Raw genomic sequence first — 57,671 nt, 5'->3', positions numbered from 1 at the left:
TGCGACTTGCATGCCTAATCCACGCCGCCAACGTTCATTCTGAGCCAGGATCAAACCCTTCACAATGGTCCTCGGACCGTTCGTCCCCCCGAAGGAGGCCTTCCCGATCTCCGGTCCCCATCCTCGAAGAGGTCTGAGGAATGCTCGGCGATCCGTCCTTCATGACCCCCCGCCCCGCCCGAAGGCGTGACGGCTGGCCGCGAGTCCGGATGCGCCACCGGTCCTTGCGGCCGCCCCGACGTCGTTGCGAGGTCCAGGACCTGGGCCTCCGACGTCCCGATGGGACGATCCCGCACGCCGGCTCCCCTCAAGGGTTCGCCCGCGGTACGCGTTCCGAGGGGCTGGTGGCCCCTTCCCGCGTCCCGCACTCGCTACGCATCGTTCTCTCCGCCCCGCGTCCTGCGACGCGAGGCTCGTTCCACGATCGACCGGATTGTCAAAGAGCGGCGATCCGCTTCGCCCCGGCCCTGCGGCCGTCCCGAAGCCCCCGCCTTCCGAGCCTCCCCCCGCCGCGACTCGACGTTTTCGGCCGACCTGGTCGTTGTTGGCGACTCGGTCGGCCGTTCGTTTCGTCTCGGCGTCGTTCGTCTCGACAGGGGTAATATTAGCAGGGAATCGCTCGGGGTCAACAGCCCACCGTTCATCGACTGCGAAAACGAGTTTGATAAGACATGCAACGTCTTCAAGAGAAATGACTTAAACTCAGTTCCTAAGATCGAATATTCTTGGTAATCGCGGCTTCCTGCCAGCGTCTTCCTCGCTGTACCGAGTCGTTCTACGAAGTGGAAGGCGACGTTTACCGGGCCTAAACCAATAGGTCTGACGCCTTCTTCCTTTATAGTGCGTCGAATATAGTGCGTCGAACGACCTTTTGTGGTGCGCCTTCTCCCATAAGCTTCTGGTCGGCCCTTCTGCCGGCCCCTTGAGGAACCTCTGAAAAGAGTCTGAGGGCCGGCTTCCTGGGTGGTTCGACGGCGATCATGGACTCTTCCTCAACGGAGGAGGGCGGACGTGATTGACGCCTGGCCCGAGATTCCCACGTTCGAGAGAGCCGGTGGAACTTCATGGAGACAATGCAACCGCATCACACCTTTGCGCCTATGAGCGACACCTGATCACCTGGGAGGCTTGCTTTACCTCTCAAGGTCTTGTACAAAGGGAGTGGTACAAGATTTGTTGAATGTATCTAAGACGACCGTGTTGATTGTTCTGGGTGCCGGTCGTTTTGGTCCTCGACCTCCCGACGATTTTTTTTGAGGATTCGACGGTCTGGCCGCTTCCCCGCCCTCGCCTCCGCCCTCGTCCTACCGTGGTTGCCGCGACGGCGTGTCGACGTCCTCCTTCGACGTCGGTCCCGATCTTCCTTCTCTCGCCACAGCAGGGTCGGCTCGCTATGAAACTCTTCAAGTTCTCGCTCGCGCGTCTGCTTCCGATCGTCGTGGCCCTGGCCGTGCTTGGTCTGCGGGGCGGGAGCTTCTCCAGGGCGGAGGAGCCTTCGAGGGGTGAGGCGATCTACATGAAGCAGTGCCTCTCTTGCCACGGCAAGGCGGGCGAAGGGAGCGAGGAGTATCCTTACGCCCTGGTGGGGGACAAGTCCGTCAAGGAGCTGAGTCGCTACATCAGCAAGACGATGCCCGAGGACGACCCGGGGAGCTGTGTCGGCGAGGACGCCGATCAGGTGGCCGCGTATCTCCACGGCGCGTTCTATTCGAGTCTCGCGCAGGCGCGCAACAAGCCGGCCCGCATCGAGCTGTCTCGCCTGACGGTGCGCCAGCATCAGAACGCCCTGATCGACCTCATCGGGTCGTTCCGCGGCCCGATGGAATGGGACGGGCCCAAGGGGTTGCAGGGGGTTTACTCCAAGTCGCACCAGCATTGGAAGAAGGAAGATCGAATCATCGACCGAGTCGATCCCACGGTGCAGTTCGATTTCGGCGTCAACTTGCCGGACTCGGACGAGGTGGGTCATCGGTTCTTCGTCCGGTGGGAGGGGGGCGTGCTGGCGCCCGATACGGGCGATTACGAGTTCGTCGTCCGGACGGAGCACTCGACGAGGCTGTGGGTCAACGACACCGAGAAACCGTTGATCGACCGTTGGGTCAAGTCGGGGGACGATACGGAGTTTCGCGAGACGGTCCGGCTGATCGGGGGTCGGGTCTATCCGATCCGGCTGGAGCTCTCGAAGGGGAAGCAGGGCGTCGACGACAGCAAGAAGGTGACGCCGCCGCCGACCCCGGCGACCATCGCGCTGCTCTGGAAGCGTCCGAAGGCGGTCGTCGAGCCGATCACGGCGCGTTACCTCTCGCCGAAGAAGACCCCGGAGCTGTTCGTCCTCCAGACCCCGTTCCCGCCCGACGACCGGAGCATGGGGTATGAGCGAGGGACGTCGGTTTCCAAGGCCTGGGACGACGCCACGACCGACGCGGCGCTTGAGACCGCGGCGTACGTCGCCGATCGGCTGGACAAACTCGTCCAGGTGAAGCCGGATGCGGCGGATCGGGAGGCGAAGGTCCGCGAGTTCTGCGTCAAGTTCGTCGAACGGGCCTTCCGCCGACCGCTCACCGAGGAGCAGAAGGCGGCCTATGTGGACCATCGGTTCGGCGAGGGCGTCGCCCTGGAAACGGCCGTCAAGAAGGTGGTCCTGGCGAGCTTGAAGTCGCCGATGTTCCTCTATCAGGAGCCAGCGGGGACGCTCGACGATTACGACGCGGCCTCGCGACTCTCGTTCGGCCTTTGGGATTCGCTCCCCGACTCCGCGCTCCTGGAGGCCGCCGCCAAGGGGGAACTGAAGACGCGGGATCAGGTGGCCGGACAGGCCGAGCGGATGGTGGAGGACCTGCGGACGAGGGCCAAGTTTCGGGAGTTCCTGCTCCAGTGGCTGAAGGTCGACCGCGTGACCGATCTTTCGAAGGACGCCACGCTCTTCCCCGGCTTTGATGAGACGATTGCGAGCGACCTGCGGACCTCGCTGGAGATGTTCCTGGAGGAAGTCGCGTGGTCGGAGGGATCGGATTTCCGCCGGTTCCTGGCAGGCGACGAGCTGTATCTGAACGGCCGCCTCGCCCAGTTTTACGGGGCCTCGCTGCCGGCCGACGCGCCGTTCCAGAAGGTGAAGCTCGGCGACGAGCCTCGCGCGGGGCTGGTGACGCACCCGTACCTGATGGCGAGCAACGCATACACGGCGACGAGCTCGCCGATCCATCGGGGGGTCTTCCTGACCCGAGGCGTGCTGGGCCGGTCCTTGCCGCCGCCCCCCGAGGCGGTCGCTCCGCTGGCTCCCGACCTGCACGCGGACCTGTCGACCCGGGACCGAGTGGCCCTGCAAACGAGCCCCAAGGCGTGCCAGGTCTGCCACACGATGATCAATCCGGTGGGATTCGCGCTGGAGAATTACGACGCCGTGGGCCGATTCCGCAAGGAGGAGAACGGGAAGCCGATCGACGCGACGGGGGAATACCACTCGCGATCGGGCGAGACGATCCCGTTCACCGGCCCGCAGGATCTCGCGAAGTATCTGGGGGAAACCGAGGAGTCGCACTCGGCGTTCACCCAGCAGTTGTTCCACTATCTGGTCAAGCAGCCGATCAACGCGTTCGGCCCCGACGAGCTGAAGACGTTGACCGCGGCGTTCGAGAAGCAGGATTTCAACATCCGTCGGTTGATGGTGGAGGTCATGTCGGCGTCGGCGTTGACCCCGCGCCGCGCCTCGGACAAGAATCAGGAAGCCGCGCCGAGCGTCGCGACCACGCCTTGAATCCCTGGAAGTACTGACGACTTCGCCTTCGTACTCGCGCGAAGCGTGCAACGATTCGACCTGTTCATCCCCCCGGCGATGCGTCGCCACGTTCCTCACGGAGACGAGACATGGCACGGACCCGAACACGACGCGCGTTCCTCCGCGACCTCGGTCTCAGCGCGGCGGCGCTGCCTTTCGTCCTCAACCTGCCGAGCCTGGGATTCGCCGGGACGGCCGGGCGGAAGAAGCGGCTGGTAGTCATGTTCAGCCCCAACGGCGTGATTCCGAAGGCGTTCTGGCCTGACGAGGAAGGGGCCGACTTCAAGCTGAAGCAGAGCCTGTCGCCGCTTGAGCCGTTCAAGGATCGCACGCTGATCCTGAACGGGGTCTGCGACAAGGTCCGGGGCGACGGCGACAACCACATGCGCGGGATGGGCTGCCTCCTGACGGGGATCGAGCTGTTCCCCGGCAACATCCAGGGAGGTTCCGACACCCCGGCGGGATGGGCCAGCGGGCTCTCGATCGACCAGGAGATCAAGAAGAAGTACCAGGCCGACGAGGCGACGCGGACCCGGTTCGGCTCGCTCGAATTCGGCGTAATGGTGCCCGAGCGGGCCGACACCTGGACCCGCATGGTCTACGACGGCCCGAACAAGCCGATCGCCCCGATCGACGACCCCTACCAGATGTTCTCGAAGCTCTACGGCCGGATGAAGGACCAGGAGAGCCTCAAGAGCATCCTCGACGACGTGAAGGGGGACCTCAAGAAGATCGAATCCGCCGTGAGCGTCGAAGACCGGCGCATCCTGGAGGAGCACGCGACCTTCGTCCGCGAGATGGAGCGGGAGCTGACGAGCGACGACGGGGCCGGCCTGGACCATCCCGTGCCGGAGCTCGAGCCCGGCATCAAGACGGTCAACGACGAGATCCCCAAGATCAGCAAGACGCAGATCGACCTGATGGTGCAGAGCTTCGCGGCCGACTTCTCGCGGATCGCCACGCTCCAGTACACGAACTCGGTCGGCATGGCGAAGATGAACTGGATCGGCGTGCCGGAAGGCCACCACGAACTCTCGCACAACCCGGACAGCGACGAGGCGTCGGTCGAGAAGCTGATCAAGATCAACACGTGGTTCTGCGAGCAGATGGCCTACCTGGCCAGGCGGCTGGCCGAAACGCCCGAGCCCGGCGGCCCAGGCTCCCTGCTCGACAACACGACGATCATCTGGACCAACGAGCTGGGCAAGGGGAACTCGCACACGCTCGACGACATCCCGTTCGTCCTCGTGGGCAACGGCCTCGACTTCAAAATGCGCCGGTCGCTCAAGTACAAGAAGGTGCCGCACAACCGGCTCCTGCTCTCGATCGCCCACGGCATGGGTCATACCGAGCTCAAGAGGTTCGGCAACCCCGACCATTGCGGCGACGGTCCGCTTTCCGACCTGACCTGACCTGACCCCACGCCATCCGACCGGGCTCCGTCCGACCGGGCGACTCGTCTGGTACATCGGCCCTTTGCGGCCGACCTTGCATTCGAACACGGCTCGGGGGGAGTTCCCAGGACTCCTCTTCCGAGCCGTCTTTTCGCGCCGTCGGGACAGGCTCGCCGACCCGGCCGCGCCGTGATGGGACGCGGCCCGAAGATGTTCGGCCTGGGATCGAATCGAGAAAACCCGATGAAGTCGGCGTTCGAGACGCGCCGGGGCCGTCGCGGCTTGCTACGATGCGGCCGGAGCGGTCGGCGAGTCGGTCGACCGATGGCAAGGTGGAGAAAGATGATGCGACGAATGATCCGGCTGGCGGCCTGTCTGGGGCTCGTGGGAAGCGCGGCGACGGTCGTGGGGCAGGTCGCCCCCGAGAAACCGACGCGAGCGGAGGAGGTGGTGTGGCCGGGCGTGAAGTCCACGGGCTCCGTGCTGCTGCCGAACGGCTGGTCGCTGAAGCCGGCCGGAGGTCAGACGCCGCTCGGCGACTTCCCGATCCTGCTGGCCGAGCACCCCTCGCAACCGGTCCTGGCCGTGCTCCACGCCGGCTACGGCGAGCATGAGGCCGTCACCCTCGACGCCGCCACCCGGCGCGTGATCGGTCGCGCGGCGGTGCCGCAGACCTACGGCGGGATGGCCTGGTCGGCCGACGGTGCGAAGCTGTTCGTGGGGGGCGGGTTCGACGGGGTCGTCTACGCGTTCGACCACGCCGACGGATTGCTCTCGAACCGTCGCACGCTCGCCCTGCACGGGTCCGCCGCGGCCGCGGAAGGCGATGCGACCACCCCCCTGCCCCGCTCCCGACGCGGCGCCGAGGAGGCGAAAAGTGCGGTCGCAGGGCTTGCACCGTCGAAGGACGGCGCGTCGCTCTGGGTCGCGGACGCCTTCGGCCACAAGGTTTTTCAGGTCGACCTGAACGCCGGGAAGGCCGTCGCCGAGATCGCCCTGCCGACCGACAGCTATCCCTACGGCCTGTTGCTCGACGAATCGCGGGGCAGGCTTTACGTCAGCCTCTGGGGACGCGCCGAGGTCGCCGTCGTCGAGACGGCCGGGCGGAAGGTCGTCGGGTCGTGGAAGACGGAGGAGCACCCCAACGAGATGCTCGCCGCCAAGGGGGGGCGGTTCCTGTTCGTGGCCAACGCCAACCGCAACACGGTGAGCGTCTTCGACGCCGAGGCCGGGCGCCCGTTGGCGACGATCGGCACCGCGATCCACCCCAAGGCCCCGTCGGGCGGCACGCCGAACTCGCTGGCGACCACGCCCGACGAGTCGCTCCTGTTCGTGGCCAACGCCAACACCAACGACGTGGCGGTCGTCAACATCGCCGATCCGGCCCGCAGCGCCCCGCTGGGATTCATCCCCGCCGGCTGGTATCCGACCTCCGTGCGGACGTCTCGAGACGGGAAGTCGCTCTGGATCGTCAATGGCAAGGGGACCTCGTCCAGGTCCAATCGTGAAGGGCCCGTCCCGGGGATCGCGACCCCCTCGATCCGCGAGTACATCGGCGGCCTCATGAGGGGGACGCTCTCCACCCTCCCCATCCCCAACCCCAAGCAGATGGCGCAGTACACCAAGACCGTGTACGAATGCTGCCCGCTGGCCGCCGAAGGGTCGGCGACGGCGTCGGGCCCGAAGCCGCCGGCCGGCAACCCCATCCCCGGCAAGGTCGGAGACCCCTCGCCCATCAAGTACTGCGTCTACATCATCAAGGAGAACCGCACCTACGACCAGATCTTCGGCGACATGCCCGAGGGGAACGGCGATGCCAAGCTCTGCCTCTTCCCGGAGGAGATCACCCCGAACCATCACGCCCTGGCCCGCGAATTCGTCCTGCTCGACAACTTCTACGTCGACGGCGAGGTGAGCGCCGACGGCCATGAATGGACGATGGGCGCCTACGCGACGGACTTCGTCGAGCGGACCTGGCCGCTCGGCTATCGCGGCGACCGCCGGGTCCCCTACCCCGCCGAGGGCAAGCTCGAGATCGCCTTCCCCTCCGGCGGCTATCTCTGGGACAAGGCCAGGGAGAAGGGCGTGTCCTACCGCTCCTACGGCGAGTTCGTCTCCAAGGGCGCCGACGGAGTGATGACGACGAAGATCGAATCGCTCAAGGAGCATTTCGACCCGCACTACCCCGTATACGACCTCACGGTCCCCGACCAGAAGCGGGCCGACCGGTTCCTGGTCGAGTTGAAGGAGTTCGAGGAGAAGGGGGAATTGCCCCGCCTGATCGTGATGCGCCTGCCGAACGATCACACCTCGGGCACCCGCCCCGGCGTCCCGACCGTGCAGGCGATGGTCGCCGACAACGACCTGGCGCTCGGCCGGGTCGTCGAGGGCCTGAGCCGCTCGAAGTTCTGGAACGAGATGGCCGTGTTCGTGGTGGAGGACGACGCCCAGAACGGGTCGGACCACGTCGACGCCCACCGCACGGTGGCGCTGGCGATCAGCCCGTACATCAAGCGGAAGGCCGTGGACTCGACGATGTACTCCACCTCGTCTATGCTCCGCACCATGGAGCTGATCCTCGGCCTCGACCCGATGAGCCAGTTCGACGCCGCCGCCCGTCCGATGTGGGCCGCGTTCACCGAACAGCCCGACGCCGCCCCGTTCCAGCACGTCCCCGCGCGGATCGACATCAACCAGCTCAACGCCGCGGACGCCCCCGGCGCCGAGGCGTCGCTCAAGCTGGACCTCGACGAGGAAGACAAGGCCGACGACCTGGTCTTCAACGAGATCATCTGGAAGGCCGTCCGAGGGGCCGACTCCGTCATGCCGCCCCCCGTCCGCGCCGCCTTCGTCCTGCCCAAGCCCGAGCGTGACGACGACGACGATTGAACGATCGCACCAACGGCCGCCGCGTCGGGACATCCCTGGCGCGGCGCGACCACTCGTCGGTTCAGGAGGTCGCGCGAGGGGCCTCGGCGGCCAGGTAGGCTTCCAGCGGAGGGCGTCGGCCGGGATCGGCCACCGCGGCCTCGCAGGCGAGCGCCACGGCGAGCAAAGTGGACTCGTCGTGGAGGCGGCCGGTCAGGGTGATGGTGGTGGGGGCGGGGCGGCCTTCGCGGTCGCGGAGGGTGGCGGGGAAGATCACCGAGGGGTGGCCCGTCAGGTTGGTGATCGTCAGGTCGACGCCCCCCCATCCGAGGAACACGTCGACCTTATCGAAGACCCGGTCCATCGCCTGCATCAGCAGCGTTCGAACCCTCGCGGCGCGGAGGTACTCGACGGCCGGGGTGAGCTGGCCGACGCGGAACGTCTCGGGCCACTCGTTGAGGCCCTCGCTCACATGAGTTCTCGTCAATTCGTCGAACACGGCGGCGGCCTCGGTGCTCAACATCAGCGAGACGGCCCAGGGCGGATAGTCCGTCGGCAGGTCGATGGGGACCATCTCGAAGCCCAGGGCCCGGAGCGTCCTCACCTCGGCGCGATCGTCCGCGGGCTTGCCGTCGATCGACGGGACGCCGATCCGAATCTTTCCCACATCGCCGGCGGGAGGCCAGGCGAACGGCCTGTCGACGGCGGTCGGGTCCAGGCCGTCGCGGCCGTGGATCGCGTCCAGGATCAACGCGCAGTCCTCGACCGACCGGGCGATGGGGCCGATCTTGTCCATCGTCCATGACAGCGACATGCAGCCGTGGCGGCTCACCCGGCCGAAGGTCGGGCGCAGGCCCGCCGCGCCGCAGGCCCGGCAAGGGGAGATGATGCTCCCCAGGGTCTCGCTGCCGATCGCGAAGCCGACGAGCCCGGCCGCCGCCGCCGAGGCCGACCCGGCCGACGACCCGCTCGATCCCCGGCGCGGGTCCCAGGGGCTCCGGGTCATGCCGCCGTGCCAGCGGTCGCCCATCGCCAGGGCGCCCATGCTGAGCTTGGCCACGAGGACGGCGCCGGCCTCCTCCAGGCGCGCCGCGACCGTCGCCTTGACGTCGATCACGCGGTCCTTGAACTGCGGAACGCCCCAGGTGGTCGGATAGCCGGGATGGGCGATGAGGTCCTTCGCCCCCCAGGGAATGCCGTGCAACGGGCCGCGATGGCGACCGGCGGCGATCTCGGCGTCGGCCTCGGCCGCCTGCCGGAGCGCCAGATCCTCGGTGAGCGTCACGACGCATTTCAGGAGCGGATCGAACCGCTTGAGACGGCCCAGGTAGAGCTTCGTCAGCTCGACCGAGGTCAGCTTGCGGGACCGCACGAGTTCGGCCAGGCGCGAGACCGGCAGGAACGCCAGTTCCTCCTCGTCGGCGGGGCGCTCGATCGGCGTCGTCGCGATCGGGACGGCCCGGTTGCGTTCCACGGTCGCGCCCGGCGCGAGGCCCGGCGCGGGGTTGAACTGGATCGCCGGGAGGACGTCGTAGCCGATCTCGACCTTGCGCAAGGCTTCGAATCGGCGGAGGCTGTAAGCGACCGACTCGGCCACTTCGGCGCGCTCGGCGTCGGTGAACTCGACGCCGGCGATCCACTCGGCCTGGCGTACCATCTCCGGGGAGACGGCCCCCTTGTCGACAGCCTGCGCGGCCAGGGCGCGTCGGACGACGGGACCGGCGAAGCCGAGGGCCGCCAACCCCTGCAACACCGCGCGGCGGCGCAGACGCGTCTCGCCGCGCGGTCCCTCCTCGGGATCGACGCTCTTCCGGCTCATGTTCGTCGCCTCACGGCTTCGCGACCGCCTCGAAGAGCTTCTCTTCCTTGCGGACGATCCGGTCGGTGATCGCGTACGTCTGACCGGGGTCGCGCTCGGGAAGCTCGTACATGACTTCGAGCATCAGGTTTTCCATGATCGAGCGGAGCGCCCGGGCGCCGGTGCCTCGGGCCTTGGCGAGTTCGGCGACGGCGTGGATCGCCCCCTCGGTGAACTCGAGCTTCGCGCCGTCGAGGTGGAACAGCACCTGGTACTGCTTCGTGAGCGCGTCCTTCGGCTCGGTGAGGATCCGGGCGAGGTCGGCGATCGAAAGCTGGTCCAGGGTGGCGATGATGGGCAGTCGACCGATCAATTCGGGGATCATGCCGTAGCGTTCGAGATCCTCGGGCGTGACCTGGGAGACCAGCTCGTTGCGCTCGAGTTCCTTGTCGTTGGCCTCGCCCCGGCCGAAGCCGATCATCTTCCGGCCCAGCCGCTTGGCGATGATCTCTTCAAGGCCGACGAAGGTTCCGCCGCAGATGAACAGGATGTTGGACGTGTCGACCTGGAGGTACTGCTGCTCGGGGTGCTTGCGGCCCCCCTGCGGCGGGACGTTGGCGGTGGTCCCTTCCAGCAGCTTGAGCATCGCCTGCTGGACGCCCTCGCCGGAGACGTCGCGGGTGATGGAGACGTTCTGGCTGGTCTTGCCGATCTTGTCGATCTCGTCGATGTAGATGATCCCCTTCTCGGCGGCGGCGATGTCGTAGTCGGCCGCCATGACGAGCTTGAGGATCAGGTTTTCGACGTCCTCGCCGACGTATCCGGCTTCGGTCAGGGTCGTGGCGTCGCCGATGGCGAAGGGGACGTGAAGCCGACGGGCCAGGGTCTGGGCCAGGGCCGTCTTGCCGCAGCCGGTGGGGCCGATCAGGAGCACGTTGCTCTTGGCGACCTCGACGTCCTTCAGGTCGGGGTCGGTAACCTCGCGGCCGAGCACGCGCTTGTAGTGGTTCACGACGGCGACGGCCAACGTCTTCTTTACATTCTCCTGGCCGATGATGTAATCATCGAGGTGCGCGACCAGCTCGCGCGGGGTGGGGACCTTGTCGATCTGCACCCTGGCGCGCTCGTGCTGCTGGAAGATCCCCTCGCAGACCTCGACGCACTGGCTGCAGATATGGGCGATCCCATGATCCGGCGCGATCGGCTGGAGCGCCTTCCCCTCGATCATCGGCCCGACCTCGGAGGCGGGTCGTCCGCAAAAGTCGCAGGCCATCGGGATCGGCCCGGCGGGCGTACTGCCTTCACTCATGATCTTCGAACTCATCCCTTCGCGTGGTGTACGGGCTTTTCCGGGCCGCGATTGTCTCATATTCGGGCGGCCGTCTCCTAGAGGAACGGCGACGCCGCGATCCCGGAGAGTCCGCCCGACTTTCGACTTCCGACGACCTTCGACTTATCGGCGACCGGCCTCGGGGTTCGTGAATCCGGCCGTGTGACCCGCCGCGGCCGCAACAGGGAGCTTCGCCGTGCCTCGACGCGATGACACCGACCTGGCCCTGGGGCTCCGTGCGCTCCGCGACGGCCTAATCGACCAGGCAAGCCTGCTCGCGGCCTTCGAGGTCTGGGAACGCGAGCCCGCCGCCACGCTCGTCGAAGTCCTCCGCGCGCACGGCCGCCTGGTCGACGCCGATCTCGCCCGCCTGAGCGGCGATCCGATCGGCGGCTTGACGGTCGGCCAGACGTCCGAGACCGTGGCGTACGCGGGGCCTCCCCTACCGACCGGAAACGCCGGCGCGGCCGATCCGCCCCCCAGCCGGTTCCGGATCCTCGGCCTACACGCTCGCGGCGGCCTGGGCGAGATCTACGCCGCGCTCGATACCGAGCTTGATCGCCGGGTCGCCCTCAAGGAACTCCAGCCACGGTACGCTCACGACGAGATGAGCCAACTCCGGTTCCTCCAGGAAGCCGAGATCACCGGACGCCTCGAACATCCGGGCGTCGTCCCGGTCTACGGACTCGGCCGGCACCCCGACGGTCGTCCCTTCTACGCGATGAGGTTGGTGGAAGGAGAGACGTTCCGTGCGGCCGTCGACCGATTCCACCAGACCGGGAAGGCCGCCCGGCCCGAAGAGCGCGAGCTGAGCTTCCGTCGCCTGCTCCGAAGCGTCGTCGAGGTTTGCTTCGCGCTCGGCTATGCGCACAGCCGGGGCGTCGTCCACCGCGACGTCAAGCCGGAGAACATCATGCTCGGCCGGTTCGGCGAGACCCTGCTGGTCGATTGGGGGATCGCCAAGGCCCTCGATTCCCCCGAGCCGGCGTCCCCGCACTTCGCCCAGGGCTCCGCCGTGAAGGACCTGCCGTACATGACCCGGCCGGGGTCCGCGATCGGCACGCCTCAGTTCATGAGCCCGGAACAGGCCGAAGGAGATCCCGACCGGATCGGCCCGGCGAGCGACGTCTACGGCCTGGGCGCGACCCTGTACTACCTGCTCGTCGGCCGCCCGCCGTTCGTCGGCGACGACGTGGAGGCCATGCTCGTCCAGGTCAGTCGCGGGATCTTCCCGTCGCCCAGGCGGCTCCGCAAGGACATCGACGCCGGCCTGGAAGCGATCTGCCTCCGGTCCATGTCCGCTCGCCCCTTGGACCGTTACGCCTCCCCGCTGGAAATGGCCGACGCCCTGGAATCCTGGCTGGCGGCGATCCGCTATCGAGACGAACAGCAGGAGGCGATGGAGCAGGTCCGCGACTCGCAATCGAGACTCGCCCTGGAGCGGGCCTCGACCTGCTTCAATCGGGGACGAGACGGCGAAGGGATGCTCTGGCTGGCGCGAGCCCTGGAACACGGGCCGTCGGAACGGGACCGGGGCATCCGCGCGAGCCTCGCCGCCTGGCACCGCCGCGGCCGGAATCTGGAGCGGACGATCCCCCAGGTGGGAGAGATCCGAACCCTCCGCTTCAGCGACGATGGCCGACGCCTGGCGACGGCCACGGCCGACGGCGTAGCACGGATCTGGGACGTCTCGCGAGGGACGCCGCTGGGGCCGGAGATGGTCCATCCCCGCCCCATTCGGGCCCTGGAGTTCACGCGAGACGGCCGGCGACTTTTCAGCGGCTGCGAAGGGGGCGTCGTCCGGCGCTGGGACGCCTTGACGAGCGAGCCGCTCGGCGAGTCCAACAACCTCGGCGCGGCCGTCGCCATGCTCCACCAGTCGGTCGACGGCGCCTTCCGGGCGATCCTCGATCCCGGCGTCCGGGCCTGGATTCGAGACGCCGAGACGGGCGAAGCCCTGGCAGACGAATCCGGCCCGCTCGGCTTCGGCAGGCGAAGCGGCCTGGCCGTGGGAGGGTCGCGGGTCGTCGTCGCGAGCGAAGCGGGCGAGGTCTGGTCCTGGGAATCCGAGGACCGCCGCTGGGGCGATCGTCCCCGCCTCCACCCCGCCCCGCTGACCGCGATGGCGGTCCACCCCGCGGGAGACCGGGTGCTCACGTGTTGCCGCGACGGCCTGATCCGCATCTGGGGAGATGAGGACGCCTCCCCCTTCATCGAGCAGCCATACCATGACGAGATCGTCTGGGCGGGGTTCAGTCCGACCGGCGACGTGATCGTCCTGGTCTCGAAGTTCGGCGACGGTCACATTCGGTCGGCCCGCGACGGGACGATGAGGGGGGAGCCGTTCGTCCACGACGGCAAGGACGCGCCGGTGGCGTTCCACCCGGACGGTTCGCTGATCGCGACGCGGGGCCGCGACGGCCTCGTCAGGTTGTGGGACGTCGCCTCCGGGCTGGCCGTCGGCCCGCCGCTGGACCAGGGAGGCCGCGTCGTCGTCCTGGCGTTCTCGCCCGACGGCCGCCGCCTGGCCGCCGGTTGCGCCGACGGCTCGGTCCGATCGTGGAAGCCGCCCGAGCCGGCGACCGGCGATGCCGAGCGGATCGGCCTCTGGGTGCGAATCGCCGTCGACCTGGACCTGGACGCCGGCGACGTGGTGCGCCCGCTCGACTCCCTGGCCGGCTGGGAGATGCGCCGACGCCTTCACGAGTTGGGAGGCCCGCCCGTCAAGTAGCCGCGGCCAACTTCGGGAAAAACTCCGACATCGGGGAGAACACCGAAATCTCGGCGGCCCTTATGCGAAGGACTCCCCGAGCAACGGAAAAGCCGGCCTGGCTCGACCTGGCTGCGTCTCGGTTTCAGGAGTCTCCCATGCAGATCATCGAGGTCGGTCAAGACGTGGCTTACAGCTTCCCCTGGTTCGCCTGGATCGCGCTGGCGGCGATCGTCTGCAGCACCTTCAGCGTGGCCGTGAAGATGATCATCGCGCATCGCGAGCGGATGGCGATGATCCGCAGCGGGATCGATCCCGATTCCCCGCACCGTAAGCCGGTCTTCGACGACGTGGCCTGACCAGGCGCGGCCCGTCGCGGCGCGGGGATTCGGGGGGTTCGCTCAGCGTCGGCGGGTGTCGGCCGCCTGCGAGGCGTCCGCCATCACGACGGGACGGCCGTCCGAGGCGTCGGGCCGGCGGTTCTGCGCCACGAGGTCGCGGAACTGGGCGCGGGTCTCGGGCGTCGCCTCCGGCTCTCGGACCGCGACCTGCGTGGCCCAGGTCGGATAGTTGACGACCAGCTTGCTCATGAGCGAGACGAACTGGCCGGCCTCCGTCACCTGATCTTCCAGCATCCGCTCGATGACCGGGCGGAGGGTCCGAGCCAGGGTCTTCCACCCCTTGGAATCGACCTTCACGAAGGCTTCGACGTCGTGCTGGACGTAGGCCTCCTTGTTGACCTCGCGGTAGTAGCCGGTGTGGACCACCAGCACGACCCGGGCGTCGACGCGGGTGTTGCCGCGAGGGCTGACGAAGTTCAGGTTGGCCAGCATCACATGGACCTTGGGCGACCTGACGAGGAACTGCCAGGCGGCCGAGGAGCCCGCGCCGTCGTCCCCCTGATACGTGTCCGGGCCCAACCGCTTGATCTTCACCGGCGACTCGGCCAGGTCTTTCCAGAGCGCCAGCGTGATCGCCGGTTCGTTGACCAACGCCAGATAGAGCGAAGGATCGCACGGGAAGGATTCGGCGGCGCCCTTGCGGTGGAACGTATGGTCCCGGATCACCTCGCTGACGGGTTCGCGGAACTCGGCCGGGATCTGCTCGAGCGGGACCACCTGCGCCGGATCGATCTTCGACCAGCCGATCCCGGCCCCCAAGGCGGCCTGCGTCAGGCCGACGCAAAGGGCCAGCAGCAACCCCCGCCCCAGCGCCTTGCCGATTCCCGAGCGTGATCGGTCGTTCCCAGGTCCGCTCATGTCACGCGCTCCATCGACTCTCGATCGCGTCGGGCGCGACGGCCCCTGGGACTCCTTCCCCAGGCCCGCGCCCAACTCCCCTTGACAGACTCTAGAAATCGGTCATCGGGCCCACATTCCTGACCCTGTCCTGAGTAAAGGGGGTAATTTCCGACCCCGGAGAAAAACCGGGCGATCTGGGAAAACCCTGAGATCGCGCGTATCCGGTCGATCTCGGCAGGTGTCGGCAGGAAGGCGTGAAAACTCCAGGGGAAATCGAGATCGGGGTTGCCGCCCCGACGAGACTCACTAAGATCCACCTCGAATCACGAGGACGCGCCGTCCGCCTCGGAAGGCGGGCGTTTCGTCGCGGACGCCCTTCGATCGATCGCCCTTCGCCGTCACGGCGGCTTCACGTCTGGTCTGGGCGGCGATCGAACCGGAAGACGTCCCGTCGGCGCGGGAATCAAGGGATTGGATTCCGAACAACGCAGGGAGGCCGACATGCCAGAGCGAGGTCGAGCAGGACTTTGGATCACGGGCGGCCTGGCCGTCGTCGCGACCGGCGCGGGCCTGTTCTGGGCGTCGAGCGCCCGGCGGCCGGCGACCGAGGCCGGGGCGGCGCAGCAGGCGGCCGCGAGCTTCGGCGAGTCCAGCACGACGGCCGAGCTGGCGGCCGGGCTCCGATCCGGAGACGCCCGGGCCCTGGATGTCGTCCGCAAGCGTCTGACCACCGAGCCCGACGCCCCCCGGGTCGCGGTGACCGAGGCGCAGGCCGGCGAATTCATCGAGATCCTGACGGCCGTGCGGGCGGGCTTCCTCCAGTTCGCGGCCCCGGGCCGCGCCGCGGCGGCCGTCGTGGCCGCGACGATCCTGGACAAGTTCGGCGTCGACCCGGCCCCGGCGAGCTACATCGAGATCCTCAAGCCGATCCACGACGTCTACTCGGCGGCCCTGGCCGACACCGACTCCGACGTCCGCTTCGTCGCCCTCGGCGAGAGCCACCGCTTCTGGGCCTGGATCCCCGGCCGAACCCCGTCGACGATGGAGGAGCAGCGGATCGCCGAGTGGAAGGAAGCGATCCACCGCCCGGTCGTCCGCTGCCTGGCCAGCACCGACCACCGCACCCGCGCCGCCGCCATCTACTCGCTGGGCTACCTGCTCATCGACTCGGCCGCCGCGCCCGCGCTGGCCTACCTCGACGACCCCGCCGTGGAGGTCCGTCGCCAGGCGGTCGTCTCGTTCGCCGGCCGTCCCGGCCTGCTCACCGAGGACCTGCTCCTGAAGCGGCTCCACGACTCCGACGCCGCCATCCACGACGCCACCGTCGCCGCGCTCAAGCTCCGCGGCCTCAACCAGGAGTTGATCGGCCTGGGCGGCCTGATGACCAGCCCCCGCGCCGACCAGCGGGCCTCGGTGATCCCCCTCATCAAGGATCGCACCGACATCGACCCGGTCGTCTGGCTGCTCCAGCTCTCGCACGACCCCGACGAGACCGTGCGGATCCACGCCGTCGAGGCCCTCGGCGCCCAGAAGGTCGCGGACGCGGCCGTCAAGCGGCGGATCGTCGAGATGGCCAAATCCGACGCCTCTCAGGAAGTCCGCCAGGCCGCCGGCAAGCTGATGCCCTCCGCCGAGGAGACCACCGCCTCGCTGCCGCCGCTCCCCGGCTCGTCGCTCCTCAATCCGAAGGCCAACTGAGCCCGAGGCCGCACGGCGCGATACTCAACGACGCGAGCGGGATGGGATCCGACCCCTTCCGCTCGCGTCGTCGTTTCGAACGCCCCCGCCTCTGCACCTCCGATCAGAGCGAACGGAGGAGCCGGACGGAGTACGCCTGAACGTCCCGGTTCAGCTCGTCGAGGTCCCCCAGATGTTCCTTCGCGTCCTCGATCCGATGGTCGGAGGTTTTCCGGGTGCGGAGGACCTTCAGATAATCGCGAAAGCCGGGGAGGCGATCCTTGTGGTTCAGGAGGAAATGAACCAGGGTCCACGACTCCGCATAGGCGAGCAAGACCCGGCCGAACAGCCCCTGCCGGAAGGCCGAGTCATCGACGAGCAGCTCGCGGATCGGGATCCAGGCGATGCTCCGGCGCAGCTTCGCCAGGTCGTCGAGGCGGCCCAGGTTGAGGCGGCCCAGGTCGCTGGGGCCGAGCACCTTGCGCGGCTCCCCGTAGGTTCCCAGTCCCTCCATGATGCTGACCGGGATATCCGCCGCGCGTTCGAGGAGGCCTGTGTTGAACGTCAACTGGTGAGTGACCTCGTGCGCGATGGTCTGGACGTTCTTGGTCGACGCGCGACTCACCATCGGCACGTTTCGCCAGTCGAAGACGCTCAGGACGTTCGTCGACCGTTCGTAAAGCCCGACCGGCTGCGCGCCGCCCGTGGACGGCATGCCGTAATACTTGCCGAACGAACGCTCGTCGAGGAAGCCGATCACGAGCAGCGGACGTTCCGGCTCCTTGACGTCGAAGCCTCGATCCTGGAAGTGCCGCAGATAGGCGAGGGCGAGCAGCTCGCAGTCGGTCAGGCTCGACCTCATGAACGACTCGGCCGCATCGCCGATCGCGAGGTAATGGTTCGATTTCAGCCGTCGCGGCTCGCCCAGGCCCACCTCGCGGAGCTTCCGCTCCACCTCGGCCGCGTCGGCGTCGTTGAGCGTGATGGGGGGGGCCCCGGACCCGCCCTTGGCCTCGTCCTGGACGGCGGCGGGCGAACGAGCCGCGGCCGAGGCCCCGAGCAGGCCGACCGCCGCCGCGTGGAGTAGGTCGCGTCGGCGAACTCCGTGGGTCGTCTTCGAATCCATCATCCTCGTCGCTTCTCCCCGCGCCTCGGCGACGCGTCCACCCCCGCGCCTTCTCGCTCGGTCCGACTCATCCGATTGTAAGGAGCGGGTCGAGCCCCCGACCAAAGCGCCTTCCCGCCGCATCCCTTGAATCGTCGAAATTCCGGGTGGTCGGCCGACTCCGGCGCGACGCTCTCCGGTCGACCCCGAGGGCCTGGAAGGATATGTTAGATTGGCGGTGGGAACCTCGCGGAACGATGAAGGAGACGGCCATGTCGACGTCGCTCGCCCGGATCTTCGGCCTCGCGGCCTGCCTCGGTGGATTCGTCCCCGCGACGGCCGCCGACGAGCCGCCGAAGCCACCGGACACCCTGATCCTGTTCGACGGCGCGACGCTCGACGGCTGGAAGAAGACGCCCTTCTTCGGCGCCGACACAATCGACGTCCGCGTCGCCGACGGCGCGATCGTCCTCCCCGTCGGCAGGTCGATGTCGGGCGTCACCACGACGCGGACCGACCTGCCGAACTCGAATTACGAGTTGTCGTACGAGGCCATGCGCACCGAGGGGAGCGACTTCTTCGCCGCCGCGACCTTCCCCGTCCGGGAGGGGTTCCTCACGCTCGTCAACGGCGGCTGGGGGGGCAACATCACCGGGCTCTCCAGCATCGACGGGGCCGACGCCTCCGAGAACCAGACGACGGTCGGCTACAAGTACCGCGACAAGACCTGGTACCGCTTCCGCATCCGCGTGACCGACCAGGCCGTCCGCTGCTGGATCGACGACAAGGAGGTCGTGAAGGTCGACGTCCAGGGCCGCAAGCTCGGGACCCGGATCCAGGTCCGCGCCAGCGAGCCGCTCGGCTTCGCCACCTGGGAATCCGCCGGCGCCGTCCGCAGCGTCAGCCTCCGGCCGCTCTCCCCGGCCGAGGTCGACGAGAATCGCGTCGAGACCCCGTAAGCGGCCCCCGGATCGGGCCTGGACGCCTTCCGCACCCCCGTCGTTGAGGCCGAGTCGAGCGATGACCGTGGACGATCAAGGGTCGGTGACGCACTGGCTGGGCGATCTCAAGGTCGGCGACCTGGCCGCCGCGCAGCCGCTCTGGGAACGCTATTTCGGCAAGCTGGTCGTCCTGGCGCGCGGCAAACTCCGGGGCCTGAACAAGTCCGGGGCCGATGAGGACGAGGAAGACGCGGCGCTCTCGGCCTTCAACAGCTTCTGCACCGGCGCCGCGCGCGGGAAGTTCCCCAAGCTCGACGACCGCGAGGACCTCTGGAAGCTCCTGGTCGTCATCACCGCGCGCAAGGCGTTCGCCCAGGCGGGCCGCGAGCGCCGCCTGAAGCGCGGGGGAGGCCGACGCGCGACGGAGGCCGACCGCGACCCGAAGGGCCTGGACCTGCTCGCCGGCCCCGATCCCAGCCCCGAGTTCGCCGCGATGGTCGCCGAGGAATTCCAGCGGCTGCTCGACGCCCTGGGAGACGACGTGCTCCGCGAGGTCGCCGTCAGTCGCATGGAGGGCTACACCTGCGACGAGATCGCCGAGCGCCTCGGCTGCGCCCGCCGCACCATCGCCCGACGGCTGGACCTGATCCGCAAGACCTGGATGCACGGCGACGAGGAGCCCCCATGCTGAACCGCGAGGAGGCGCCCCCGAAGACCGACGCCCAGGGTCCCGGCTCGCTGGCCGCCGCGCGTCGCATCCACGCCGCCTGCGAGCGGTTCGAGGCCGACTGGAAGGCGCGGCCGCGTCCCCGAGTGGAGGACTACCTCGGCGTCCCCGACGACCCGGATCGGCCCCACCTCCTCGAAGAACTGGCCGGACTGGAGATCGAGCTGAGGATCAGCCTCGGCGAGCGGCCGAGCGCCGCGGAGTACCTCGCCCGATTCCCCCGAAACGCGGCCGTCATCGCCCGACTGTTCGACGAGCCGGAACTCGACCCGGGCCTCGGGGCGACCGAGATCTGGCCGCCGCCTCACCGAGACGGCGCCCACTCCGCCGCGTCGGCGTCGGCGTCGGCGTCGACCTCCGCGCCCCCCGTCCAGGGGCAGCGGCTCGGCAAGTACGAGTTGATCGACGAGCTGGCGCGCGGCGGCATGGGGGTCGTCTACAAGGCTCGCGACACCGCGCTCAATCGGGTCGTGGCCATCAAGATGATCCTGAGCGGGGCGATGGCCACGGAAGCCGAGCGGGAGCGGTTCCGCCGCGAGGCCGCGCTGGCGGCGAAGCTCGACCACCCCAACGTCGTCCCGATCTACGAGGTCGGCGAGCAAGACGGCTTCCTCTACTTCACGATGCGGCTGGTCGAGGGGGGGAGCCTCGCGGGCCGCCTGGATCGGTATCGCGAAGACCCGATGGCCCTCGCCGACCTGATCGAAGTGCTGGCCCGGGCCGTCCAGTACGCCAACGAGCAGGGGTTCATCCACTGCGACCTGAAGCCCTCGAACATCCTGATCGATCGCGACGGCGTCCCCCAGATCACCGACTTCGGGCTGGCCCGCCAGGCCTCGCGTGACGACTCGATCACGGCGTCGGGGGCCGTCCTGGGGACTCCCAGCTACATGGCCCCCGAACAGGCCTCGGGCGAGCGCGAGGCCATCGGCCCGGCGACCGACGTGCACGGCCTGGGCGCGATCCTCTACGAACTCCTGGCCGGGAGGCCGCCGTTCCGCATGGCGACCACGATGGAAACGGTCATGCAGGCGATCTACTGCGACCCGATCCCTCCCCGCGAGCTTCGCCCCCAGGTCCCGCGCGAGCTGGAGCACATCTGCCTGAAGTGCCTGGAGAAGTCGCCGAAGGATCGATATCCAACCGCCGAAGCCCTCTCGGCCGACCTGGCCCACTTCCTCCAGGGAGACCCGATCGACGCCACCGGCCCGATCCAGAAGCTAAGGCGCTGGAGCCGTCGTGAGCCGGAGATCGTCGCGAGGCTCTCCGGCCTGGCCCTCGTCAGCCTGCTGACCGAGCTGAATTACCGCGTCCTCTCCCCGTTCCCCGACGCACTGGCCCATAGCTCGGTCCAGATGGTCCTCGGCCTCTGGGCCGTGCTCACGCTCCTCTTCCAGCAGCTTCAGCGTCGAGGTTGGCAATCCGACCGCCTCCGCGGCTGCTGGATCCTCGGCGACATGACCTGCCTGACCCTGCTGCTCTGGATCATGGAGGACCTGGACACCCCGCTCCTGATCGGCTACCCGCTGATGATCGCCGCTTCGGGCCTCTGGTTCCGCGAGGGGGTCGTCTGGTTCACCACCGGGCTGGCGATCGCGGGGTATCTGGCGCTCTACGGCCATGCGGCCGTCGACTGGGGCCGGACGAATCCCGGCTGGATGAAGCCTGGAGTCCTCCCCTACGGCAACATCTACGTCGTCTGCCTGGCGCTCTCGGGGTTCGTGGTGGCGCGGCTGGTCAAGCGCATCCGGGTCATCAGCCGCTACTACGAGATGCGCCGCGTGAATTGAGCGCGGCCCGCGCTCGATCACTCCGCGGCGGCGATCCGGCGGGCTTGCTCGACGTCGCGGGAGATCTGCTGCAAGAGGTCGTCGAGCCCGGCGAACGCGCGTGTCGGTCGCAGGCGTTCGAGGAACTCCAGCTCGATGAGCTGGCCGTAAAGGTCGCCTCGGAAGTCGATCAGATGGGCCTCGACCTTGAACTGCTGCTCGCCGAACGTGGGGTTGGGGCCGATGTTGCACGCGGCGGGCCAGCGCGAGGGGGGGGAGCCGGGCTCCACGCCGGGGACGAGCACGGTCGCGGCGTAGACGCCGGGGGCGGGGATGAGGACGTCGATCTCGTCCAGGTTCGCCGTGGGGACGCCGATCCCCGCCCCTCTCCCCGCGCCGTGGGTCACGAGGCCCCGGATGCGGTGCGGCCGTCCCAGGAGATCGCGGGCCTCGGCGACCTGGCCGTCGACCAGGCAGCGACGGATCCGGGACGACGAGATCATCCGGCCGTCGTCGGTCATCAACGGCTCGGCGACGTGGAGCGCGACGCCCGACTCCCGGCACCACCGCCCCAGGACGTCGACGTTCCCCTGGCGGTCCCGGCCGAAGAAGAAGTTCGGCCCTTCCACCATGCCCCGCGCGGCGAACTGGCCGAGAACCACCTGCTCGAAGAACTCGCGGGCCGACAGCCCCAGGAGCCAGGGGCCGGTCCGGAAGACGGCGACGTCGGAGACGCCGGTCGCCATCAGCAACTCGATCTCCCGATCCATGCGGACGAGAGGCTCCGGCGTCTGCTCGGGGCGTAGAAGCGCCGCGGGATGGGGATCGAACGTCACCGCGAGGGCCGGGGCCCCGGCCGCGTCGGCCCGGCGGACCAGCTCGGCCATCAGCCGCGCGTGCCCCCGGTGGACGCCGTCGAAGTTGCCGATCGTGACGTACGCGCCGCGAGCCCGGGCCGGAAAGTCTCGAACGTTCTCGATCGTGATCACCGACGCGTTTCCTCGCATGCCCGGGCGGCCCGGCCGACGGCCCCGCCCTTGAAACTGCCCCACCGTCGGCCCATGCTGGATGGATTATCGCCGGGCCGACCGCGCGCGGTCAATGCGGCCCGGCCGCGTCGAGGAGGGCTGGGTCGGGATGCGGATTGCAGTCATCGGCGACGGCGAGGCCGAGCGGGCCTGGGCGGACTGGGTCCGCGAAAGCCCCGACCACGTCCTGATCGCGACGGGAGACGTCGACGAGGTCCTCTCCGCGACGGGCTTCGACGCCGTGGTGGTCGGCGGGCCGATCCCGGATCGCGCCGAGGCCCTCCGTCGCGCCTCGGTCGAAGGGCTGGCCGTCGTCTGCCTCCATCCGCCGGGCGCGGACGCGCTGGCCTATTATCATGCGGCGGCGAACGTCGAGACGGCCGGGGGCGTGGTCGTCCCGGACCTCCCGATGCGGCTCCATCCCGGCCTCGCGCCCCTGCGTTCGGCGATCGTCGACGGCTCGCTGGGCGAGTTCCGATCGTTGCGTCAGGTCGTCCCGGCCGTCGTCGGCGAGGACCTCGTCCGCGTCAGCTTCGCCCAGTCCATCGACGTCCTCCGCTCCCTGCTCGGCGAGTTCCAGACCCTGACCGCATCGGGCGATCCCGAGGGAACCGAGCCCGCCCACGACCTCGTCGTCCGACTCCGCGCCGAGGGCGGGCGGCTGGCCGAGCTTCGCATCGCGCCCGGCGAATTCGCCAGCCTCGGCGTCATGGGCTCCGAGGGCGCGTGCGACCTCGACTTCGACGCGAGTTGGGATCCCCACGCCGCGATCCTCGAGTCGTTGCAAGTGCCGGGCGGGCGAGGCTCGACGCTGCTCGACGGCATCCGCGCCATGGAGTTGACCGAGGCCGTCGAGCGGAGCTTGCGCCGGGGCCGGACGATCGACCTGCACCGCGAGCCGATGGGCGAGGAGGCTCGCTTCAAATCGCTGATGACCACGGCCGGCTGCCTCGTGCTGCTCGGGGCCGTGATGCTCTTCGTCGCCGCCTCCGCCGGCCGGGCGCTGGGTTTCGAGGGGGCGGTCTATCTCGCCTACCTCATCCCGCCGGGGTTGGTCGCGTTCCTCGCGCTCCAGTTCCTCAGGCCGAGAGCCGCGACGCCCGACGAGCCTCCAGCCCTGGAGGGACCGACCGACTGAAAGGACTCCACGGTGGGGGAGGACGGCCCCTGGTCGTCGCGGCTCACATCTCGCGGATGTAATCGGCGGCGTAAGAGCGGACGTGCTTGCCGTTGAGGACGTGGAAGGTTCGCAGCCTCTCGATCATCGCGCCGCTGAACCGCTTGAGGGGAAGGTGGACGATCTTGCGACGGTAGATCCTGGCGAGGCGGCGCCAGGCCGCCGGCGGGGGGCCGGGGCTGACGACCGCGACGTGGCGGTCGCGACTGTGGAGGAAAGCCACGGCGAGCAGCCGTTCCTCCAGGGTGTCGAGCCGGTCGAATCGCGGGTCGGACCAGATTTCGGGGATCGGCCTGGGGGGGTAGAGGAACATGGCCCCGCCGTACTGGGCCTGGGCGATCCCAGGCCCGATCAGATTCCGGAACGGGTCGGTGGCGTAGAAGGCGAGCGTCGACTCCTCGGAGTGCTCGGCGTACCAGGTCGCGCGGTTCGTGTAGACCTTGGGATCGGCCGGGACGTCGAACAGGAAGACGACGACCTCGATCGACCCCCTTCCCGGCGGGATCACCTTCACGTAGACGTCGCCGGTGTGCCAGTTGCGGAGGGTCTCGCGGATGTCCAGGCCGTCGCGGACGCTGGTCGTGAACTTCTCGGAGCGGGCGAGGTCCGCCCCCAGGATGGCCCGCGCCTGCTCCTTGACGTGACGGTGGAAGCTCTCGATCCGGTCGTCCTCGGGGGGCCAGGAGCACATGCCGTAAGGGTCCCAGCGCTGGAGCCATCGCTTGCGGTCGGGTTCGTTCGCGCGAGGCTTCAGGGGGAGGCTCCGCCAAGACATGGCCTGGCCCGGCAGGCGGCTGACCATCGGGGCGCGGCCCCAGCCGGGGACCTCGGCCTGGCCCACGCCCATGCGCAGCATTTCCGCCCCCTGCGCTTCGAGTTCGCGGCCATGATCGGCGTAGGCGTACGAGCGGGCCGTCTCGACGACCGCCAGCGCGAAATCGTCGCCGCCGGTCTGCTTCGCGGCCGTGACCAGGGTGAACAGGTCCGGCGTGAGCCGGCGGTCGATCAACGCCAGATTGCGGACGTACCGGAACAGCGTGGACAGGAGCGACGGCGTGAGCCGCTGCGCGATCCTGGGACGGTCGGCCCGGAGCGCCTCGCGAGCCTGGAGCACAAGCTCCTTCACGCCGTCCACCGAGAGGTTGTCGTCCGGCGTCAATTCGCGCCGACCGCGCTCGTACAGGGCGGTGACGAACGGCAGCTCGCCGAGGAAGAACAGCAGGGTCTCGGGATCGACGGGGAAGCTCGACGTCGGTTCGAAGACCGGTTCGGATTCGGGCTCGTCGGGGATGAGTCGGAAGGCCTCGCGGATCCAGGGCCAGTCGAGGATCGAGCAGACGAGGAGCGTCCGTTTCCGTCGCTTCGCCACTTCGTGAAGCCGGGCGGCCATCCAGGCGATGCGATCCGTGGAAAAGCCTGGAGCCGGTCGCGGGATGGCCGAGAGCAGGGCGGCCGAGAACCGCTCCACCGGCACTCGCTTGAGGGCGTACGGGTCCGGGAAGACGCCGTGGACCGCCTCGAACCGGGGGACGTCCAGGTCGATGTATTCGCGAGGGATCCGCTCGCCGATCGCCGTGCGGATCGCCGCGACGACCCCCTGGCACGGGTCGATCGGGACGTAGCTGAACCCTTCGCCGCCGTCGACGTCGCGCCTGACCACCGCCGAGATCGTCGGCAGCCGTTCCACGGCCTCCTCCACGTCCTCCTGGAACGACGGGGGGAGCGGGACGGCCAGGCAGTCGTAGGGGCGGGCCAGGAGTTCCTCGCGGGCCTGGAGCGCGAAGTCCCCGGAGCCGTGCAAGATCGGCAGGACGCGAATCCCCGGGGCGATGGTCAGGAAGTCGTCGGCGTCGTTGGGCATGCGGTCCTCGACGAATTCTCCGGGTCGGCCTCGCCCCACCGGGGCGCTCTCGGGAGAGAGGTCCAGTCTAACATCGCCAGGGGGCCGAGGCGACGCGGGCCGACGCCCCGCGATCCCTCCTGGGAGAAAATGAAAACCGATCGGGACGGGGCCCGTGGGAATGTCGCCTAGAGAGTGTGTGAGCCGCCGGACGTCGCGACCGACGATCGGGCCGGCCCTCACGGGAGTCATCGCGAGCCCCCTCGCGATCGGGACCGAAGTCCCGCCCTATTGGGGAACGCATCGGCGATCGGCCGATGCCGTCCTCCGCGTCTAAAATCGTGCCTCACCCCGGCGAGCGAGCCCGTGCGCGCCCGCCTCGCTCGTCCTCATCCTCATCGTGCCGGCCGACCCGCGCGGCCCCTCGGCGATTCCCCGCGCCGAGGGCCCGGCCCGGCGTCCGGGCTTCGATTGCCGCATTGCGACCCGCGGGAGTGCCTGGCGATGGCTCAAGGTGAATTGACCCTGGCGACCGACGCGAACGCGACGCGAAAGCCCAGGAGCGTGCGCCTGGCCGCCTCGCCCGACGCGACCATGCCCGACCGGCGCCTCGAAGACTGGATCACCGTGAATCTCGACCCCGAGGTCGAGCGACCGGCGACCAACCTCTGGACCCAGATCGTCGGCAACCTGCCGACCGCTCGACGGAACCCCAGATCCGGGGGACGCCCGGAGAAGGGCCACAAATCCCGAGGCTGCTGGGAGCGGTTCAACGTCGTCTACAAGCGCGGGGTCACGATCGTCCGGCTCACGGACCGCTCGCTCGTGCAGCAGGCGGACATCAACGAACTGGCCGACGACCTCCGCGACCTGATCGACGTCGGCAACCACCGGATCATCCTGAACTTCGCGAAGGTCGAGCGGCTGGGAAGCTGGATCGTCGCGGCCGTGGTCGAGGCGCATCGCCGCTGCGAGGCGGCCGAGGGGGGCCGGCTCAAGATCTGCGAGGTGGAGCCCCGGCTGGCCGAAATCTTCCACCTGATCGGCATGGGGCGTCGGATCGTCGCCTGCCCCGACGAGCAGCAGGCCGTCGACGGCGCCTGGCCCGGCGCATCGCCCCCGCGTCCGCTGCCGGTCGACATTCTCGAAGCCCTGGTGAGCGCCTCGGCCCTCCCGCCGATCCGCGGCGGCGGCCCGGCGGCGGCGGACGACGACCTCCCGGCCATCGATCTGGAACCCGTCGAGGAGCCCCGCGCGTCCCGGCCGCGTCCCGAAGGGGACCTCCGGGGCAAGGTCTGGCTCCGCGTCGAGTGCGCGGGGTTCGAGGCCCGGATGATCCCCGTCACCAGGCGGCGGTTCGTCATCGGCCGCGACCGGGGGAGCCACCTGCGGCTGGGATCGGCGAAGGTGAGCAAGCGGCACGCGACCATCGAGATCCGAGGCGACCGCGCCTTCCTCCGCGACCTGGGTAGCACCAACGGGACCCAGCTCAACGGCGAGACGATCCAGGACGCCGAGGCCGAATTGCACACGCAGGATCGGGTCGTCGTCGGCCCGGCCCACTGCCGGATCTGGGTCGACGTCTCGCAGGAAGAGATGGAGCACCTCGGCGCGATCGAGCCCACCTGGGCCACGGCCGAGGTCACGCCCGACGAGGCGGAGGAGCCCGAGCCCGACTCCGACTCCCCCGCGACGGCCGAGGTCGCGGCCTACGACCCGGACGACGACGCCCCCGGCTCCCGGATCAAGCACGAGGTCGTCCAGGGAATCCTGGTCGTGACGCCGGTCCTCACCGACCTGGACGACGAGGCGGCCAACGAGGCGCTCCGGCTCCGGCTGATCGAGCTGGCCGAACAGCCGCTGCCGCGCCAGGTCGTCCTGGACCTGGAGTTCGTGGGCCGACTTTCGCGTCGGACCATCGGAGTCATCCTGGCCCACCACCTCCGACTCGACCAGGCCGGGGGGGGCGTCCGCCTGTGCGAGATCCATCCCCGGATCATGGCGCTGCTGGACCAGGTCCGGCTCACCATGCTGGTTGACTGCTACCCCTGCCTCGACGAGGCCGTGCTCGCCGCATGGCACACGCCGGCGCGGTCGACGTCGGGCTGAGCGAGGGCGGCCGGACGGCGCGTCGAACGGGGTCAATCCTCGTCGTCGGCTTCCATCGCGTCGGGGTGGAGCGGATCGTCGGGGTCGAAGAAGAGATCGCCGAGCCCGAAGGGCGCGTGCTGGCCGCCCAGGGAGCGCCGCTTGCTCCGGGCGAGCGAGTCCAGGTCGGTCGCCTCCTCGCCGAGCACCCTGGCGAGCGACTCGCGCCAGGCGGCGTCGCGGCCGAGCGGGTGGTTCGGGTCCTGGGCCATACGCTTGAGCGCGTAGCGGACGATGTTGATCCCGTCGCGCGGGGAGAAGTCGAGCTTCAGCGCGTGCGCCTGCTGGAGGAACTCGACGGTCAGGGTCAGCAGTTCGGCCTCGGCGAAGGGGAGATGGTACTGGAGGATGGCCATCTCGTCGTCGCGGTCGGGGAAGCCGAGTTCCAGGGTCGGCTGGAGCCGCGAGAGGATGTAGTCGGGGACCTCGTAGGTCGACTCGTCCTCGTTCATCGTGACGCAGACGCGGAACTCCGGGTCGGCGGGGATGGCGATCCCGGCGACGAGACTCTCGACGTAGCGGCGGTGGTCGAGCAACGGGGCGAGGCTCGCCCACGACTTCTCGTTCATCCGGTTCCCCTCGTCCAGCACGCAGACGCCGCCGACGAGCATCGCCGTCACCAGGGGGGAGGCGTGATAGGCGATCTTGCCGTTCTCCGCGAGGACGGGCGTGACGATCAGGTCCTCGGGGCGGGTGTCGGCGGTGCACTGGGCGATGTAGAGCGGCCGACCGCGCAGCTTCGCGGCGGCCGTCGCCAGCGTGGTCTTGCCGATGCCCGGCGGGCCGATCAGGCGGGGCGACAGCGGACGATCCCTCGGGTGGACCGTCAGCCAGCACGCCGACAACTGCCTCAGCACCTCGTCCTGGCCGATCCAGCCCTGATCGGTCGCGACGGGCTCGCTCAGGTGGAGCGTCACGCCGCCGATCATCCTGGTCTTCCCGGCGTCGCCCATGAACCTTCCCTTCCTCGTATCGTCCCTCGCACGAATTCCGCGACGTCGATTAAGATACCCCCATGCGCGAAGCGGAGCCAACCCCGAGTCCGGCGCCCGAGACGGCGTCCCTCCCCATCCGGCGGCGACGGGCCCGTCGCGCGGCCTGGACGGCCGCCGCGCTGGTCGCGGTCTGGCTGCTCCTCTCCTTCGCGGCGGTCCACCGGCTGACGCATCGGAAGCGGCCGCCGTTCCCGGAACCTGCCCCGACGGTCTCCTGGGGGACGCTCCGGGATCATCGCCTCTCGACCGCCGACGGCCAGGACATCGGCGCGTGGTACGCCGAGGGCCGCGACGACGCCCCGGCGGTCCTGTTCCTGCACGGCAACGGCGGGGGCCGGGGGCATTGCCTGGACCGCGCGGGGACGCTCGCCGCGAAAGCGGGCTGCGCCGTGATGCTGATCTCGCTGCGGGCGCACGGCGACTCCAGCGGCGACTTCAACGACATCGGCCTGGGCGCCCGCCGCGACGTCGTCGCCGCCGTGGACTTCCTGCGGACGCGGCGTCCCGATCGCCCGATCGTCGTCTTCGGCGTCTCGCTCGGCTCGGCCGCGGCGACGTTCGCGGCGGCCGACCTGGGGGATCGGGTCGACGGCTACGTCCTGGAAAGCCCGTACCAGGACCTCAAAACGGCCGTCTGGAACCGGACCCACGCCTACCTCCCGCCCGGCCTGGACAAGCTCGCGTACCTGGGGCTCCGCCTCGCCGGGCTCGCGTTCCTGCCGGAGCTGGACGCGATCTCCCCGCTCCGCGCGGTCGACGCGATCCCCGAGTCCACGCCGGTCCTGATCATGGCCGGGGAGGCCGACGACCTGGCATCCCCCGAGGAGGCCCGCGCGATCTTCCAACGGGTCCGCAACCATGGCCGCCTCGAAACCTTCCCCGGCGCGACGCACCACGACCTCGCCGCCGTCGACCCGGAACGCTACGAACGGACGATCGTCGAATTCGTCGCGGGTGCCCGTCGACATCCTCGATGATCCCTTTACAAGGCTCTCCCCCCTGCCCCACAATACGGACTTGACGTACGCCCAGTCGGGCCGGACGACCCCTCCACGAGCGCCGGGACGTCTGAAGTCTCCTCCCACGCAATCCGAGTCTGGACCCATCATGAGTGGCACGCAAGCCGCGTCGGACGAGTCGAAGGCGAAGTTCGACAACAACGGCCAGTACAGCCGGACCTCGATCCTCCGCTATGAGAAGATCTTCGGCGACAACTACATCAGCACCGGCGGCGCGGAGACGACCGACAACCTGACCGCCCGGCTCGCCGGCTTCCTCAAGCCCGGCGTCCGCGTCCTCGACGTAGGGAGCGGCATCGGCGGCGCGGCGTTCCACCTCGTCGAGAAGTACGGGGCGCAGGTCGTCGGCATCGACCTGGCCGAGGAGATGATCGCCGTCGGCCACGACCGGGCCAAGGCGGCCGGCATGTCCGACAAGGTCGAGTTCATCCTGGGCGACGTGCTCGAGACCGACTTCCCCGAGAAGTTCGACCTGGTCTGGAGCCGCGACGCCTTCATGCACATCCCGGACAAGGCCCGGCTGTTCGCCAAGCTGTACAGCCTGCTCGCCCCCGGCGGCAAGATCGTCATCACCGACTACGCCCGCGGCAAGACCCCCGGCTCGCCCGAATTCGAAGAGTACATCAAGAAGACCGGGTACAGCGTCATCGAGCCGGAGCAGTACGGCAAGGTCCTGGAATCGGCCGGCTTCACCGACGTGGTCGTCGACGACGCCACCGCGACCTTCATCGACATCCTCCAGCGCGAGGAAGGCCGGCTGGTCAACGAGCGTCAGGACTTCCTCGGCCACTTCTCCGAGCAGGACCTCAACTACCTCGTCGACCGCTGGAACATGAAGATCGGCTTCTGCAAGGCCGGCGACATGAAGTGGGGCATCTACCTCGGCACCCGCCCCGCCTGACCCAGACCCCGGCGTCGAGGCCGGGTGGACGTGATCATCACCCGACGAGCCCGCCCCCCGGGCTCGATCGGCCCCCGCGAAAAGTGGCGAATATGGGGAGGCGGAGCGGGCATGCCGGGTAGCACGAGCGACGACGTCCGTGACCTGGCCGGTTTCGGGTACAAGCAGGAACTCGACCGCTCCCTGGGGAGCTTCTCCTCCTTCGCGGCCGGCTTCTCGTACATCTCGATCCTGACCGGCGTCTTCCAGATGTTCTACCTGGGATACGCGGCCGGGGGGCCCGCGTTCTTCTGGACGTGGCCCATGGTCTTCCTGGGCCAGTTCCTGGTGGCCCTCTGCTTCGCCGAGCTGGCCTCCTCCTACCCGCTGTCGGGGGGCGTTTATCAGTGGTCGAAGCAGGTCGGCACGCCGCTCGTCGGCTGGCTGACCGGCTGGGTCTACCTGGCCTGCTCCATCCTCTCGCTGGCGGCCGTCGCGCTGGCCTTGCAAAATTCCATGCCCCAGATTTCGGCGTGGTTCCAGGTCGTCGGCGACGGCTCGAAGCCCATCGATCAGGCCAAGAACGCGGTCCTCCTGGGCTGCACGCTGATCGCCCTGACGACGATCATCAACGCCGTCGGCGTCCGGCTCATGGCCTTGATCAACAACGTGGGAGTGCTTGCGGAGCTGGCCGGGGTGGTCTTCCTGATCGTCCTGCTGGGCGCGAACGCCTGTCGAGGCCCGGCGATCCTGCTCGACACCCAGGGGCGAGGCGACGGCGCGACGGGGGGCTACTTCAGCGCCTTCCTGGCGGCGGCGGTGATGGCGTCGTACGTCCTTTACGGCTTCGACACGGCGGGGACGCTCGCGGAAGAGACCTCGGACCCCCGCCGACGCGCCCCTCGGGCCATCCTCCGCGCACTCGCCGCGGCGGGGCTGGCCGGCGGGCTGCTGATCCTCGTGGGGTTGCTGGCGATGCCGAACCCGACCGACCCGGCGATGGCGCAGGTCTCCGGCGGCCTGCCGATGCTCGTGAAGTCGGTGATGGGGCCGAAGTTGGGGACGGTCTTCCTGATCGAGGTGGTCTTCGCCGTGGCCGTCTGCGCCCTGGCGGTCCACGCCGGGACCGTCCGGCTCATCTTCGCGATGGCCCGCGACAACAGCCTGCCGTTCGCCGAGTGCCTCGCCAAGGTGACCGGCGAGACCCGCACGCCGATCGCGCCGGCGATCGTCACCGGACTTTTGGCGTCGGCGATCCTGCTCGTCAACGTCAACGCCCCCCGGATCATCGAGCGGCTCTGCTCGGTGGCCCTGGTCTGGGCGAACCTGGCCTACCTGATGGTCACGCTGCCGCTCCTGCTGGGTCGCCTCCGCGACCGCCGCCGTCGCGACGAAGACGGCGAGGGCGACGGCGTCCCGCCGACCGCCAACGGCGATCGCTTCAGCCTGGGACGATGGGGCCTCCCCGTCAACCTCGCGGCGACGGTCTGGGGCGTCTTCGTGATCGTGAACATGAGCTGGCCCCGGCCGGAAATCTACGGCGACGACCCGATCGGCCGCTACACCGCCGCGCTGGCGACGGCCGCCCTGACGGCCGTCGGCGTTGCGTATTACGCGGGGATCGGCCGGCTCCGGATCGGCGTCCTGCCCGAACATGCGGCCGAGGCCCTGGACGAAGAGATCGAATTCACCAACCCGCCGGGGATGATCGAGCTGCTCGCGCCCGGGGAATCGTCTTGAAGAGTCGAGGGACGTCCGTGATGGTGGAAACCCTGGAATCGCCCGCCCCCCCCGTCGCCCGCGAAGGCGTGGTCAGCCCGCTCCGCCGGTTCCTCGGCTGGTGCGTCCACGCGTACACGGCCTCAGGCCTGGCGATCGCCGCGGTGATCCTCGCCCTGCTGGTCCAGGGGGGCCCGGACGCCTTCCGGTGGTCGTTCCTCCTGATGATCCTGGCCACTCTGGTCGACGCCACCGACGGCACCTTCGCCCGCGCGGTGCGGATCAAGGAAGCCGTCCCCAGCTTCGACGGCCGCCGGCTGGACGACATTACCGACTTCCTGACCTACACGTCGCTCCCGCTGATGCTCATCTGGCGGGCGGGCATCGTCCCGGCCGGCTATGAGGCGTGGCTGATCGCTCCCTTGCTGGCGAGCGCCTACGGCTTCTGCCAGGTGGACATCAAGACCCACGACGGCTACTTCCTCGGCTTCCCCTCGCTCTGGAACGTCGTGGCGCTTTACCTCTACGCGCTGCCGATCGAGCCCTGGCCCGCGCTGGTGATCCTGCTCGTGCTGGCGTTCCTGACGTTCGTTCCGGTCAAGCACCTGTACCCGTCGCAGCCGGGGCGGCTGAACCGATTCGCGACGATCACCGGGGCGGTCTGGGGCGTGGTCGTGGTCTGGCTGGTCTGGGTGCTCCCCACGTCGTCGAGCCCAGAATTCACGGATGGAACGCGGACGCTGACGTACGTCTCGCTGACCTACCCGGCGTTCTACATGGCGACGTCCTGGTATCTCACGCTCCGGGGCTGGCTGTCGCCGCGAGCGGAGTCGGCGCCGCGTCGTTGAGGTCCCACTCCTTCGCCAGCCGTTGGCCTTCCTCGACGTCGACCATCAGCAGCAGGAACCCGCCCACGAGGAAGAAGCCGATCACGCCCAGGATGGCTCCCCGGCTCGATCCCGACGCCATGTTGATGATCGCGAACATCGCCGGGCCGAAGATCCCGGCGAACTTCTCGACGACGGCGAAGAAGCCGAAGAACTCCCCGGACTTCGACCGCGGGATCAGGCTGGCGAAGAGCGACCGCGAGAGCGCCTGAGTTCCTCCCTGCACGACGCCCACCAGCACGGCCAGGATCAGGAAGTCCCGGTTGGTGCTCATGTTGTAGCCGATGACGCAGATCCCCGTGTAGACGACCAGCCCCAGCAGGATGGACCGCTTGACCCCCAACGTCCCGGCCAGCGAGCCGAACAGGAACGAACAGGGGATGCCGACGAACTGGACGAGCAGGATCGACGCGATCATGACCGTCGAGTTGATCTTCAGCTCCGTGCCGTAGATCGTGGCCATGCGGATGATGGTGCCGATCCCGTCGTTGTAGATCAGGAAGGCCAGGAGCATCAGGAAGCCCTGGCGACAGCGCCGGAGATGTCGGCCGGTCTCGGCGAGCCTCCCGAACGAGGCCCGTACGGGATGCAGCCCGGCCCAGCGCTCGCCGCCGGAGACCGGCGGTTCGGGTACGCGGCGGAAGAGCGGGATCGAGAAGACGAGCCACCAGATCGCCACCGACACGAACGCCAATCGCGCGGGGAGCGTGGCCTGGGCCTCGGTGAGCCCCGGCCCCGAAGGGAGCCCGAACCATCCGGGGAACCGGATCCAGGCCAGGTTGAGCGCCAGCAGGAGGCCGCCGCCGACGTACCCCAGGGCGTAGCCGGCCGTCGAGACCCTGTCGATCTCGTCGTCGCGGGCGATGTGGGGAAGTAGGGCGTCGTAGAAGACGAAACTGGCGTTGGCGCCGATGTTCGCCAGGATGAACAGGATCGAGGCCAGGATCCAGTCGCCGGTGTGGATGAAAAACATCGAGGCGGTCGCGAACAGCCCCAGGGCGAGGAACCGCCCCAGCAGCCGCTTCTTGCTGGCGGTCTGGTCCGCGTAGGCGCCCAGGATCGGCGACATGACGGCGACGATCACCATGCCCAGGGTCGTCGCCATGGCGTAGCGGCCAGACGCCGTCTTCGGGTCCATACCGGCGCAGGCCACCTCGGAGTAGTAGATCGGGAAGACGGCCGTGATGATCGTGCAGACCATGGCCGAGTTCGCCCAGTCGTACATCGCCCACGCCCGCAATTCGGGACGGTTCAGGCCGAGCCGTCGCAGCAACCCGCCGCCGTCCCCTTCGCGCGTCGCGCGATGATCCTCGGACATCTCCGCCCCCCCCTGCCAGACCCGCGACGGCCCCGAACCGCCCCCCGTGCGAGACCCCCTCGCCCGGCCTCCCGTTCTATGACGGAACCGCCGTCTTGACCAGGTCAGCTTGCCGCGGGCGACGGCCGCCGCACGCCGCCGGGCGGATCTCCGGCGTCTTAAAATCACCTAAACTAGCGAAATCTCGATGGACTTCCGCCCCCCTCGGCGCGGATAGTAACGACGTGACGGAGGCCAAACCGACGCCCTCCCGCGACCGGCCACCGCAAGACGGCGATGCGTGCCGCCCCCGCCCCGGCTGGGGGAGGATGTCGCTCGCCGCCCTTCACGCACTCTCGAAGTCTTTTCGAAGACCGGGCGGGAGTCCCGCGATCACGGCGTGATCGCTCCCCGCTCGCCGGCTGAAGTCTCGACGTCCTCCCCGTCGCGGCTCGCCGCTCGAAGGCCCTTAGTCCCTACGAACGTCATCGAGGAAACATGATACGACATGTTCCGTTTGGTCTCACGTCGCGAACGGCCTGGTCGATCGGCGGAATCCTCCTGGTCCTCGGCGCGGGATTCGTCGCCTGGAAATACCAGGGCGGAGCCGACGCGCCGACGCCGACCGCCGCCGCGAGCGAGCATACAATCGCGCAAACCTCGATCAAGGCGGATAAGCCGGACGATTCCTCCGGTCGAGAGCGGATCATCCGGATCTCCGCCGACCAGCAGAAGCTGATCGGCGTGGAGGTCGAGCAGGTGAAGCTCGAGCCCGAGACGATCCTGGTGCGAGTGCCGGGCCGGATCGCGCCCGACGAGAACCGATTCGCGTTCATCACCCCGAGGGCCCCGGGCATCGTCCGGAGCGTGGCCGTGCGGATCGGCCAGGACGTCAAGGCCGGCGACGTGCTGGCGACGATCGAGAGCGCGGCCGTCGGCCAAGCCCGGCTGGACCTGCTGACGAACCTCCAGTCGCTGGACATCGCGCTGGCCCAGGCCCGCTGGCAGGAGACGATCCTCAAGAACACGCTGGAGCTGATCGAGCGGCTCAAGGCCGAGGACACGCCCGAGGAGATCAACGCCAAGTTCGCCGACAAGCCGGTGGGGACCAACCGCGAACGGCTGATGACCGCCTACACCTCCCACCGTCTGGCCAAGGCGAACCTCGCCCGCAAGAGCGACCTCTACGATCAGGAGATCATCCGGGGTCAGTTGATCGAGGAGAGCAAGGCCCGGTTCGACGCCGACCTCGCCGCCTACCAGACCCTCCTGGACCAGATGGGCTACGAGACCAACCTGACGAACATCCGGGCCCAGCAGGCGCTCCGGCAAGCCGAGACCTCGGTGCTGGTCGCCCGCGAGAAGCTGCAAGTCCTGGGCGTGGACCCCGACGACGACGAGTACATCCCCAAGGCCCTCAAGCAGCAGGGCCACACGGCCGACGCGGTCCCCGTGCAGCCCGGCGCGCCGGGCGAGAAGTCCTCGATCCGGGACGTCGCCGAGGTCATGTCGCTGGGCGTCGGCCCTGCCAAGGGTCTCCAGCCCAAGCCGCTGCCGGAAGAGCCCGCCAGCCTGTACAAGCTCAAGGCCCCGTTCGCCGGCACGATCCTGGACCGCGAGCTGGTCGTCCCGGGCGTGGCCGTCGACGTGACCCACCGGATCTTCACCCTGGCGAACCTGGACAACGTCTGGGTCGAGGCCAACATCAACCCGAGCAACCTGCCGTACATCCACAACGACCAGAACGTGTCGATCACGTTCAGCTCCGACGCCTACCCCGAGAAGCAGTTCAAGGCCCGTCTGCTCTACACCGGCGACCTCGTCGTCGAGAAGACCCAGACCCTGACTTTGCTGGCCCGCGCCGAGAACGCCGACCGTTTCCTCAAGCCCGGCATGTACATCGACGTCGCCCTGTCGGTCCGGTCGGAGGAGAAGACCCCCTCGGTCCCCAGCACCGCCCTGCTCTCCGACGACGAGCACTGGATCGCCTTCGTGCGGACCGGCCCGGAGGAGTTCGAGATGCGCGAGGTCAAGACCCGGGGCCCCGGCGAGGACCGGGCAGCCGTCTTCTCGGGGATCCGACCGGGCGAGGACGTCGTGACCCGCGGCGCCTTCAAGCTGAAGTCGGAGTGGATCCGCCTGGCGTCCTCCGAATAACCACCCCGTCCGCGGCCGGCGACGAAACGAGCGGCCCTCGGCGGGACGACCCCCGCCCGAGGGCCGCGCCCGCCCCCTCCTCAAACCCCCATTTATTCGACACATGTTCGACCGCCTTATCGACTGGGCGCTCCGCAGCCGCCCGCTCGTCCTGCTGCTCCTCGTCGGTTTGGTGCTCTGGGGCGCGAACTCGCTCGTCAAGCTGCCCATCGACGCCCAGCCCGACATCACCAACGTGCAGGTGATGGCCCTCACCAGCGCGCCGGGGCTCGGCCCGGTCGAGATCGAGCAGTTCATCACCATCCCGGTCGAGAACTCGATGAACGGGATCCCGATGATCTCGGAGGTCCGCTCGTTCTCGCAGTTCGGCCTCTCGGGCGTGACCATCGTCTTCCAGGAAGGGACCGACATCTACTGGGCCCGCCAGCAGGTGGGCGAACGGCTGGCGGAGGTCCGCTCGTCGATCCCGCCGGAGTTCGGCCAGCCCGAGATGGGCCCGATCTCCACGGGCCTCGGCGAGGTCTTCCAGTTCGAGGTCAAGAACGCCCCCGACGCGGCCCGCCCCCGCTCGCTGATGGAGCTGCGGACGATCCTCGACTGGGAGATCGCCCGGCCGCTCAAGAGCGTCCCCGGCGTGGTCGAGGTCAACGCCTTCGGCGGCGAGCTGAAGACCTACGAGGTCCGCCTCGACCCCGACCGCCTGATGGCCCGCAACATCTCGGTCGACAAGGTCTTCGAGGCCATCCGCCGCAACAACAGCAACGCCGGCGGCGGCTACCTCGAACGCCTGGGCGAACAGCGCGTCATCCGCGCCGTGGGCCTGATCAGCACCCTGAAGGACCTCGAGGAGGTGGTGCTCGACACGACCGCCACGGGCACGCCGGTCTACATCCGCGACGTCGCCGAGGTCCGCCTGTCCCCCCTGATCCGCAACGGCGCGGTGACCCGCGACGGCGACGGCGAGGTCGTCACCGCGACCGCCATGATGCTCGCCGGCGAGAACTCCCGCGTGGTCGTCGAGCGGATCAAGGCGAAGCTCGAAGAGATCCGCACGAGGCTCCCCGAGGGGGTCGTCGTCGACCCTTATTACGACCGGGCCGTGCTCATCACCCGCACGATCACGACCGTCGCCTCGAACCTGGCGGAAGGCGGCCTGCTCGTCGTCGCCGTCCTCCTGGCGATGCTCGGCAACCTCAAGGCGGGCCTGGTGGTCGCCCTCGCGATCCCGCTCTCGATGCTCTTCGCCATCAACCTGATGGTCTACTACGGCATCGCCGGCAGCCTGATGAGCCTGGGGGCGATCGACTTCGGCCTGATCGTCGACAGCTCGGTCATCATGATGGAGAACTGCGTCAGCCACCTCTCGCACGCGGACAAGCGGCGGTCGGCCGTCGACGTGGTCCGCGAGGCGGCCTTCGAGGTCCGCAAGCCGGTGGTCTTCGGCGTGGCGATCATCACGATCGTCCACCTCCCGCTGCTGGCCCTGGAAGGGGTCGAGGGGAAGATGTTCCGGCCGATGGCCCTGACGGTCGTCTTCGCCCTGATCGGCTCCCTGATCCTCAGCCTCACGGCCACGCCCGTCCTGGCCTCCTTGATCCTCAAGCCGGGCACGTCCGAGGTCGAGACCCTCCCCGTCCGGGTCGCCAAGCGGGTCTACCGGCCGTTCCTCCGGTTCTCCCTCGACCACCCGATCATGGTCGTCGCGACCTCGCTCGTCGCCTTCGCCGCGACCATGCCCCTGGCGATGAGCCTGGGCGGCGAGTTCATCCCCAAGCTCGACGAGGGGGACATCCTCGTCGTCGTCACCCGGCCGCCGAGCACCTCGCTCTCGGAGAGCCTCGAGGACTCGACCCGCCTCGAGAAGGCGCTGCGAGAGTCGTTCCCGGACGAGATTGAATCGGTCGTCTGCCGGACCGGCCGCCCCGAGATCGGCATCGACCCGGCCGGCGTCAACCAGACCGACGTCTTCGTCTTCCTGAAGAAGGAGGAGGAGACGTACCTGGACATGGCGCTGAAGCCGCTGCACCCGCTCCTCGCACTCTTCGAGGGGGAGGGCCACGGGAAGTCGAAGTCGGAGCTGATCGCCGAGATGGAGAAGGTCTTCCGGCGCGAACTCCCGGGCGCGTTCTTCAACTTCGGCCAGCCGATCGACGTCCGGTTCAACGAGATGCTGGCCGGCGTCCGCGCCGACCTGGGCATCGGACTCTACGGCGACGACCTGGACGTGCTCCAGGAGAAGGTCAACGCGATCGCCGCGGCCATCGAGAACATCCCCGGAGCGGCCGACGTCCGGGCCCAGGTGCTCGGCGGCCTCCCCTTCCTGCGGGTGCAGATCAACCGCGAGGACATCGCCCGCTACGGCATCAACGCCGCCTCCATCCTCGACGTCGTCTCCGCCCTGGGGGGCAAGGTCGTGGGACAGGTGATCGAGGGCCAGCGCACCTTCGACCTCCAGGTCCGCTTCGACCCCACCGCCCGCGACGACGTCGACTCCATCACGCGGCTGAAGATCGCCGACGCCAACGGCCGGATGATCCCCCTGTCCGAGCTGGCCGAGTTCCACCGCGAGGACGGCGCGTACGAGATCTGGCGGAAGGACCGCCAGCGGCGGGCCATGGTCCAGGCCAACGTCCGCGAACGCGACCTCGCCACGTTCGTCGCCGAGGCGCAGGCGAAGGTCGCCGAGCAGGTGGAACTCCCCCGCGGCTACTTCCTGGAATGGGGAGGGACGTTCCAGAACCTCCAGTCGGCCACCCAGCGGCTGACGGTCGTCGTCCCGGTGGCGCTGGTGCTCATCTTCCTGCTCCTCTACGGCACCTTCCAATCGGTGAAGTTGGGCACCTTGATCTTCCTCTCCGTCCCCCTGGGCGCCATGGGAGGCATCCTGGCGCTCTGGCTGCGCGACATGAACCTGAGCATCTCGGCGGGGGTCGGCTTCATCGCCCTCTCGGGCGTCGCCGTCCTCGACGGCCTCGTCATCGTGTCGGCCATCCGCCAGCGGGTCGAGAACGGCGAGCCGATCCGCCGGGCGGTCGCCGAGGCCTCGATGAGTCGGCTGCGGCCCGTGCTCATGACGGCCCTGGTCGCCAGCCTGGGATTCATCCCGATGGCCTTCTCCACCGGGTCGGGCGCCGACGTCCAGCGCCCGCTGGCCACGGTCGTCATCGGCGGCCTGATCACCAGCACCGGCCTCAAGCTCCTGGTCATCCCCGCCACCTACGCCTGGTTCGACCCGGGCCGAGGCCGGCTGGCCGCCGACGTCGACGCGCTCGTCGAGGACGACGAGGACGACGACGATCTCGAGGATGGAATCTCCTGATCCGAGGGTCCCGCCCGCCGCCCCGGCGGCGGGCGGGACCACGCTTGTCGATCCTCGGCCTGGGATGCTAAACTACGCCCCGATCGTCGTCGGGAAAGCGAGCGCACGCCCGGTGTCCGCCCTGGGATCCCCACGCCGCCATGTCGACCACCACGCCCCAGAACGAATCCCAGCAGAGACGCCGCGCGGCGTGCGAGCGGCTGAAAAATCGGCTCCGCACCGTCCACTCCACCCGCGTAGAGCACCTCCTCATCGAGGAGCCCGAGCTCGCCGACGACGACGACGCCCTCCTGGAGCTGATCCTCGTCGAGACCGCCATACGCCGCGAGCTGGGCGACGTCACATCGGTCGACGAATGGGAACAGCGGATTCGCGACATGATCCCCGACCCCCGCCGTCGGCGGGCCATCCAGGGGCTCCTGTCCACCGAGATGACGACCCTCTCCGAGTCGTCGGCGACGACGCCCCCCCTCCCGCTCCCCGGATGGGCCGGATCGGCAAATATCACGTCCTTGAAGAACTGGGCCGGGGCGGGATGGGCGTCGTCTACAAGGCCCGCCAGCTCAGCCCCGGGCGGATCGTCGCCGTCAAGATGATTTTGGCGGGAGATCACGCCAACGCCCGCGAACGCGCCCGGCTGCGCACCGAGGCCGAGGCCGCCGCCAAGTTCACCCACCCCAACATCGTCCAGGTGATCGAGGCCGACTACCACCAGGGCCTACCGTTTCTGGTGATGGAGTACGTCGACGGCGGCAACCTCGCCCGGATGCTCCGGTCCATGCCCCAGCCGATCCGCTGGTCCGCGCGCCTGATCGAGACCCTGGCGAGGGCGATCCACGCCGCCCATCAGTCGGACATCGTGCACCGCGACCTCAACCCGTCCAACATCCTGATGACCCAGGACGGCGTCCCGAAGATCGGCGACTTCGGGCTCGCGAAATTCCTGATGAACGACGAGGGCCACTCCCAGTCCGGCAGGCTCCTGGGGACCCCCTCCTACATGGCCCCCGAGCAGCTCGCGGACGGCGGCAAGGGCGTCGGCCGGCATACCGACGTCTACGCGCTCGGGGCCGTCCTCTACGAGATGCTCACCGGCTCGCCGCCGTTCCGCGGCCTCTCCCCGATGGAGACCCTCTGCCAGGTGGCCGAAGGGGAGATCGTCCCCCCGTCCCGACTTCGGCACGGGCTCCCCGAGGACCTGGAGACGATCTGCCTGACATGCCTGGAACGCTCCCCCGCTAGCCGCTACGCCGACGCGAAGGCGCTGGCCGACGATCTCCGGCGGTTCCAGAACCGCCAGCCGATCCACGCCCGCCGCACCCCCGCGACGCGTCGCGCGATCCAGTGGGCCGCCCGCGAGCCGGTGGCCGCCGGGCTCCTGGCCCTCAGCTTCGTCCTGACGCTCGCCCTCCTCTTCGTCGCGGGGTTCTACAGCTCTCGAATCAGCCTGATCAACAACGAGCTGGTCCAGAAGGACCATCAACTCGACGGCCGAGATTACATTCATCAGGTCGTCAAGGGCCTGGCCGATTCGGGAAGCGAGATCGCCCTGCGAAAGCAGTACGACCACGAGCTGCGCCGGATCCACGAACACATCCGCAACGACCAGCCCGAGCTGGCGATCGAGGCGTTCGACCTCCTGCGACGCTCCCGGCCGCACCAGCCGGGCTTCGAGTGGCGGTACATCGACCGCCTGGTCCACCGCTCGATGAAAGTCCTCCAGGGCGAGACGGTCCACCGGGCCCCGGTCGCGCGCATCGCCCTCGGCCGCGAGGGCCGGACCCTGATCTCCGGCGACGAGGAGGGGCGGATCCTCGAATGGGACGTCGACGGGCGGTCCTCGCGGCCGTATCCCTCGATCAGCGGCAGGATGCCGGTCCGCGGGCTCGCGACGGCCGGCGACGTCCAGGGCCGCCCCGCCGTCGTCGCGTCCTTGCACGTCGATGAGGACGAGGCCGTCGTGAGCCTCTGGGACCCCCAAGGCCCCCACGACTCGTGGACCTTCCGCGAGCCGATCCGCGACGTCGCCGAGATCGGCTTCGCGCGCGGGGGCTCTCTCCTGGCCATCCGCTGCCGCCTGGGAGACTCCCCGACGTGGCGTATGCTCCTTTACTCGCAATCGGGCACGGATTGGCTCAAGGAGAGCGCGCTCGAATCGACCGACGCCCGCTGCGCCGCCTTCTCGCCGCGAGGGGACGCGATGGCCGTCGGCCTCGGCGACGGCTCCGTGCTCGTCCGAGGCCGATCCGATCAGGAGGACCTCGTCCTCCTGCCGCCGGAGCCCGCCCGCCCCACCACCCTCATCTTTTCCGAAGACGGGAACCAACTGGCGGGGGGCTGGGACGACGGCCGAGTCGTCGTCTGGGACGTCCGCTCCGGCGAGCCGACGAGGCTGCTGGACCGCCTCGAAGGCGTCCCGAGTCGGCTCGGCTTCTGCCTGGGCGGTCGGAGGCTCCTGGTTCTTGAAGGGACGCGTAAGCTGGCGCTCCACGCCCTCCAGGGCCCCCCGTCGCGTCAGGTCCTCCTGGCCTCGAACTCCGTCCCGACCCAGTTGATCGTCTCGCCCCAGGGCGACGCGGTCGTTGCGGGATACGAATCGGAGGGGGTGCGGATCTGGGACCTGAACGAGCCCTCCGCCCCCTCTCAACCGCTCAGCGCGCTGCAAACGCCCAACTGCCTCCTTTTCTCGCCGTCGGGCCGATCCGTCTACATGAGCTTCGATCAGGAATCGATCTTCGTCTGGTCGAAACCGACCGCCCCCCACCCTCGAATCGCCCTCGCGGGGCACGCCAAAGAAGCCTGGTCGCTCGCCTTCACCCCCGACGGGGCGATCCTGGCCTCGGGCGCGGACGACCGCCAGATCAAACTCTGGGACGTCGCCAGCGGGACCGAACTCGCGGCGATCGAGGCCCATTCCCAGACCGTGACGGGCCTGGCCTTCTCGCCCGACGGCCGGGAACTCGCGAGCGTGAGCCTGGACGGCTCGTGGAAGACCTGGCAGCTCGTCCGCGAAGGTCCGGAGCCCCTCCGGGCCCGCCTGGAGCCCGTCCGCATCCTGCGCGAACCCGGCCTGAGCCAGCTCCGTTGCGTGGCCTACTCGCCCGAAGGCGACCTGATCGCCGCCTCCGGGCTGGAGCCGGACATCCTGGTTCACAACGCCTCCGCTCCCTCCGCGACCAGGATCATCCCTGGAGCGCACGCGGAGATGATCACGGCCCTCACCTTCTCCAGAGGCCGCCCGAGCCAGCTCGCCAGCGCGAGCTGCGACAACTGGATACGGGTGTGGGACCCACGATCCGGCGAGCGAGCCGACGCCAAGCGGGGCAACGGCGTGCTGCTGGCCGTCGCCTACTCACCCTTCAACCCATCCTACCCGGCGCTCCTCGCAGCTAGCGGCGACCGACGCCGGATCTCCGTCTGGGACGTGAACACCTGGGAGGTCGGCGATCCCGTCCGCGGTCACCCCGCCTCGATCCGCTCCCTGGCCTTCTCCGACGACGGCGCGACCCTCGCCACGGGCTGCGACGACGGCGCGGTGCGGCTCTGCGACATGATCACCCGCCAGGTCGTCCTCACGCTGGAGGGGCATCACGACCGGATCAACGCCGTGGCCTTTTCGAAGGACGACGGCACGCTCGCCACCTGCAGTCACACCGGGGAGGTCTTCCTCTGGAAGGCGGGCCCGCCCTCGCCATGACTCGGCTCCGCGCGGCGATCGCGCTGGCGACGTTCCACGCGACCGCGTTCTTCGCCGTCGCCCAGGACTTCCGATTCGAGGACGTCGCGGCCCGATCGGGGGTGGTCTTCCAGTTCGACAGCGGATCGCGAGGCCGACACGACCTCCCCGAGATCATGGGGGGCGGAGTCGCCCTCTTCGACGCCGACGGCGACGGCCTGCTCGACCTCTACCTCTGCAACGGCGGCCCCATCGCGGCGGACCCGCCCGCCGAGGATCCGCCGTCGCGACTCTTCCTGAATCGAGGCGGGGGACGGTTCGTGGACTGGACCGAAGCCGCCGGAGCGCCGGGACCGAGCTACGCGATGGGTGCCGCGGCGGGCGACTTCGACGCCGATGGCCGCGTCGACCTTTTGCAGACCAACGGTCACGTCCTCGACCGCGACCGGCTGGGAATCCCGTTCGCCATGCCCCCGATCCTCCTCAAGGGTCGTGACGGCGGCTTCCAGGACGTTTCCGCCCGCGCCGGCCCCTGGTTCGCGCGGCTCGCCCTGGGGCGCAGCCTGGCCGTGGGGGACGTCGACGGCGACGGCCGGCTCGACGTCGCCGCGACGGCCCTCGACGCCCCGTTCGCCCTGCTCCTCAATCGCTCCGCCGGCCCCCCCCTCGTGAGCGTGGACCTCGTCGACCGTCGCGGCCTCCCCGCCGTCGGTGCCCGCGCACGGGCGCGCATCCGAGGCCGCGAGATCGTCCAGGACCTCGTCGCCGGGGGGAGCTATCTGTCGAGTTCGCCCCCCCGACTCGCCTTCGGCCTCGGCGATGCGGCCCAGATCGACGAGCTCGAGGTGGCCTGGCCCTGGGGAGGCGTCGAAAGTTGGCGAGGACTGCGACCCGGCAAGCCGGCCCGGCTCATCGAAGGGGACTCGCCGACCGTCCCCCTCACGACGACCGGTATTTCGGGCCCTGTCCCGTGAGCAGCCAGTTCGGATTGGCCCCCGTCAGTTCGAGGAAGCGGAGCAGCACCGGAGCGGGCATGCTCGCCCCCGATTCATACCGGACCCACGAGCGAAAGGGGATCTCAAGGTCCGCGGCCAGCATGGGCCCGCCATTCTCCCCGTAGAATTCCCGGCGGATTTCGCGCACTCTCTGAGAGAGGTTCTGCTTGATCCCCCCCCAATCGGATTCCAGGTCGTGCTCGCTCATCCCGTTCGCCTCCCTCCGCCGCCGTTCCCGTCGGAAGCCTGTTCCCACCGGCCCCGCAGCAGCCGCGGCCGTTCGAGTTTAACAAGGAATCGCCTTCGATTTGACAGGTCGATCCTCACGACGCCTTGAGAATTGCGACCGCCGCGCGGAGTTCTGACGAGCTCGCTGGGAGAAGGACCGGCCGAATTTCGAAGATCCGAGATTTTCCGTGACGCGGCGCGATCGGGATTTCGGTTCCCAGAGATGAAGGACGAAGGCGAGAGAACCCGCGACCGCCGACGTCCTCGAAATGGCCCGAAAACATCTCGTGACGCTCGGGGGTTGGTCTCGTGGTAATCGCGACCCAGGAAGAACTTGACCATCTGTCCATGCGGATCCAGGTCGCTTACAAGCGGCGTGGGATCCGTTGGGAGGACGGATGCTCGACCTCCCGCGTGTGGACGGCGGCCGCGATGACCCTCTGGCAGTGCCGGCTCGACGACCCCGACGTTCCCGTGGACCCGGAGTTGTTCGTGGCCTCCCAGCCGATCTCCCGGCACGCCGCCGACCCCTGGGCCGACCTGGCCTGCGAGCGGGCCGCCCAGCAGTACCGCAAGCGGATCCGTCGCATCGTCCGCCAGCTCAAGACCGAATTGGACCGCGAGATCCGCCTCGTCGAGAGGATGATCCGCGAGGGAAGGTCGCTCGACGCCGTCGTCCTCGACCGCAACTCGCGGCTCTCGCCGATGAGCCGCTACATCGTCGCCCAGCGGGCCGATCGGCCCGATTTGGTTGAACGATGGAGCGGAGACGCCCTGGATCAGCATGATTGTTGTCCGCTGTACCGAAATGCCGCTCGCGGCTATCTTGCGGCCGACGAATATCCGGCGGACCGCAGCCCTGTCAGGACGACCCTCCCCGTCCCGCCGCCGACTTACTCGCCGGCCTCGTCTCGGAACTGACAGCCCCCAGACGCGCCAGGGGGCCATGACGGCCCCTTTCAGCCTCGGATCGATTGAGCCTCGTCCCGACCTGATCTGATTCGCAGCACGCCCGGCGCCCCGATGTTGGGAATGGCACCGACGCCCCCCAACCATCGACCGGTCGCCCTGCGTCCAAATCCCTCCACGCCCGCTTCGTAGCCCCGATCCCGATTCGTTCGATCCGATTCTACTAATTCCATAAGGGGTTAGATCCATGCGCACGCGCCGGGCTTTCCGCCCTCATCTCGAATCCATGCCGACCCGAGATCTTCCCAGCTCGACCATCGTGAGCAACCCTCTGGCGCCGATCATGGTCCCGACCCAGCCCACCCAGAACTACCTCGATCCTTCCCAGCCTTATCACATCACCACTCCGGGCCCCTACGATGAACCTTACGCGGGGCCCAATCCCACCTCGCCCCTCGACCCGAACCCCGATGAGGTCGTGTGCTGAATGAAAACACCCGCCCACTCGCCGCCGGCGCACCTGGACAGACCAGAATTCACCCGACCAACCACGAGGGGATGTTGATTCTAATCAACATCCCCTCGGTTTTTTTTAAACCTTTGCAGATTTCTTTCACACCCCAGTCGCCCTCAACTCACTTTTCCCGCGCTTTTTCGTCCCAGCTCGTCTCTAGATCTGCGAGGAGTCTCGCCTCCGCCGCCGGGCGCAGGGTACACTGACCTAGGACGGGGTTGTCGTTAGAATGGCAGGAATCACGAGAGGGGACTTCGGACGGCCTCAAGATCGAAGCGGGGGATCGAATTGGTCCCCGGGTCAAAGACGACCGTCGATGCTTCCCGACCGGAAAGGGAGGAGGGCCGGTTATGACAGCGTTGTCGAATCGCGGGATCGACGACGAACTCACTCGGGTTCTCAAAGACGCTCAAGAAGGCGATCAACTGGCATGGGAGCGGCTCTTCCGAGAGTACTATCCCAAGGTGCGTCGCGTCGTGCGTCGCAAGCTGGATCGCTCCATGCGCTCGCTCTACGATTCGACCGACTTCGCGAGCGACGTCATGAAGAGCCTGGCGGCGAACCTGAGTCGGCTTGATTTCGCGTCGTCCGAGCATCTGGTTGCGTTTCTGGCGCAGGTCGCCGAGCAGAAGGTGATCGACGAGCATCGCCGGCGTCACACCTTGAAACGCGACGTGACGAGGGAGCGTCGCCTGGACGCGATCGTCTCGGAGTCGGCGCCGGTCCAGATCGCCTCCCACGGGCCGACCGCGAGCCAGATCGCGCAGGCCAACGAGGCCGCGGCGTTCCTGCTCGACCGCGGGAGCGCGACCGAAAGGACGATCGTCCAACTCCGTCAGGAGGGGCACGACAACAGCGCCATCGCCGGCCGGACCGGCTGGAACGTCCGCAAGGTCCAGCGCTTCCTGCAGAATCTCCAGCAATCGTTCCAGGGCGAGAGGCGATGACATGAGCCTCGCCGTGCCGGACGACCAGGATCAGGGCCAGGACGGACTCGATCGGGTGAGCCGTGAGATCCTGCGCTTCGAGCGCCTCGTCATGGAACGTCCGGACGTCATCCTCCGCCAGTACTGGCGTGAGCGGTCTCCCCACATGGGCCTCGACGGCGACGAGCGGATCGTCTGCCTGAGCGGACTCATCAAGGCGGACCTCAGGCGACGGTTCGAACGCGGCGAGACCGTCCCCGTCGCGACTTATCTCGACGACTTCCCCCAGCTCCGCGACACCGACAGCCGCGTCGTCAGCCTCGTCTACGAGGAGTTCTGCCTCCGTGAGGAGCGCGGCGATTCGCTCGACGTCGAATCGTTCTGCGATCGCTATCCCGAATGGAAGGATTCGCTGGTCTCCCAGCTCGGCTATCACCGGCTGCTGAGCCAGGTCGCGGGGATGGCCGCCCCCAAGCCCAAATTCCCGGTCGTCGGCGAAAGCTTCGAGGAATTCGCGCTCCTGGAGCAGATCGGTCGAGGGGGGTATTCGCGAGTCTTCCTCGCCAGCGACCGGTCGCTCGGGGGCAAGCGCGTCGTCCTCAAGGTCTCGACCGACCGCGGACAGGAGGCGGAGACGCAAGGGGCGCTGGACCACCCCCACATCGTCCCGGTCAACTCGGTCGTCTATCAGCCCGATCGGAGCCTTCGCGGCCTGTCGATGCCGCATCGTCCGGGCCTGCCGCTCGACGAGGTGATCCGTCGCATCCGGCGCCCGGGCGGGCAGCCTTCCTCGGCGCGATCGCTCTGGGAGGCCGTGGTCGAGGGGGTCCGGGAAGGTGCGGAGAGCAGCGCCATCACCGACGAGCTGGCGGCCTCGCTCCGGGCCGGCCCCACGAGCGACGGTTGGCGCGGATTCCCCATCAAGGGGACGTTCGCCCGGGGGGTGGCCTGGATCGGCCTGGTGGTCGCTCGGGCCCTCGCCTACGCCCACGACCGCCAAACCTACCATCGCGACGTCAAGCCGGGGAACGTGCTGCTGACCATCCAGCACGGCCCCCAACTCCTGGACTTCAACCTCGCCCAGTCCCCCCACGCCCCGAGCGAGGCGCACTCGGCGATCCAGGGGGGCACCCTCCCCTACATGGCCCCGGAGCAGATCGAGGCCTTCCTGAATCCAGAGCGCTGGGACGGCGTCGGAGCCTCGGCGGACATCTACTCGCTCGGCCTGATGCTCCGCGAGTTGCTCACGGGGCAAGCCCTCGACGTGCCGGATTCGAAGCTCCCGGCCCCCCGGGCCCTGCGCGACCTGCTCGATCGTCGGCTCTGCCTCTCGGCGGACCTGCGGCGCCATAATCACCAGGTCCCCTACGCCCTGGAAGCCATCGTCCGCAAGTGCCTGCACCACGACCCCGACCAGCGATACGCCAGCGGGAAACAACTGGCCGACGACCTGGAACATTTCCTTCATCATCGTCCCGCGGTCCACGCCGCCAATCCCTCCCGGCTGGAGCGCTCGCGGGAGTGGATCACGCGGCACCGCCTCCTCGTCGGGGTTAACGTCTTCTACCTGACCGTGCTCGCGGTCCTCTCCCCGCTCCTCATCGAGAAGGCCTCCTACCTTCTGCTCCCCGATATCGAACAGCGGCCCGAGTTCATCGCGGCGGTCATGGCCGTCGACTTCGGCCAGGACGACCGGGCGATCGATATCTTGAAGAGGTTGATCGAGGAGCACCCCCGCTCATCCCTGGCGCGCATCTATTTGAGCATCGCGTGCTCTCGGATCCTCACCCTCCCCAAAGACCTCTCCCAGCTCCATTATGTTGAGGCGATGAAGCTCCCGGATGCGGAGCTGGAGGTGAGCCGATGGGCGGAGCATCATCCCAGCCTCATCAAGCATCTCATCCAGCTCGGGTCGATCAACCTGGAGAACGCCAGCGTCTCGATGAGCCAGCTAGCCCAGCCCGATCAGGACCCCGCGTTCGTTCGAATCATCGCGATCGCCGATCACGCCCTATCCAACGCTCGGGAGCTCGACAAGACGTCCATCGAGGCCCTCCACGGCCTCGCGACGGTCGCCGAGTTCCGGAAAGATTACGAAGTCGCCATCGAACGACTCACGCGACTCCTCAAGGAGACGGCGAACGCGACCGATCTCGAAGATCCGTCGAGCCTGATGTCATGGCGGGTGCAAAGGGCGCGTGCCGCCACATTACTCGCCAGTCAGCTGGCCCGATCCCAGGAGCCCACGGACGCGACGCGCGCCCTCGCCCTCGTCGACGCGGCCCTCGACGACCTCAAACTCGAAGGTCGAACGACGCCCGATTTCCTGCTGCCCCTCTCCCACGCCTACCGCACACAGGCTCTCCTCACGCGCGGCGAGTTGTACTGCCAGCGCGGCGAGGTCCAGCTTTGCCAGGCCGCGTACCGGGATGCGAAGCCGGCGATGGACCTGTGGTTCCGAGTCATCAGGGCACGGGGAGACCGAGTCGCCCCCGATCTCGAGGACAGGTACCGGAAGCGGCTCCGCTCGCTGCAAGACTGCGGCGGCCTCGCCCAGGCGTCGTCCTCTCCGCCGTGACGGCGATCGCGGTCGATCCCGTTCAGGACGAGGCGACGTCCGGGGCCGATCGGGGATGGAACTGCGCGTGGACCTGGCGGAGCCGACTCAGCTCGACCCGGGTGTAGATCTGGGTGGTCGCGATCGAGGAGTGCCCGAGCATCTCCTGCACGGAGCGCAGGTCGGCCCCGCCGGCGAGCAGATGAGTGGCGAAGCTGTGCCGCAGCGTGTGGGGGCTGACCTCGGAATGCAGCCCCGCCGCCGCCGCATGCTGCTTCACGATCCGCCACAGGCCGACTCGCGACAGCGGCTTTCCCGCCCTCGTCACGAAGACCGTGGGCGTCCCTGGATATCGCGCGATCAGCGCGGGCCGATCATCCCGGAGGTAGGCGACCAGCGCGTCCCGAGCCCTCGAACCGATCGGGACCCAGCGCTCCTTGTCCCCCTTGCCGATGCAGCGCGCCAGGCCCGCCTCCAGGTCCAGGTCGCCCGGTCGGAGGCCGACGACCTCCGAGGCCCGGCAGCCCGTCGCATAGAGCGTCTCCAGGGCCGCCCGATCGCGGCGGCCCAGCCGCGTCGTCGTGGGAGGGGCGGTCAACAGCCGCTCCACCGCCGAAGGTCCCAGGACCACCGGCAGCCGATCCCAGACCGCCGGGGCCGTCAGCAGCTTGGCGACGTTGTCCGTCAGCCTCCCCTCCAGGACGAGGTAGCGGAAGAACGTCGAGAGGCTCGCGAGATGGCGAGCCACGCTGCTCGGTGCCAGGCCGGCCTCCGCCAACACGTCGACATAGCCCCGCAGCTCCGCGATTTCCAGCTCGGCGATCGGGCCGGGCGCGTGCTCCCGACGCCAGCCGAGGAAACGCATCAGGTCGGAGCGGTACGCCGCCAGCGTGTGCGAGGACACGCCGCATTCCGACATCAGGTAATGGAGGAACGGACCGACCGGATCCTGGTTCCGCCCCGGCTGATACGCGGATTTCACGCCACTCCCCGCTTCCGTGGAAGGTCACCCCGGGACGGTCACGGAGCGTCCCAGGCTGGACGAGACTCGCGCCTCCCTCTCCCTCTAGGATCGGCGATGATCCTGGAGGACTTCACGCCCCCCGCCCCATCATCCTGATCCGATCCCCACCATAGGAAGGAACCGCGATTTCGCCACCCCGCCGGGTCCCATATTCGCATTCGAGGATTCCGCGCCATGGTGAAGCAGGGGACGTCGCGCGCGTCGTAACCGCGAACGGGCCCGCCAGGCGCAAGCTACCGTGCTCAGACGCCACCGAGCCGTCGCGAAGAAGTCCGTCGAGCCATGAAAAGGAGCCGAACGAACCCAATTTCCGCCGCAGAGATCCGATTGCAACCACTTTTTCTTATTGATTTTACATCAATATTCCGTCATTCACCCTCGCAGGCGATCGAAGCCAATTCCGCGCCTCGCTTCCTGTCCAAAGCGATCCACCGAACGAAGCCGATCGCCCTCTCGGCGGAGACCATCGACCAGGCGAGAGCGGAATCCAGGGACGGTGCCCGCCGACGACTGGGGTCGGGATCGAGGTTCTGATTCCGAGCGGCTCCGATCGTCTCCAGAGGCCGTCCCGATCGATTTCCCCGGCGGCCGTCGGGTCTCGTCATGGGGGACCACGCCGGGTATAACTCAGGATCAAATTCCGCGTTTTTTCCGATGAGGCTATCTTTGAAGACGTCGTCCAATCCCTCCGACCCGGCGGATTTCCCATCGAAGACCCCGCGAACGCTGCCCACGATCGGCGGACCGATGTTCGCGCTGGCCGTGCTGTTCGGCATGAACCTGCTGAACTACATCGACCGGTATTCGTTCTTCGCGGTCGGGGTGGACATCAAGAAGTCGTTCGACATCGACGACTTCTGGTACGGGATCCTGGGCGTCGCCTTCATGGTGGTCTATACGGTGGTCTCGCCGTTCATGGGGTGGCTGGGAGACCGCTACAACCGCCGGGTGCTGCTGGCGGGGGGGGTGGCCCTGTGGAGCTTCGCGACGGTCGGCTCGGCCTTCTCGCTGGACTACAACCACATGTTCTTCTGGCGGGCCCTGCTGGGGGTCGGCGAGGCGAGTTACGGCGTCATCGCGCCCACGCTCATCGCCGACCTGTTTCCGGTCTCCAAGCGAGGCCGGGCGATGGGCCTCTACTATCTGGCCCTCCCCCTCGGCGGCGCGCTGGGATATGGGATCGGCGGCTGGATCGGGGACCACTGGGGATGGTCGCGGGCGTTCCTAGTGGTCGGCCTCCCCGGGCTCCTCGTGGCCGTGGCCGGGCTGCTCATCCATGATCCCGGCCGTGGGGCGTCCGAGGGTGTCCATTACGCGGGCAAGGCGGATCGCCCCAAGATGGGCGATTACCTCAGGCTTTTCACCATCCCGTCCTACGTCCTGAACACGGTCGGCATGGCGGCGGTGACGTTCGCCACCGGGGCCTACGCCGTCTACGGCGCCAACTTCTTCCAGACCGTGCGCGGGATGTCGATGACCCAGGCCACCTTCTGGATCGGCATCCTGACGGCGACCGCCGGGCTGCTGGGGATCGCGCTGGGGACCGCCCTGGCGGACTACTCGTATCGGTTCACGAAGCGGGCTTACCTGCTGCTGGCGGCGCTGGTGACGGCGGGGGCCGTCCCATTGGGGCTGTACGCGATCCTGGAGCCCAAGATCGCGGTCTCGCTCTCGCTCCTGTTCGGGGCGATGATCCTCCTGTCGATGGTCCTGGGCCCCTGCAACACCGTCATCGCCAACGTCGTCCCGGCGAACAAGCGGGCGTCGGGCTACGCCCTGTACATCTTCCTGATCCACGTCTTCGGCGACATCAGCTCGCCGGTGATCCTGGGCTGGGTGTCGACGTTCTTCGGCAGGCCGGAGGTCGCGGACTCCTGGATCGGCCGGTTCTTCGCCACGATCGGCGCGGCCCCCGTCGGCGAGGAGAACCTGACGGTCGCCATGCTCCTCGTCGCCCCGGTGCTGGCCGTCGGCGCGTTCTTCTTCCTGCTCGGCTCCCGCTACCTCCCTGCGGACCAGGAACGGGTCGCGCACGGGGCGGGCGCCGGCTCGGCGGCCGCGACCCCCGTTGGCTTCCACTAACCACGCCGAATGCGCACGCCAACAAGTCTTTATACGAAAACTGCAAGCCCGAGGCTCAATCGAGCGAGTATTCGACGCGGACGCTTCGGGCCTTGATGACGAGGTGGACCGACCGGCCGGGCGCGAGGGCCAGGACGTCGGGGGTTGAGGCGAGGGTACCGACCAGCCATCGCAGGCCGCCGACCATGACCACGACCTCGGCCTCGCGGCCGTGGACGGCGATCGCTTCGACCCGCCCTTCGACCTGGTTGCGGGCGCTCAGGCCCGCGACGGGCCCGGCGGCCAGGAGGACGTCGTCGCCGTCAACCTCGACGGAGACGGCGGCCCCCGGCGGGGCGTCGACGTAGGCGGCGATCAGCGAGGTCCCGCCGTCGAGGTCCAGCCGGGTCCATTCCCGGCCTTCGCCATGCCCGGCGACCCGCCCCGAGAAGACGTTGCGGACCCCCTCCAGGTGGAGGAACTCGGCGCGTCGCGTCCCGGCCAGGACCTCCGCCGGCGGCCCCTCGGCGACGAGCCGCCCGCCGTCGAGAAGGAACAGCCGGGTCCCCAGGGTGATCGCCTCGGACGGGCTGTGGGTCACGTACAGGACCGGCATCCCCTCGGCGCGCTGGACGGCCCGCAGGCGGTCGAGGAGCGTCCGCCGACCGGGAAGGTCCAGGGCCGACACGGGCTCGTCGCAGAGGAGGAGCCTCGGCCGGGGCGCCAGCGCCCGCGCCAGCCCGACGCGCTGGCGTTCGCCCCCGGAGAGGGTCTCGACGTGACGGCCGAGCAGGCTGGCGATCCCGCAGGAAGCCGCCACCTCCGCCACCCGCCGCTCGCGATCCGCCCGGATCGTCCCGGCCAGCCCGAAGCCCACATTCCCCGCCACGTCCAGGTGGGGGAACAGCAGGTCGTCCTGGAAGATCATGCCGATGCGACGCCGACGCAGCGGGACGTCGACGCCGCGAGCCGAGTCGAACAGCGTCTCGCCCGCCAGTGTCACGAGGCCGGAATCGGGCCGGACGAGCCCCGCGAGGAGGCGCAGGAGCGTCGACTTTCCCGCGCCGGACGGCCCGAACAGGACCCCGATCTCGTCGCCCAGCCGGATCGTCGCGTCGATAGTCAGCCCCGGATGCACGCGAGACGCGACGCGGGCGTCGAGCGTCAAGGGGGAAGATGGACCACTCACGTCCGCCCCCCCCGCTCCGGGAGAGTGCGCTGAACGAAGACCAGGGCCGCGATCGAGATCGACGCGATCCCCAGCGACAACCAGGCCGCTCGCGAGGAGTCGCCCGCCTGGACGGCGTCGTAGATCGCCAGCGAGGCGGTCTGGGTGAGGGCGGGGACGTCGCCGGCCACCATCATCGTCGCGCCGAAGTCCCCCAGCGCCCTCGCGAACGCCAGCGCCAGGCCGGCGGCCAGCCCTCGCCAGGCCAGCGGGAGGGTCACCGCGAGGAGGACGGACGCCTCCCCCCGCCCCAGCAGCCGCGCCGCGTCTTCAAGCCGGGGGTCCACGGCCTCGAACGCCCCCCGCGCGGGGAGGAGGAACAGCGGGAACGCCGCCACGGCCGAGGCCAGCACCGCCCCCGACCAGTGGAAGACGAACACGACGCCGAGCTGTTCTTCCAGCCAGGAGCCGAGCCAGGTGCGACGGCCGATCCCCTGCAACAGTAGATACCCCAGGACGGTCGGCGGGAGGACCAGGGGCAGGACCAGCGCCCCCGCGACCAGCCCCTTGCCGGGGAATCGCGTCCGGGCCAGCATCAAAGCGGCGGGCGTCCCCAGCGCCGCCACGACGCACGTCGCCGCCGTCGCCACCTTCAGGGACAGCCAGAGCGGGGCGAGGTCGGCGTTCACGCGGGAGCCTTCTCTCGGGGTACGCCGGTGCGGTCAGTCGCCGGGGGAGGTGAAACCATGGTCGCCCAGGATGCGACCCCCGTCCACCCCCTTGATGAAATCGACGAAGCGGCGAGCCCGATCCAGCTTGCCCGAGCGCGACACGATCCCCAGCCCCTGAATCCGAGGGGGATAGAGCGCCGGGTCGATCTCGACGATCCGCGAAGCGGCGCCCGCGACCAGCGAGCGGCTGACCAGGGCCGCGTCGGCGTTCCCTTCCTCGACGTGCAGGAACGCCTGGGAAACCGAGCCGGCGGGCACGATCCGGGCTTCGAGCGTGGTCCAGAGCCCGGCCGACTCCAGGGCGTCGCGCGCCGCCTTGCCGTATGGGGCGACCTGGGGATTGGCGATCGCGATCTTGCGAACGGCCGGCTTCGTCAGGTCCGAAATCGACGCGACCTCGGCGGCGACGTCGGGATGGACCAGGAGCATGAGCGATCCCCGGGCGTAAGGAGTCACCGAGCCGGCGACGACCAGGCCCTCGGTTTCCAGGGCTCCCGGCAGGATCATGTCGGCCGAGAGGAAGACATCGAAAGGAGCCCCGCCGCGGATCTGCTCGGCGAGCTGGCCCGACGCGCCGAAGGTCGGCGGGGCGACCGGGCCGTCGCGGTCCCCATACGCCTCCAGCAGCTTCGGCAGGACGTGCTGGAGATCCGCCGCCGAAGCGATTCGCAGCGGCTCGACGACCGGAGCGCGGCCGGGCTCTCCCCCACACCCGCACAGAAGGCCGAGCGCGACGCAGAGAACCAGGGGAAGCCTCGTCCGATCGACCAGACTACGAGGCGAAGCGAGACGGGTTCCGCGGCTCATGATCTCCGGCTGCTCCGTGACTCGATTCCGACCGTGCCTTCGGCGCATCGTACGAGGGGGGGCGACGTCGCGTCAATCCGGGGACGAGGCCCGCGGCAGGGCCGCTGAGATTGCGACTCGGGGCCGAATCGGGTAAGACCGAGCGATGGCCCGAACTCCCGCCCGTCGAGGTTCGCGAGCGTCCTCCCAGGGGCGTTCGCGGGCCGGGTCCCGTCGCCTCGACTTGATCCGGTGCCGGGGATCGGGGGACAATCGTGCCGAGCGACGGCGAACGTGCGTTTCCCGAGGTCGCGATGGACGCGACCGGCGTGCTCCTTCCGAGGCGGAGGGATGACGCGCAGGCCGTCTTTTTCTTTGAGGAAAGGCCCCGCCAAGGATGAAGACGGAACAGTTTCTCCAGCACCACGGCATCAAGGGCAACCCGTTCAGCGAAGAGGACGCCCAGACCGACACCGTCTTCAAGCGACGCTGCTTGACGACCATCCACCACCCCGCCTGGAACAAGTTCTTCGGCAGCCCGGCCGACCCTTCCACGGCCCTCGTCTTCGGCGAGAAGGGGAGCGGCAAGACGGCCTTGCGGCTCCAGGTGACGTCGGAGATCGAGAACTTCAACCAGGCGAACCCGTCCGACCGGGTCTTCGTCATCTCATACGACGACTTCAATCCCTACCTCGACAACTTCCGCTCCGCGATCCGAGCGGCCGACACGAACCAGGTCCTGAAGCGCTGGCAGCTTCAGGACCACATGGACGCGATCCTCTCGCTGGGCGTGACCCAGCTCGTCGACCTGCTGACCGCGGAGAAGGTGGACCTATCGGTCCTCAGCCTGGACCAGCGTCGCGACCTGCTGCTGCTGGCGGCCCTGTACGACGCCTCGACCGGCGAGCCGATCGAGCGCCGCTGGAGCCGGCTCCGCCGCCGCTCGGGCTTCCGCCCCCTGTGGAGCCGTCGCGACCTCCAGATCGGCTTCGGCACCACCCTGGCGGTCGTCGCCCTGGTCTTCCTGTTCCCCAACCTGCGGACGTGGTCGCTGCTCCCCTGGCTGATGGTGCCGCTGGTCGCCGGATGGCTCTACTGGGCCTGGCGAATCGCCCGCGCCGAGTGGTACTCGCGGGACATCCGCAAGGGGCTGAAGGTCCTGGACCGCGACCCCTCCGCCCTGCGCTGGGAACTCCTCTGGTTCCGGCCCACGGAGCTAGGGGGCCAACCCATGCCGACCGCGTCGCGGGGCCGGGCCGAGGAGCGCTACGAGCTTCTCCGGAAGTTCCAGGGCGTCCTCAAGACGCTGGGCTTCGGCGGCGTCGTCGTCCTGGTCGACCGGGTCGACGAACCCCAGCAGATCGAGGGCGATCCGCGCAAGATGCGGGCGCTGATCTGGCCGCTCCTGGACCACAAGTTCCTGCGTCATCCGGGCATCGGCATGAAGCTGCTGCTTCCGATCGAGCTGGCGTACTATCTCGAGAAGGAAGACAAGGAGTTCTACGACCGGGCGAGGCCCGATAAGCTCAACATGATCAAGCCGTTGCGCTGGACGGGCCCGTCGCTCTACGACCTCGCCAGCGACCGGCTCCGCGCCTGCCAGACCACCCCGCCGAACGGCGACGGTGAACCGGAAGCCGCCGGACTCGGAGTCCGGTTGCGGGAGTTCATCGACGAGACGGTCAGCGACGACTACCTGAAGGAATCGCTCGGCAACCTCCGAACCCCCCGGCACCTGTTCAAGTTCCTCCACAGGCTGATCGAGGAGCACTGCCACCGCCACACCGAGGACCAGCCCCGGTGGACCGTGGACTACGACACCTTCCGCACCACCTACGCCTCGTACATGCGCGATCTCGACGCCTTCGATCGCGGCTACGGGCACGGCTGACGCCCCGCCCTCCCCTTCCCCTAGACACCCACCGCCGCCCGCGCTTCAGTCGCGGGCGGCGGGCGAGGCGTCTCAGGCGTCGCCGGGCGTCCCCGACGGTTCGTGTCGGATCGTAGCCGCGGTCGAGTTCGCCGAAAGGTTCGGCAGGCCTATCGGCTTCAAGAGGACCTGGTCCGGCACGCTCGAAAGGGCGATCCAGCGGCCGTCGGCCGAGAAATCGAGCGTCCGCACCCAGCCCTGACGCCCCTCCAGAGCCCCGGCGGCCCGGCCGGTGACCGAATTCCAGAATCGGATGCGGTGGTCGGAATCCGACGAGGCGAGCACCCCGCCGTCCTTCGAGAATTCCAGGGCGTGCACGGCGCGGTCGACGCTCTCCGTGTACCCACTGCGGAGGCCGCGATTCG

40 protein-coding genes and 1 rRNA gene (2 of these 41 running past the window's edge) are annotated in these 57,671 nt (G+C 68.7%); 26 read left to right on the top strand and 15 right to left on the bottom strand.

Features of this window, described 5'->3' with window-relative positions:
- Positions 1-66 (bottom strand): 16S ribosomal RNA (locus tag VT85_RS04460) (it extends 1,457 nt beyond the left edge of the window).
- A 1,327-nt stretch (positions 67-1,393) separates the two neighbouring features.
- On the opposite strand from VT85_RS04460, the gene VT85_RS04455 reads away from it, so the two are divergent.
- From VT85_RS04455 to VT85_RS04445, 3 genes are all read left to right on the top strand, one after another.
- Positions 1,394-3,754, top strand: a complete 2,361-nt coding sequence (locus VT85_RS04455) for a DUF1592 domain-containing protein (protein WP_068411094.1) — start codon at positions 1,394-1,396, stop codon at positions 3,752-3,754.
- A 110-nt stretch (positions 3,755-3,864) separates the two neighbouring features.
- Complete coding sequence (locus VT85_RS04450; protein WP_068411092.1) at positions 3,865-5,187, top strand: DUF1552 domain-containing protein; 1,323 nt, start codon at positions 3,865-3,867, stop codon at positions 5,185-5,187.
- A 324-nt stretch (positions 5,188-5,511) separates the two neighbouring features.
- The gene (locus VT85_RS04445) at positions 5,512-8,058 is read left to right on the top strand and encodes a bifunctional YncE family protein/alkaline phosphatase family protein (RefSeq protein ID WP_068411089.1); all 2,547 of its coding nucleotides are present in this window, start codon (positions 5,512-5,514) and stop codon (positions 8,056-8,058) included.
- Between the two features lie 61 nt (positions 8,059-8,119).
- Here VT85_RS04445 and VT85_RS04440 read toward each other — a convergent pair whose 3' ends face one another.
- On the bottom strand, positions 8,120-9,856 hold the full coding sequence (locus VT85_RS04440; protein ID WP_068411086.1) for an amidase: 1,737 nt from the start codon (positions 9,854-9,856) through the stop codon (positions 8,120-8,122).
- 10 nt (positions 9,857-9,866) lie between these two features.
- Entirely contained in the window at positions 9,867-11,144 is a 1,278-nt protein-coding gene (gene clpX, locus VT85_RS04435; protein WP_255376980.1) for an ATP-dependent Clp protease ATP-binding subunit ClpX, read from the bottom strand.
- Positions 11,145-11,361: 217 nt separating this feature from the next.
- Between clpX and VT85_RS04430 the strand changes: the two genes are divergently transcribed.
- A complete protein-coding gene (locus VT85_RS04430; RefSeq protein WP_068411080.1) occupies positions 11,362-13,896 on the top strand; it encodes a WD40 repeat domain-containing serine/threonine protein kinase in 2,535 nt (844 codons plus the stop codon).
- 137 nt (positions 13,897-14,033) lie between these two features.
- The gene (locus VT85_RS27350; RefSeq protein ID WP_068411077.1) at positions 14,034-14,234 is read left to right on the top strand and encodes a hypothetical protein; all 201 of its coding nucleotides are present in this window, start codon (positions 14,034-14,036) and stop codon (positions 14,232-14,234) included.
- Between the two features lie 42 nt (positions 14,235-14,276).
- Here VT85_RS27350 and VT85_RS04420 read toward each other — a convergent pair whose 3' ends face one another.
- A complete protein-coding gene (locus tag VT85_RS04420; protein WP_068411074.1) occupies positions 14,277-15,134 on the bottom strand; it encodes a hypothetical protein in 858 nt (285 codons plus the stop codon).
- Between the two features lie 483 nt (positions 15,135-15,617).
- Here VT85_RS04420 and VT85_RS04415 point away from each other — a divergent pair, with 483 nt between their 5' ends.
- A complete protein-coding gene (locus tag VT85_RS04415) occupies positions 15,618-16,814 on the top strand; it encodes a HEAT repeat domain-containing protein (RefSeq protein WP_068411070.1) in 1,197 nt (398 codons plus the stop codon).
- 103 nt (positions 16,815-16,917) lie between these two features.
- Here the strand turns inward: VT85_RS04415 and VT85_RS04410 are convergent, their stop codons facing one another.
- On the bottom strand, positions 16,918-17,922 hold the full coding sequence (locus VT85_RS04410) for a DUF1570 domain-containing protein (protein WP_068411067.1): 1,005 nt from the start codon (positions 17,920-17,922) through the stop codon (positions 16,918-16,920).
- A gap of 248 nt (positions 17,923-18,170) precedes the next feature.
- Between VT85_RS04410 and VT85_RS04405 the strand changes: the two genes are divergently transcribed.
- The 3 genes from VT85_RS04405 (at position 18,171) to VT85_RS04395 (ending at position 21,356) form a co-directional block, all read left to right on the top strand.
- Positions 18,171-18,857, top strand: a complete 687-nt coding sequence (locus tag VT85_RS04405) for a DUF1080 domain-containing protein (RefSeq protein ID WP_197491084.1) — start codon at positions 18,171-18,173, stop codon at positions 18,855-18,857.
- 61 nt (positions 18,858-18,918) lie between these two features.
- The gene (locus tag VT85_RS04400; protein ID WP_068411061.1) at positions 18,919-19,530 is read left to right on the top strand and encodes an ECF-type sigma factor; all 612 of its coding nucleotides are present in this window, start codon (positions 18,919-18,921) and stop codon (positions 19,528-19,530) included.
- Positions 19,524-21,356: a serine/threonine-protein kinase gene (locus tag VT85_RS04395; protein ID WP_068411057.1), complete on the top strand. Its 1,833-nt coding sequence runs from the start codon at positions 19,524-19,526 to the stop codon at positions 21,354-21,356. The genes VT85_RS04400 and VT85_RS04395 overlap by 7 nt, the downstream gene beginning before the upstream one ends.
- Before the next feature lie 17 nt (positions 21,357-21,373).
- Here VT85_RS04395 and VT85_RS04390 read toward each other — a convergent pair whose 3' ends face one another.
- Positions 21,374-22,324, bottom strand: coding sequence for a bifunctional riboflavin kinase/FAD synthetase (locus VT85_RS04390; protein WP_068411054.1), 951 nt, complete (start codon positions 22,322-22,324; stop codon positions 21,374-21,376).
- 148 nt (positions 22,325-22,472) lie between these two features.
- On the opposite strand from VT85_RS04390, the gene VT85_RS04385 reads away from it, so the two are divergent.
- Positions 22,473-23,501 (top strand): hypothetical protein, encoded by a 1,029-nt coding sequence (locus VT85_RS04385; protein WP_156512672.1) that lies wholly within the window; start codon positions 22,473-22,475, stop codon positions 23,499-23,501.
- A 43-nt stretch (positions 23,502-23,544) separates the two neighbouring features.
- On the opposite strand, the gene VT85_RS04380 is transcribed toward VT85_RS04385, so the two are convergent.
- Complete coding sequence (locus VT85_RS04380; RefSeq protein WP_068411049.1) at positions 23,545-25,401, bottom strand: hypothetical protein; 1,857 nt, start codon at positions 25,399-25,401, stop codon at positions 23,545-23,547.
- 483 nt (positions 25,402-25,884) lie between these two features.
- Here VT85_RS04380 and VT85_RS04375 point away from each other — a divergent pair, with 483 nt between their 5' ends.
- A complete protein-coding gene (locus tag VT85_RS04375) occupies positions 25,885-27,489 on the top strand; it encodes an FHA domain-containing protein (RefSeq protein ID WP_082858356.1) in 1,605 nt (534 codons plus the stop codon).
- A 32-nt stretch (positions 27,490-27,521) separates the two neighbouring features.
- Here the strand turns inward: VT85_RS04375 and VT85_RS04370 are convergent, their stop codons facing one another.
- On the bottom strand, positions 27,522-28,481 hold the full coding sequence (locus VT85_RS04370) for an AAA family ATPase (RefSeq protein WP_068411043.1): 960 nt from the start codon (positions 28,479-28,481) through the stop codon (positions 27,522-27,524).
- 62 nt (positions 28,482-28,543) lie between these two features.
- Here VT85_RS04370 and VT85_RS04365 point away from each other — a divergent pair, with 62 nt between their 5' ends.
- From VT85_RS04365 to VT85_RS04350, 4 genes are all read left to right on the top strand, one after another.
- Entirely contained in the window at positions 28,544-29,500 is a 957-nt protein-coding gene (locus VT85_RS04365) for an alpha/beta hydrolase (protein ID WP_082858355.1), read from the top strand.
- Between the two features lie 130 nt (positions 29,501-29,630).
- Positions 29,631-30,443 carry a methyltransferase domain-containing protein gene (locus VT85_RS04360; protein ID WP_068411041.1) on the top strand — a complete coding sequence of 271 codons (813 nt, stop codon included), beginning with the start codon at positions 29,631-29,633 and terminating at the stop codon, positions 30,441-30,443.
- Between the two features lie 111 nt (positions 30,444-30,554).
- Entirely contained in the window at positions 30,555-32,162 is a 1,608-nt protein-coding gene (locus VT85_RS04355; protein WP_068411038.1) for an amino acid permease, read from the top strand.
- Between the two features lie 20 nt (positions 32,163-32,182).
- Positions 32,183-32,989, top strand: coding sequence for a CDP-alcohol phosphatidyltransferase family protein (locus tag VT85_RS04350; RefSeq protein WP_068411036.1), 807 nt, complete (start codon positions 32,183-32,185; stop codon positions 32,987-32,989).
- Here the strand turns inward: VT85_RS04350 and VT85_RS04345 are convergent.
- Positions 32,937-34,346, bottom strand: a complete 1,410-nt coding sequence (locus tag VT85_RS04345) for an MFS transporter (protein ID WP_068411033.1) — start codon at positions 34,344-34,346, stop codon at positions 32,937-32,939. The genes VT85_RS04350 and VT85_RS04345 overlap by 53 nt on opposite strands.
- Before the next feature lie 477 nt (positions 34,347-34,823).
- On the opposite strand from VT85_RS04345, the gene VT85_RS04340 reads away from it, so the two are divergent.
- The 5 genes from VT85_RS04340 to VT85_RS04320 all read left to right on the top strand — a co-directional run bounded on the left by VT85_RS04340 (position 34,824) and on the right by VT85_RS04320 (position 44,451).
- The gene (locus VT85_RS04340; RefSeq protein ID WP_068411031.1) at positions 34,824-36,482 is read left to right on the top strand and encodes an efflux RND transporter periplasmic adaptor subunit; all 1,659 of its coding nucleotides are present in this window, start codon (positions 34,824-34,826) and stop codon (positions 36,480-36,482) included.
- A gap of 103 nt (positions 36,483-36,585) precedes the next feature.
- Positions 36,586-39,801: an efflux RND transporter permease subunit gene (locus tag VT85_RS04335; RefSeq protein WP_068411028.1), complete on the top strand. Its 3,216-nt coding sequence runs from the start codon at positions 36,586-36,588 to the stop codon at positions 39,799-39,801.
- Positions 39,802-39,941: 140 nt separating this feature from the next.
- The gene (locus tag VT85_RS28250) at positions 39,942-40,397 is read left to right on the top strand and encodes a hypothetical protein (protein ID WP_068411025.1); all 456 of its coding nucleotides are present in this window, start codon (positions 39,942-39,944) and stop codon (positions 40,395-40,397) included.
- A complete protein-coding gene (locus VT85_RS04325) occupies positions 40,337-43,498 on the top strand; it encodes a WD40 repeat domain-containing serine/threonine protein kinase (protein WP_068411022.1) in 3,162 nt (1,053 codons plus the stop codon). The genes VT85_RS28250 and VT85_RS04325 overlap by 61 nt, the downstream gene beginning before the upstream one ends.
- Entirely contained in the window at positions 43,495-44,451 is a 957-nt protein-coding gene (locus VT85_RS04320; protein WP_068411019.1) for a CRTAC1 family protein, read from the top strand. The genes VT85_RS04325 and VT85_RS04320 overlap by 4 nt, the downstream gene beginning before the upstream one ends.
- On the opposite strand, the gene VT85_RS04315 is transcribed toward VT85_RS04320, so the two are convergent.
- The gene (locus VT85_RS04315) at positions 44,417-44,680 is read right to left on the bottom strand and encodes a transcriptional regulator (RefSeq protein ID WP_068411016.1); all 264 of its coding nucleotides are present in this window, start codon (positions 44,678-44,680) and stop codon (positions 44,417-44,419) included. The genes VT85_RS04320 and VT85_RS04315 overlap by 35 nt on opposite strands.
- Positions 44,681-45,009: 329 nt before the next feature.
- Here VT85_RS04315 and VT85_RS04310 point away from each other — a divergent pair, with 329 nt between their 5' ends.
- From VT85_RS04310 to VT85_RS04295, 4 genes are all read left to right on the top strand, one after another.
- On the top strand, positions 45,010-45,621 hold the full coding sequence (locus tag VT85_RS04310) for a hypothetical protein (RefSeq protein ID WP_156512671.1): 612 nt from the start codon (positions 45,010-45,012) through the stop codon (positions 45,619-45,621).
- Between the two features lie 307 nt (positions 45,622-45,928).
- Positions 45,929-46,096: a hypothetical protein gene (locus VT85_RS04305; protein WP_156512670.1), complete on the top strand. Its 168-nt coding sequence runs from the start codon at positions 45,929-45,931 to the stop codon at positions 46,094-46,096.
- 377 nt (positions 46,097-46,473) lie between these two features.
- Entirely contained in the window at positions 46,474-47,070 is a 597-nt protein-coding gene (locus tag VT85_RS04300) for an RNA polymerase sigma factor (RefSeq protein ID WP_082858352.1), read from the top strand.
- A gap of 1 nt (position 47,071) precedes the next feature.
- Positions 47,072-49,627 carry a serine/threonine-protein kinase gene (locus VT85_RS04295; protein ID WP_068411004.1) on the top strand — a complete coding sequence of 852 codons (2,556 nt, stop codon included), beginning with the start codon at positions 47,072-47,074 and terminating at the stop codon, positions 49,625-49,627.
- A gap of 22 nt (positions 49,628-49,649) precedes the next feature.
- On the opposite strand, the gene xerD is transcribed toward VT85_RS04295, so the two are convergent.
- Positions 49,650-50,588 carry a site-specific tyrosine recombinase XerD gene (gene xerD / locus VT85_RS04290; protein WP_068411001.1) on the bottom strand — a complete coding sequence of 313 codons (939 nt, stop codon included), beginning with the start codon at positions 50,586-50,588 and terminating at the stop codon, positions 49,650-49,652.
- Positions 50,589-51,377: 789 nt separating this feature from the next.
- Here xerD and VT85_RS04285 point away from each other — a divergent pair.
- Entirely contained in the window at positions 51,378-52,712 is a 1,335-nt protein-coding gene (locus tag VT85_RS04285) for a spinster family MFS transporter (RefSeq protein ID WP_197491082.1), read from the top strand.
- Positions 52,713-52,767: 55 nt separating this feature from the next.
- On the opposite strand, the gene VT85_RS04280 is transcribed toward VT85_RS04285, so the two are convergent.
- Genes VT85_RS04280 through modA form a run of 3 tightly spaced genes read right to left on the bottom strand, consistent with a single transcriptional unit; the run spans position 52,768 to position 55,397 of the window.
- Positions 52,768-53,880 (bottom strand): molybdenum ABC transporter ATP-binding protein, encoded by a 1,113-nt coding sequence (locus VT85_RS04280; RefSeq protein ID WP_082858350.1) that lies wholly within the window; start codon positions 53,878-53,880, stop codon positions 52,768-52,770.
- Positions 53,877-54,548 (bottom strand): molybdate ABC transporter permease subunit, encoded by a 672-nt coding sequence (gene modB / locus VT85_RS04275; protein ID WP_068410996.1) that lies wholly within the window; start codon positions 54,546-54,548, stop codon positions 53,877-53,879. Before modB ends, VT85_RS04280 begins: the two co-directional genes overlap by 4 nt.
- A gap of 33 nt (positions 54,549-54,581) precedes the next feature.
- Positions 54,582-55,397: a molybdate ABC transporter substrate-binding protein gene (modA, locus tag VT85_RS04270; RefSeq protein WP_068410994.1), complete on the bottom strand. Its 816-nt coding sequence runs from the start codon at positions 55,395-55,397 to the stop codon at positions 54,582-54,584.
- A gap of 376 nt (positions 55,398-55,773) precedes the next feature.
- Between modA and VT85_RS04265 the strand changes: the two genes are divergently transcribed.
- On the top strand, positions 55,774-57,267 hold the full coding sequence (locus tag VT85_RS04265; RefSeq protein WP_068410991.1) for a hypothetical protein: 1,494 nt from the start codon (positions 55,774-55,776) through the stop codon (positions 57,265-57,267).
- Positions 57,268-57,339: 72 nt separating this feature from the next.
- Here VT85_RS04265 and VT85_RS04260 read toward each other — a convergent pair whose 3' ends face one another.
- Positions 57,340-57,671: the end of a WD40 repeat domain-containing protein gene (locus tag VT85_RS04260; protein ID WP_068410988.1), read on the bottom strand. 820 nt of this gene lie beyond the right edge of the window; only the last 332 of its 1,152 coding nucleotides appear in the window; its start codon lies beyond the right edge, outside the window; its stop codon occupies positions 57,340-57,342.

The organism is Planctomyces sp. SH-PL62 (assembly GCF_001610895.1).
Taxonomy (GTDB): Bacteria; Planctomycetota; Planctomycetia; order Isosphaerales; family Isosphaeraceae; genus Paludisphaera.
Note: the sequence above shows the minus strand (reverse complement) of the source record. Positions and strands in the feature narration are given on the sequence as shown.

Coding starts and splice junctions, on each gene's coding strand:
- VT85_RS04455 (WP_068411094.1), top strand. CDS start 1,394: ATGAAACTCTTCAAGTTCTCGCTCGCGCGTCTGCTTCCGATCGTCGTG.
- VT85_RS04450 (WP_068411092.1), top strand. CDS start 3,865: ATGGCACGGACCCGAACACGACGCGCGTTCCTCCGCGACCTCGGTCTC.
- VT85_RS04445 (WP_068411089.1), top strand. CDS start 5,512: ATGATGCGACGAATGATCCGGCTGGCGGCCTGTCTGGGGCTCGTGGGA.
- VT85_RS04440 (WP_068411086.1), bottom strand. CDS start 9,856: ATGAGCCGGAAGAGCGTCGATCCCGAGGAGGGACCGCGCGGCGAGACG.
- clpX (WP_255376980.1), bottom strand. CDS start 11,144: ATGAGTGAAGGCAGTACGCCCGCCGGGCCGATCCCGATGGCCTGCGAC.
- VT85_RS27350 (WP_068411077.1), top strand. CDS start 14,034: ATGCAGATCATCGAGGTCGGTCAAGACGTGGCTTACAGCTTCCCCTGG.
- VT85_RS04420 (WP_068411074.1), bottom strand. CDS start 15,134: ATGAGCGGACCTGGGAACGACCGATCACGCTCGGGAATCGGCAAGGCG.
- VT85_RS04415 (WP_068411070.1), top strand. CDS start 15,618: ATGCCAGAGCGAGGTCGAGCAGGACTTTGGATCACGGGCGGCCTGGCC.
- VT85_RS04410 (WP_068411067.1), bottom strand. CDS start 17,922: ATGATGGATTCGAAGACGACCCACGGAGTTCGCCGACGCGACCTACTC.
- VT85_RS04405 (WP_197491084.1), top strand. CDS start 18,171: ATGTCGACGTCGCTCGCCCGGATCTTCGGCCTCGCGGCCTGCCTCGGT.
- VT85_RS04400 (WP_068411061.1), top strand. CDS start 18,919: ATGACCGTGGACGATCAAGGGTCGGTGACGCACTGGCTGGGCGATCTC.
- VT85_RS04395 (WP_068411057.1), top strand. CDS start 19,524: ATGCTGAACCGCGAGGAGGCGCCCCCGAAGACCGACGCCCAGGGTCCC.
- VT85_RS04385 (WP_156512672.1), top strand. CDS start 22,473: ATGCGGATTGCAGTCATCGGCGACGGCGAGGCCGAGCGGGCCTGGGCG.
- VT85_RS04380 (WP_068411049.1), bottom strand. CDS start 25,401: ATGCCCAACGACGCCGACGACTTCCTGACCATCGCCCCGGGGATTCGC.
- VT85_RS04375 (WP_082858356.1), top strand. CDS start 25,885: ATGGCTCAAGGTGAATTGACCCTGGCGACCGACGCGAACGCGACGCGA.
- VT85_RS04370 (WP_068411043.1), bottom strand. CDS start 28,481: ATGGGCGACGCCGGGAAGACCAGGATGATCGGCGGCGTGACGCTCCAC.
- VT85_RS04365 (WP_082858355.1), top strand. CDS start 28,544: ATGCGCGAAGCGGAGCCAACCCCGAGTCCGGCGCCCGAGACGGCGTCC.
- VT85_RS04360 (WP_068411041.1), top strand. CDS start 29,631: ATGAGTGGCACGCAAGCCGCGTCGGACGAGTCGAAGGCGAAGTTCGAC.
- VT85_RS04355 (WP_068411038.1), top strand. CDS start 30,555: ATGCCGGGTAGCACGAGCGACGACGTCCGTGACCTGGCCGGTTTCGGG.
- VT85_RS04350 (WP_068411036.1), top strand. CDS start 32,183: ATGGTGGAAACCCTGGAATCGCCCGCCCCCCCCGTCGCCCGCGAAGGC.
- VT85_RS04345 (WP_068411033.1), bottom strand. CDS start 34,346: ATGTCCGAGGATCATCGCGCGACGCGCGAAGGGGACGGCGGCGGGTTG.
- VT85_RS04340 (WP_068411031.1), top strand. CDS start 34,824: ATGATACGACATGTTCCGTTTGGTCTCACGTCGCGAACGGCCTGGTCG.
- VT85_RS04335 (WP_068411028.1), top strand. CDS start 36,586: ATGTTCGACCGCCTTATCGACTGGGCGCTCCGCAGCCGCCCGCTCGTC.
- VT85_RS28250 (WP_068411025.1), top strand. CDS start 39,942: ATGTCGACCACCACGCCCCAGAACGAATCCCAGCAGAGACGCCGCGCG.
- VT85_RS04325 (WP_068411022.1), top strand. CDS start 40,337: ATGGGCGTCGTCTACAAGGCCCGCCAGCTCAGCCCCGGGCGGATCGTC.
- VT85_RS04320 (WP_068411019.1), top strand. CDS start 43,495: ATGACTCGGCTCCGCGCGGCGATCGCGCTGGCGACGTTCCACGCGACC.
- VT85_RS04315 (WP_068411016.1), bottom strand. CDS start 44,680: ATGAGCGAGCACGACCTGGAATCCGATTGGGGGGGGATCAAGCAGAAC.
- VT85_RS04300 (WP_082858352.1), top strand. CDS start 46,474: ATGACAGCGTTGTCGAATCGCGGGATCGACGACGAACTCACTCGGGTT.
- VT85_RS04295 (WP_068411004.1), top strand. CDS start 47,072: ATGAGCCTCGCCGTGCCGGACGACCAGGATCAGGGCCAGGACGGACTC.
- VT85_RS04285 (WP_197491082.1), top strand. CDS start 51,378: ATGTTCGCGCTGGCCGTGCTGTTCGGCATGAACCTGCTGAACTACATC.
- modA (WP_068410994.1), bottom strand. CDS start 55,397: ATGAGCCGCGGAACCCGTCTCGCTTCGCCTCGTAGTCTGGTCGATCGG.
- VT85_RS04265 (WP_068410991.1), top strand. CDS start 55,774: ATGAAGACGGAACAGTTTCTCCAGCACCACGGCATCAAGGGCAACCCG.